Origin of the sequence: Colwellia ponticola, assembly GCF_005885605.1 — a bacterium.
Lineage (GTDB): Bacteria > Pseudomonadota > Gammaproteobacteria > Enterobacterales > Alteromonadaceae > Colwellia > Colwellia ponticola.
In genome coordinates, this window is the sequence record NZ_SZVP01000001.1 from 634,387 (window position 1) to 692,057 (window position 57,671).

Consider the following 57,671-nt stretch of genomic DNA (forward strand, 5'->3'; position numbering starts at 1 on the left):
GTGAAACACGGGTGCTTTCTATTGCCTTGTTTGATCATGTTGAAGCGTTTGATTATGCCAGAGCACACCTACTTGCCATCAGCTTGTTAATTGGATCAATGGTATTATTAGCGGCTATTTATTGGTTAAATTTACCAAGAAAAAAACGCCTAAAACGTTTACCTATCGATATTGAGCAAGGTGAGCCAAGCAATGACTAATAAACATGTTGTTAACGCAATTGATGCTCCTGAAACAGCAAAGCAAGCTAACATCGCTGAACTCGACATTAATATCAAGGTCAATTATCAGCAATTTACCTTAGCCATTGACTTGTCAATCCCGTTAACTGGGATTACGGGCATTTTTGGCCATTCGGCATCCGGTAAATCAACCTTACTGCGCGCCATTGCTGGATTAGAAAAATCACTCCTTGGTAGTATCACGTTAACTAATAATGCCTTAGCTAGTAACACCTTAGTCAACACTGAGCAAGGTTATTACCTTAAACCTGAACATCGCCAAGTGGGGTTAGTTTTTCAAAACAGTCGTTTATTTGGCCATTTATCTGTGTTCGGCAACCTAGAGTATGCGGTAAAGCGTTGTAAAAACAGCCAACTAAATCTTAATGAAATTATAGAACTAACCGAATTAAGCAACTTGCTTGCTCATCGCGTAGATGAGTTATCCGGTGGTCAACAACAAAGAGTTGCTTTAGCTCGAGCCATTTTAGCTGAGCCTAAGTTATTACTGCTTGATGAACCGTTAAGTGCACTGGATCAGCACAGTAAAAGTCAACTACTGAAAATGATGTTAACCATTCAAAAAAGACTTAATTTACCTATGCTTTATGTTAGCCATTCGTTGGCTGAGCTACAGCAAGTGTGTGATAACTTGTTAGTGCTAGCAAAGGGCAAGGTGGTTAATTTTGGTAATATTCACCAAGTAATCCATCAATTTAATCGCTATAAAGAAAATGATATTATTGAACATCAAACTAGTTTGTCTTTACCTATTAAAGCGATAAATGCTCACCATGGTTTAACCACGTTAGTATTAAACGATAAGCAAGATATTTACCTCGCCAGTGATGAAGACTTTCAACAGCAAACGTACTTACGCTGCTTTATTTTGGCCAGTGATATTAGTATTTCCCTAACTGAGCCAAGCAATAGCTCTATTGTTAATCACTTGTTGGGCACTATTAACGCTATAAGTCATCGAGATAATTCAGTGCTATTAACCGTGCAATGTGGCACACAAGATTTTTTTGTTACCATTAGCGCCTTCTCTCAACAAAGACTGTCACTAAGTATTAAACAACCTGTATATTTGCAATTTAAAGCTGGTGCGGTACGCACATTTATTCATTAATTTCCGCTAAATAATAGTCTAGTTATAAAAAGCTAGTAATAAAACGAATGAGGAAAGCCTGTGTTAAGTAATCAAGAACAACTCAAATATTCTCGTCAAATAATGCTAGATAAAATTGGCGAGCAAGGGCAAGTAGCGTTACGTAATGCTAAAGTATTGATTTTAGGTGTTGGTGGTTTAGGTAATCCTGCCAGTTTATATTTGGCTGCCGCAGGCGTAGGCACGCTTTATCTGGCTGATGGTGATTGCATAGAAATCAGCAACTTACCTAGACAAATACTGTTTAGTGAAGACGACATTAATAACAATAAAGCCGATGTCGCTGCTGAGAAACTCAGTCAACAATTTCCTGATGTTACCATTGAAGCAATTGATGACATGCTCGACCATGAGTTGTGCGATTATTACCTACCACAAGTTGATGTCGTACTCGATTGCTCTGACAATATTCAAACTCGCTACCTTATCAATCAAGCCTGCGTAGAGCACAAAATACCATTAATAGTAGGCGCTGCCACAGGTTTTGATGGTCAGCAACTGACCATAGACCCTAATGATGAAACCAGCGCCTGTTACCATTGCCTGTTTCCTGAAGGTGAAAAAGCCCCCGCTAACAACTGTCAAACCATAGGTATACTGGGTCCGGTTTTAGCCATGGTCGCTGGCATGCAAAGCTTACAAGCCATTAAGTTGTTAACTGGTAATAAGGTGCAAATAAACCAACTTAACTTACTTGATGGTTTAGCTAATACCTGGCAACAATTTACCATTAAAAAACAAACAAGCTGTAACGTGTGCGCTTCAAGCTAAACTCAAAAAGCTAAAGCTTACCTAAACTAAATTGACAATCGGCACTAGAAAATATCATTTCGGTGCCCTGCTCTGTCTTAGTTTCTTTGGCTATATCTGCCCACTGATAATAAACGTTACGATGTACTTTCGCCGTTAAATTTCTTCGTACAGTCACATATAGATCACCCTGTTCTGTCACTAGTAATGGGTGGTCGGCATTAAGAATAAACTCATCATCCAAGTTGGTCGTTACTTGCATAATAGTTTGTCCTTCATCAAGCCAGCGCCACTGCGTTAACACAAACGGCGCGTCATCAACTTTAATTTTTACCTTTTCCACCGGTGTTACTAAAAAGTACTCGCTAACTTCACTATTAATTTCTTTAATAAGCACAGAAGCAAATAGCTTTACCAAGGGTAAACGCTTAAAAATACTGCCATCGTAAAACCAGTCACCATTGGCTTTTATCTGTATATCAATTTCACCGCAATAAGGCGGGTTCCATGACTCTACCGGTGGTAATGATTTTTTATTACGACTTAACTGGGCTGAAATTTTCTCTAATGACATAATCTTCCCCCTTTGTTTAAATGCGATAAGGTAACTATATTAAACGGTTAGTGCATTTGATTATAACTATTATCATGCTAACTTGTGCTTAAATATAATTGATACATTTTTTTAACATACAATTTATGGTTTTACGATTAATGACTTACAAAGAAAGGATCTCTATGTCGCCTATTCTCTCAAAAATAACCTTAAGTTTATTTGTCTCCTCTGCCATGCTTATGACAGCATGCAGTAACCAACATAATGAAGCAACGACTACTATGGCTAATTTAACCGCCCCTATTGCTAAAAAAATTCCACATGAAATGGTTATTCATAACCATACCCGCATTGATGATTATTACTGGATGCGTGATGATAGCCGTACTAATCCAGAAATATTAGCGCATTTAGACACTGAAAATGATTACACCGCGGCACAGCTTAAGCATACCGAAGCTATGCAAGAGCTAATTTTTAAAGAAATCAAAGGCCGTATTGAAAAAGACGATAGCTCTGTGCCCACTAAAAAAGGTGATTTTTACTACGCCAGTGAAATGCAAGGCGAGAATGAATACCCTATTTATTTAAGATCTTCAGATGTTATCGGTAGTAATTCACAAGTATTACTTGATGTTAATGAGTTAGCCAAAGCGCACGACTACTATCAAGTAAGTGGTTTAAGTGCCAGTCCAAACGGTAAGTTGTTAGCGTATGGTGAAGACACGCTTAGCCGACGTATTTATACCGTACAGTTTAAAGATATTGCCGCTAACACTTTGCTTGCAGACAAACTTGAAGGCACTAATGGCACTGTTGTTTGGGGTAATGATAACAAAACGGTTTATTACATCAAAAAAGATCCGCAAACCTTATTAGGTTATCAAGTTTTTCGTCATACCTTAGGTACGCCGCAAGCCAGTGATGAAATGGTGTACCAAGAAAATAATAAGTCTTACTACACCGGTCTTAGTAAATCTAAAGATGATAGTAGCGTTTTTATTTGGCATTCAAGTACCGAAGCTAGCGGTATTTCAATTATCGACGCTAATGACGCCAAAGCACTGCCTAAGCCGTTTATTGCCCGTGAAGAGGGGCACGAATATTCGTTAACTAAAGTACATGACTGGTATTACATTCATACTAACTGGCAAGCGACTAATTTTCGTTTAATGAAAGTACACAAAACGCATATTGGTGATAAAAAGCACTGGCAAGATGTTATCCCTGCTAACGATACGGTGAAGCTTGAAGACTATGAATTATTTACCGACCACCTTGTTTATCAACAGCGTGAACAGGGGGTTAGTCGCATCACTATTGAACAACTTTCAACGGGTAAGAAACAACAACTTAGTTTTAATGATAGTGCCTACAGTTTAGATTTATATGGGAATAATGAATTAGACAACAAGGCTTTACGTTTGCACTATGCAAGTTTTACCACCCCAGGAACACATTACGATATTGATTTAACCACCTTTAAAAAAACCCAGTTAAAACAAACTAAAGTATTAGGTGATTTTAACAGTAACAACTATGCCTCTGAACGTATTTTTGTTACCGCTCGTGACGGTAAGCAAGTACCAGTATCGTTAGTGTATCGTAAAGACACATTTAAAAAAGACAGCACTAACCCATTATACCAATATGCCTATGGCTCTTACGGGCACACTATTGATCCCTACTTTTCAGTAAGCCGATTAAGCTTACTAGACCGTGGTTTTGTTTATGCTATTGCTCATATCCGCGGCTCAGAAATGCTCGGTAGACCTTGGTATGAAGATGGTAAAAAACTTAACAAAATGAATACCTTTACTGACTTTATTGATGTTACCAAAGCATTAACCATGCAAGGCTATGGCGATGCAGATAAAGTGTTTGCTGTTGGTGGTAGTGCTGGTGGTTTATTAATGGGCGCAGTTGTTAATATGGCGCCTGAACTTTATAAAGGCGTGGCCGCAGCCGTACCCTTTGTTGATGTAGTGACCACCATGCTAGATGAAAGTATTCCGTTAACGACTAATGAATTTAAAGAGTGGGGCAACCCCAAAGATAAAGTGTATTACGACTACATGCTGTCGTACTCACCTTATGATCAAGTAAGCGCACAAGACTACCCAAATATGTTAGTGACTACTGGCTTACATGACTCACAGGTGCAGTACTTTGAGCCGATGAAATGGGTAGCTAAATTACGCGACTATAAAACCGATGATAAGGTTTTATTATTTAAAACCGATATGGAAGCGGGTCATGGTGGCGCCTCTGGACGCTTTAAAAGTATTCATGAAACAGCACTACAATATAGCTTCTTTATTGATTTACTTAATAAATAACTCATCCAGAATAACCAGTAAATTATCTTCACCGTTATCACCGCCCCGCTAAGTGATGATGGTGAAGATAACATTAAAGTACTCCTGTAAACCAAAAAATATTAAGCTCCACCAAGATAAAATAAAACCGAATAACAGCGCAAATTGCTGCTGGTAAAAAGCACTGTAAACTTATGTAAAAAACCTATCACCGGCAATCATCTTTGATTACACTGTGTAAATCGTTATTTTAATACCAGTTTCATTAATTAGGTGATCTACTTTATACGCAGGAAAAACAGCCAAATACAAGGCATTTATTTTAATAACTAGTTGTTCTAATTATTAAATAAATAACGAAGTAGTTGGTTGTTTTAGCCAGTAGAAACGATCAGATAATTAGTGAGATTGGTATAACATGAGTTTACGTTTTATGACCGGTCGATTTCGACAACAACTACCGTTATTGTTAAGCCTGTTTTTGGTGGCATGTAGCAATACCTCGTCAATAGATGAAAAGTTAACAGACTTACCTCTTCCTCAAAACTGGCAAGACAGTAAACAAGCCTTAGCCGTTGAAAATAACTGGTTAACCCAGCTTGATAACCCACAAGCGCATCAGTTGGTCAAAAAAGCCTTAGCCGCTAATCACCAGTTTGCCATGCAGGAATATTCTCTTCAAATAGCAGAACAGCAGCTGATTGTCTCTGGCAGTCAATTGTGGCCGGAGCTTGATTTATCCTTTAGCAGTAGCCGCAATAAAAATAACCAAACCGACAGTTACGCCAACAACAACGCTGTTAACTTGAATTTACGTTATGAAGTCGACATTTGGGGCAAGTTGTCTGCCGCTGATCGCATCAGCAATTTTAATTACTTGGCACAAAAGGCAACATTTGAGCAATACAAACAACAATTAGTCGTTAACGTATTAACCACTTGGTTTAAAGTGATTGAAGCAGAAAAACTATTAACGCTTTATCGTAGCAGAGTAAAAAATTCTCAACAAAACTTAGCCATTATTGAAGCCGGTTATCAATCGGGATTAACCGCTGCACTTGATGTTTATTTAAGTCGTAATGATTTAAATAGCGAATTAACTCGCGTTTCGGATCAAAAAACTGAGAAAAAAAAATTAATACGACAATTAGAGCGCTTAATCGGAGAATATCCACAAGGAGAGTTATTAGTTAATGCTGAATTACCGTTACTTACCAATGACATTCCCGTTGGCTTACCATCAGAGTTAATTAGTCGAAAACCTGAGGTAAAAGCCAGTTGGTATCAACTGTTATCGCTAGATGCCGGCTTAGCTTATGCACACAAACAGCGTTTTCCTAACATAGTGTTGTCAGGCTCAGTTGGCGATACTAATGCTGATATTAGCGACTTACTGTCAGGATCTTCTCTAGCGTGGTCACTACTGGGCAGTGTCTCCGCGCCTATTTTTAATGCTGGGCGACTTAAAGCCAATGAAGAAAAAGCTCGCTTAACACTTAAGCAAGGTGAACAACAATATCTTGATACCTTATACAACGCTTTTAGTGATGTTGAAAACGCCATTACCACCGAAAAAAACTTAAAGAATAGTTATTACACTATGCTAGCCGCACAAGAAAATGCCAAAGTTGCCGCAACCTTATCATTCGAGCAATACCAAAGTGGTTTAGTGAGTTATACCACAGTGCTTGATGCGCAAACACGCTCTTTTGAAGCGCAAACAACATTAATAAAAATCAAAAACCAACTCATTGCTAATCGAATTAATTTACATCTTTCCTTGGGTGGCGACTTTACCACACCGTCACTTGCAAATAAGGCCGAATAACTATGTCTGTTACCACTGAAAAAAAAACTGCTCCCTATAAGAAAGTGTTACTACCGGTGATTATCGTTATTGCCACTATTACTTTAATGATGATTATTTTTAAAAATCCGCCTACAAGTCAGCGCAAAATGCCCTCTACAGCGGCACAAATGACGGTAGCAACCACCACACTTGTCCCGCAAAATTATCAGGTAATAATACAGAGCTTTGGTACGGTAAAACCTCGCACACAAAGTGTACTTTTCGCGCAAGTGTCCGGACAAATCACTTATGTTAGTAAACAATTTAGAGCCGGTGGTTTTTTCGAGCAAGGTGATATTTTAATAAAACTTGATGATAGAGATTACCGCGCAGAAGTTAATATTGCTCAAGCAAGCTTAATGTCAGCTAAACAAAATTTACAAGAAGAAGATGCCCGCGTAAAACAAGCCAAATCAGACTGGCAAAGGCTTGGTAATGGTAAAGCAGCCAATGTGTTAGTCTTACGCCAGCCACAATATGAAGCAGCACAAGCACAAGTACTTTCTGCACAAGCGCAACTAGATAAAGCCAAATTATCGCTAGAGCGCACTAACATTGTTGCGCCCTATGCGGGTCGTATCCTTAAGAAAAATGTTGATATTGGGCAAGTGATTTCAAGTAATACTGAGTTAGCGGATATTTTTGCTGTTGACTATGTAGAGATTCGCTTACCAATAAAAAACAAAGACTTACCTTTAATGAAATTGCCTGAAGAATATCGCAATGCTGATGATGACTCAGGCGATGATAGTACTATGATTAACGGTAAATCCTATAGCAACCTTGAACCAAATAAGCATAACGCTATGATCAGCAATGTCGTTATCTCATCTGATTTGATGGGCAAACAAATATGGCAAGGCAAAATTGTCCGTACCGAAAGCGCTATTGATGAAGTATCTCAACAGTTATATGTCGTAGCGCAAATTATTCGCCCATACGATGGCGAATATAATCAAGGTGCGCAAATAAAAATGGGCCAATACGTTACCGCGCAAATTACTGGCAAAATAGTTGAAAATGCCATAGTGATACCTAGCAGTGCCGTTTATCAAGGCAGCTATGTTTATATTGTTGAAAACGGTTTATTAATGCGTAAAGAAATAGAACTAGGCTGGCAAGATGGTAAGGAAGCCATAGTCACCGCAGGCTTAGTTGCCGGTAACGAATTAGTATTAACGTCATTAGGGCAAGTAAGCTCTGGTACACGCGTTGCTATTGCTGGGCAGCAGCCAAGTGAAAGTAAAAATAAAAACCGAACGGGCAAAGCTAAAGAGCGATCAAATCCAGCTAACCCAGCAGCGAACACCTCAATTAAGGTGAATAACTGATGATTGCTTGGTTTGCTCGAAATCATGTTGCCGCCAACTTACTGTTGGTTAGCATTTTAATTGCTGGCTTATTTAGCCTATCTAATCGTATCCCGCTTGAGGTGTTCCCGTCTTTTGAAACTGATCGCATTAATGTTAATGTGTCATTGCGCGGTGCTACCCCAGAAGATGTCGAAAAAAGTATTGCTATTCGTATTGAAGAAGCGGTACAAGATTTAGAAGGGATAAAAGAAATTGCTAGCCGTTCTCAAGAAGGCGCGGCGAGTGTTACTATTGAAGTAGAGGCAGGTTACGATCCACGTGAAATGCTCACCGATATTAAAAGTCGTGTTGATGAAATAAACACCTTTCCTGTTGATGCAGAAAAACCAGTGGTTTCTTTAGCCACTCGTAAACGCGAGGTAATAGCCGTGACTATTGCCAGTATTTACAGTGAAAAAGAAACCCGTGAATTTGCCGAAAAAGTCAGAGATGATTTATTAAAAATACCCGCCATTACCCAGGTTGAACTAAGTGGCGTGCGCGATTATGAAGTGTCAATTGAGGTACCGCAAAATAAGTTACGCCAATATGATTTAACCATCGCGCAAATCTCTGCTGCCATTTCAAATTCAAGTAGTGATATTTCTGCCGGTAATTTAAAAACTCAAGGTGGTGATATTTTATTGCGTTCAAAAGGCCAAGCCTATCGAAAAAATGACTTTGAAAAAATAGCGATAAAAACCAATGTTGATGGCTCTATTATTCGCTTAAGTGATATCGCGATTATCAAAGATGATTTTGAAGAAACCCCAGTACGTACTCGTTTTAACGGTAAACAAGCGGCCTTTATCGACGTTTACCGCATTGGTCAACAAAGTGCAATTGACGTTGCTGCTGCCGTAAGAACCTATATAGAAGAACAGCAAGCAAACTTACCTGTTGGTGTTGAGTTAAGTTTTTGGGATGATGATTCGCAAGTAGTAAAAAACCGTATTGCCACGCTAACCTCTAGCGCCTTACAAGGTGGTCTATTGGTGTTAGCGTTATTAAGTTTATTCCTCAGACCGTCTATCGCCTTTTGGGTATTTCTTGGTATTCCAATTTCTTTTATGGGGGCATTTATCATGATGCCTGTTTTTGGTGTCACCTTAAATGTGATGAGTTTATTTGGTTTTATTCTAGTATTAGGTATTGTCGTTGACGACGCCATTGTTACTGGAGAGAATATTTATACCCACTTAAAAACCTCAGAATCAGGTGAAATGGCAGCTATTCGTGGCACACAAGAAGTTGCTACCCCTGTCACCTTTGGTGTGTTAACAACCATAGCAGCATTTTTGCCATTGGCCTTTATTGAAGGTAATCGCGGCGCGTTATTTGCGCAAATTCCAGTGATTGTTATTCCAGTACTTATTTTTTCATTAATTGAATCAAAGTTTGTACTCCCTTCGCATTTAAAGCATTTGAAGTTGCGATCTCAAACACAAAAGCAATCGAAATTTAGTCAACTACAACAAGCATTCGCCGATGGCTTTGAACGCGCGATTATCCGTTTTTATCAACCAATTTTAAAAGTGGCTATTCATCATAAAACGACAACGTTAATCGCTTTTGTCAGTCTATTTTTGATAATTCTAGCGCTGATTATGAGTGGCTGGACTAAGTTTATTTTCTTTCCAAGAATACCCAGTGAAACGGTGCGCGCTTCGTTAACTTTACCGGCAGGTACTCCTTTTGAAGTGACCAATAAGTACATCATTAAAATGGCTGACAAAGCCAATGAACTAAAAAGTAAATACATAGAGCCGTCAACTAACAGCAGTGTTATTCTCAATATATTGGCGACTACTGGTGGTCGAGATGGTGGTTCAAATTCTGGTAGTGTCCGTTTTGAAATAACACCACCAGAATCACGTGAGCTAGCCATCACCTCTAGTGAATTGGTACGCGAATGGCGTAACTTAATTGGCCCTATTCCCGGCGCAGAAAGTATTACTTTTAGAGCTGAAATCGGTCGCTCTTCAGACCCTATTAATGTGCAGTTTAAAGGAAGTTCGCTAGAAACATTAAAAGAAGTGACCGATAAAGTCAAAGTACGCTTAGCTACCTATCCTACCGTTTTTGATATTGCCGATAGCTTATCTGATGGTAAACAAGAGCTGCAAATTGAGTTAACTGAACAAGGTAAAGCTCTTGGTTTAACACGAGTGAGTATTTCTAACCAGGTAAGACAATCTTTTTTCGGCGCTCAAGTGCAGCGTATTCAACGAGGAAGAGATGACGTTCGTGTTATGGTACGCCTTCCTCTAGATGAGCGTCGCACGATGGCTGATTTAGAAGATATTTTAGTGATCACGCCAGCGGGTGGCTCGGTGCCATTATCGCATGTTGCCAAGTTTATTCCTGGTAAAAGCCCATCAACTATTTCGAGAATTGATCGCTATCGCACCGCCAATGTTAGTGCTGATGTTGAAAAAACAAATACTAACATGACAGTATTACAAGCTGATTTAAAAGCTTACTTAGACGAGTTGATTGTGCAATACCCACAAGTAAGTCATTCACTTGAGGGCGAGGCAAAAGAGCAGCGAGAATCTTTTGGCTCGTTAGGTTGGGCGTTATTATTCGTGTTTTTTATTATTTATGCCTTGTTAGCAATACCTTTTAAATCTTATATTCAACCACTTATTGTCATGAGCATCATCCCCTTTGGCATGATAGGCGCTGTCGTTGGTCACTGGATTATGGGCATGGAACTCACCATTATGAGTTTATTAGGTATGTTGGCATTAATTGGTGTGGTGGTAAATGACTCCCTTGTACTGGTTGATTTTATCAATAAAAAACGCATTGAGGGGGGTGAATTAATGCAAGCCGTATTAACTGCAGGTGCCGCGCGCTTTAGGCCGGTAATGCTAACCAGTTTAACGACCTTTATTGGCTTAATGCCCTTGTTATTTGAACAATCTACCCAAGCACAGTTTTTAATACCGATGGCAGTATCGCTAGGCTTTGGTATTTTATTCGCGACCTTTATTACCTTAGTATTGGTGCCGGTAAATTATCTTATTGTTGAGCGTTTAAAAGTGTTATTTTCATCGCGATCATCTAGCGAAAAGCAAAGGATAGCTTAACAGAACTAGACAGTCCCCCTGTTCTTCATCGATAGTTGGACAGGGTAAACGCTTTAAAAGTGAGAGTTAAACAAGGCAGTTAACAGCTTACCGCCCTTATGAAAGTCATGATAAATAACGCCAAAGAAGGTATTAGCGACCATACGAATATCCCCTATCCGCATGAGGAGTGTCACAAAGCAAAACATCCTGCTTTTACAGTAGTGTTACTCATATTTGCTGGTATAAATGCTTCAACCAAAAGCTGCAAAAACAACATCCAAAGCTCAACAGCCTCAAATGAAGACATATAATGAGCATAAGTCGTATGCTATTTAAGCAGAATAGCTTTTAAAAAATAATTATCACAAAATATAAGTAAAAATGAATATATTACTTGTCAAGTAACGCATAAATACAATATACTCTTCGCGCCTTCTAAAGAGGCACCTGTAATAAGGTCAGTGGTGGCTATAGCTCAGTTGGTAGAGCCCCGGATTGTGATTCCGGTTGTCGAGGGTTCAAGTCCCTTTAGCCACCCCATCTTTTACTTCTCCCTTAAGTAGCAGATAAAAAAGTATAAATGTCGGTGATTAGCGCAGCTTGGTAGCGCACTTGGTTTGGGTCCAAGGGGTCGCAAGTTCGAATCTTGCATCACCGACCACTTTTTTAATACCTCTCCCTGAAAAACTTAATAATCAATTTATAACGCAATAGATACAACTAAAACCAAATCATTGGTTTAGGTGTCATCAAGTTCAGTCGCAAGTTCGAATCTTGCATCACCGACCACTTTTTTAATACCTCTCTCTGAAAAACTTAATAATCAATTTATAACGCAATAGATACAACTAAAACCAAATCATTGATTTAGGTGTCATCAAGTTCAGTCGAAAGTTCGAATCTTGCATCACCGACCACTTTTTTAATACCTCTCCCTGAAAAACTTAATAATCAATTTATAACGCAATAGATACAACTAAAACCAACTCATTGGTTTGGGTGTCATCAAGTTCAGTCGAAAGTTCGAATCTTGTATCAACGACCACTTTTTTAATACCTCTCTCTGAAAAACTTAATAATCAATTTATAACGCAATAGATACAACTAAAACCAACTCATTGGTTTGGGTGTCATCAAGTTCAGTCGAAAGTTCGAATCTTGCATCACCGACCACTTTTTTAATACCTCTCTCTGAAAAACTTAATAATCAATTTATAACGCAATAGATACAACTAAAACCAACTCATTGGTTTAGGTGTCATCAAGTTCAGTCGAAAGTTCGAATCTTGTATCAACGACCACTTTTTTAATACCTCTCTCTGAAAAACTTAATAATCAATTTATAACGCAATAGATACAACTAAAACCAACTCATTGGTTTAGGTGTCATCAAGTTCAGTCGCCAGTTCGAATCTTGCGAAATAAATGAGGTCAGATACACTTTACATGTTTTTGTTGCAGTGGCGACGACAATATATAAGCACTTATTATCGTGGCACGATAAGTTTACGTTAAGCTATTGGCAAACAACTTTGTTTCTGCCTGACTCTTTTGCTCGGTATAAGGCTTGGTCTGCTCTTTTCAACGCTTCTTCTACCGTTTCTTTGGGCATGACTAACGTTACGCCAAAACTCGCTGTTTTATGACCCACTTGTGGAAAAATATGATCTTCAATCAAAGCTCTGAGCTTTTCCGCAACGATCATAGCGCCATCAATATTAGTTTCACGGCAAATAATTAAAAACTCCTCGCCTCCCCATCGTCCAACTACATCAACATCACGACAATGAAGACGTAAAATCTTAGCTATCGAGACTAAGACTTCATCACCAATTAAGTGCCCATAGTTATCATTCACTTCTTTAAAGAAATCTATATCACAAATGATCAGTGATAATTGCAGAGAATAACGCGACATTCTTTTAAACTCGTTTACTAATACTTCATCAAGTCGTAAGCGATTATTTAGTCCCGTTAAGGAGTCAGTAATAGAGAGCTTTTCAATCTGTTTTTTATCGGTAATATTTTGACGAATAGATATATAACCACAAATATCACCTGCTTCATTTTTAATAGGATCTATTTTGGCATCAAGCCAATAGCATGAGCCATCTTTAGCTATATTTTTTAGTTCGCCCCCCCAAGGCTTACCTTTAGTAATGGTTCCCCACAACTCCTGATAAGTAGCATTGGAGGTGTCTGGGTGTCTTACTATACTGTGTGGTTGCCCGATAAGTTCTTTTTTACTATAACCTGACACCTCACAAAAGGCTTTCGATGCGTCAATAATTATCCCGTTAAGATCTGTCTGGGAAGAAATAACATAACGGTCAACTATATCGATGTACCGTGCTAAATGAGTTTCCGCCTGACTTAATTCTTTAGCGCGTATAGCCACCATTTTTTTCAAACGCCGGTTTAGGGCAAATAGTGTTAAAACCAACAACAAACTAGCAATGGCAATAACAAAAAGTACCTTAGCCCATAGTGGCAACGCTTTATTTTTTTCTAAATAATCTGTAAAAATAACACCGTCATAGCTAGCATTTTTTGCTACAAGTCCTTGTTGTTTATATATATCGGCAATGCGTTGGAAACGCCCCCGACTTATATGACCTATATCAACTATATCTGGCAGGATCATGTTCTCGGTTTGTTCGGCTTCAAAACGTAAATGGTCAATCGATTTATTCGACGGATACTTAGTTGCTAACCAAGAAAATACTTCACTTTTATTTTTTAACGCATATCGCCAGCCCTTCATACTTGCTTCAACAAATTGACGTACCCGTTGCGGATTTTTACGTACGGTTTGTTCACTGGTAAACAGAATATCGTCATAAAAATCTATGCCGTAATTAAGGGGATTAATCACTTGGATATTGATGCCTTTTTCCTTAAAGTAAAAAGGTTGATTAGTCAGATAAGCTGATATGGCATCGGCCTCGCCACGGATAAGTGAATCTGAGTCAAATGATTGGCGAATATGGGTAAAGTCAGACTCTTTAATGCCTAATTGATGGAACATTGCAAAAAAGGTCGCATCATCATTACCTTTGCTATACATCACTTTTTTACCCTTTAGTTCATAAGGGCCTAGGAGTTTACTACTTTCAAGCGTTATTAATACTAACGGACTGTGCTGAAATACAGCGCCTAGAGCGACTAACGGTAGCCCCTTCATTCGATCAAGAATAATACTAGAGCCCATCACGCCAAAATCAGCTTTGTTACTTAATACAGCTTCCGTTGGTGTTATTAGGGGATCTCGTTGCTCAATAGTGACATCAAAACCCGCTTCAGCGTAATAGCCTTTTTCTTTAGCAGCGTAATAACCGGCAAATTGAAATTGATGTAGCCATTTAAGCTGCAATACCACTTTTTCATTGGCTGATGTCGCGTGTGTAAGCAGTAGTCCTGAGATAAGGATAAAAACCGGTAATACTTTTCGAGTAAGTAATAGCAAAAGACCAACACGCTTATTTAAATGATTTCTAGAGTATAGAAGTATAAAGCTATAATACTAATAATTAAGTAGTACTTAGGTAGTACTAACATACTCGCCTTTGCCTACTTAATGAACACTTAACCATTTATCTCTTTTTGGCTACCGTGGTTTTATCAATTAAATACATAATAGATTGGTAATCTATACCCGCATGGTGCGATAACCCTATCTCACAGGTTCTGCTATTGCTATAACCCACGGAGCAGCCTTTAGGTACTTGTTCCTTTAACGTCGCTAAAGCATTTTCATTTAACTCTGGCGTAGTAAAACCTTTATCGCCGGCAAAACCACAGCACTGGATATGCTCAGGAATAATCACGTTATTACTGCATAACTTGGCTAGTTGCTGCATTTTGTCGGTTAAGCCCATACGCCTGCTGCTACAGGTAACGTGCAGCATAATAGTGTCGTTTACTGGGGTAAAGGTTAAATGCTTTGCCAATACATCAGCAATAAAGCCTACCGGTTCATAAAGTGATAAATTTGCCATCGCGGTAGTATGAGTATTTTCAAGCAGCATAGCTTTACACGGGCTGGTATCAATTAAAATCGGATGCTGACCATTTTCACTGAGCTCGGTGAGCTTGGCTAATAGTGCATTTCTTTTTTGATTAGCCTCATCAAACATGCCTTTACTATTAAAGGGCATACCACAACATTGTCCGGTAAAATCAGGGCTAATCACCTCAAAACCTGCTTTTTCTAATACCGCATAAGTGACCTCAGTTAACGAACGTTGCTCAGTGGCACCAAGTGCTTGCCCCATACTTCTACTAGCGCAACTGGGCATATAAACTACCTTACCTTTACTACCGATCGCATTGTCACTTAAGCGTGTTTTAGGTTGATAATTAGCTTTACTAGGCAAGTACTTAGTCCACAAAGGCGCTTTATGCGTTGATATTTTTGCTGATAAACTGCGCACTGCCTCAGTTATAGCGCTCATGGCTTTATCGCCAAGTAAGCGTTGACTAAAACCAGCCATGGCTAAGGAAACCCGAGTTGTTTTTTCTAAGTGAGCAAAGTTATTCGCCAGTTTTTTTGATAATTTTTGGCGTTTTGTATTGCTCGCGTGTCTTAGCGCTCGAATAAGATCACCGGTGTTAATACCAACAGGACAGCGCTCTGCACATAAACCTGTTGCCGCACAGGTATCAATACCTAAATAGTTAAAGTCTTTTTCAAGCTCATTAAGCAACTGAGTATTTTCACCTGTGGTTGTTAAACGACTGATCTCACGATATGTAGTAATACGTTGTCGGGGTGTTAGACTTAGCCCTTTTGACGGGCACACGGGCTCACAGAAACCACACTCAATACATTTATCAACAATTGCATTGGCCGCTGGCAGGTTTTTTAAGTTTTTAATATGAGCCAAAGGATCTTCATTAATGATCACGCCGGGATTAAGTAAATAACTTGGATCAAATAAGGCTTTAATTTGTTTCATTAAGGCAAAGCCTTGTTTACCCCACTCTAATTCAATAAAAGGTGCCATGTTACGGCCAGTGCCATGCTCAGCTTTTAATGAACCTTGATAATCTACCGCGACCAGCTGGCAAACATCATCCATAAACGCCTGATACCTATCTACTTCGCTCTGGGTTGAAAAGTCTTGGGTGAAAACAAAATGCAGATTACCGTCAAGAGCATGACCAAAAATAATGGCCTCATGGTAGTGATATTTTTCAAAAAGTGTCTGTAATTTAGCGACGGCATCAGCAAGTTGCTCAACAGGAAAAGCAACATCTTCAATGATAACGGTAGTACTCGTTTCTCGCACAGCGCCAACAGCTGGAAAGGTGCCTTTTCGAATAGCCCATAATTGTGAGTACTCACTCGCTACATCGGTGAATTTGATAGCGTTGGTTTGCTCAAAATCCGTTAATAAAGTTTCTAATGCTGCTATTTGCTGGGTTAATAATTGTTGATTAGCTGCGCGCGTTTCAATAAGTAAGGCGCCAACCTTGTTATCGAGTGTTTTAATAAATTCTGGTAAACCTGGCATATCACTAACCGAGGCTAACGATCTTCTGTCCATCAACTCAACCGCCGAGACATTGGCATCGGCTAACGCACTTACCGCTGAGCAGGTTGTTTGCATATCAGGAAAAAACACTATCGATGACGCGCGGTATTTATGTTCAACCACGGTGTTGTAGGTAATTGACGAAATAAAACCTAAGGTACCTTCTGAGCCAATCATTAAATGCGCTAAAATATCAATAGGGTCGTCAAAATCAATCAAGGCGTTAATTGCATAACCAGTAGTATTTTTTAAGCGATACTTATGTTTGATTAACGCCTGTAGTTTTTCATTAGCACGAGTTTGAATAGCTAAGGTATTTAGCTCGGTTAACAATTGACTATGGCTTTTTTTAAACGCTAAAATACTGGCTTCATCACCAGTATCAAGTACGCTACCATCATGTAAAACTAAGCGAATACAGGCAAGAGTTTGGTAACTGTTTTGCGCAACACCACAGCACATACCACTGGCATTATTAGCCGCAATACCGGCAATTTTACAGGTGTTAATAGAGGCGGGGTCTGGACCTATTTTTCGCCCATAAGGCATCAAATATTTATTCGCATCAGCGCCTATTACGCCAGGCGCTAATTTTATTTTCAGCCCTAAGTCTAGTATTTCATGATCTCGCCAATTATTGTTAAGCATAATTAAAATCGAGTCCGACTGTGCTTGCCCTGAAAGACTAGTACCTGCGGCTCTAAAGGTGACGGGTAATTTTGCTTGTGCGGCACTTTTAATCACCCTGACCACTTCAGCTTCGCTAGCTAAAATAACGATTAACTGGGGAATTAATCGATAGAAACTTGCATCAACACCATAAGCTAAGCGCCGAGTATAATCGGTAATAATGCGATTTTTGGGCAGAAAATCTGCGACTTGCTCGGCAAAAAATTGATAGTGCTCAGATAACTCGGATGACATAGCTTCTCTCTACTTATTTAACTATTTAGCTGTTAATTCTTAAACAATTAACTATTAAGTAATAAAACAATTAGCGCTTTTGGGCCATGAGCACCGTAAGCTAACGTTTGTTGAATATCAGCCGTTTTTGACGGCCCTGAAATTAGCACTACGTTAGTGGGCAATTTATCCTGCCATTGCTCTGCTTCAATCAAACGAGCAAAGTCGGCATGTAATTTATGGGCATCAACCATAACAAAGTGTACGGGTGGCACTAGCGATAAGCTTCTGGGTTCATTCTCATCAGGCCATAAAACAATAGTCCCTGTCGCGGCAATCGAGCAGCGTGAATTTGATAACGCCGCAGGGCATTCATTAAAAAGCCTATTTTTATTATTATCAATTGAAAAATCATAAGGCTGTAACGTCACTTTGCTCTTTAACGCCTCAATAACCTCGCGGTGATAATCGCTTTGTTCATCTAGTTTTTCACCGTACAGTAATTGGGTAATATTGAGCGAAGCAAGTTGTTCAAGAATCACCTCAGCCATCTGCTCTTTCGTGGTAGGAATAACTTGCGCATGGTTTTTTTCAAGCTCGCTAATAAACTGAGCGATATTGTCTGTCTGAGAGCACTCAGGATAAACATAAGCAGTTTCTTGAGGTAATTTTCCATAGTCAGCACCGCCGACTTCTGCTTTTAACTTAGCAAGAATATTGCCACGGGCTCTACGACTAATTACGTTAATGTCTGTTGTTTTATTTGTCATTATATTAGCCTCTTCCTTGCTTTGCTTGTTTAGCTTTTATTTGTTGATGTAACGTCGTTGCTGCTAGTTTGGGTGCTGTTCTAACACTGGTCCAGCCAGCTAATTTTTTCGGCATTAAAAAGCGACAACGCGTTAAGCACCACATAGATAAAGCATAGAGTGTTGGTGATTTATGCACTTGCGCCCAAATTTTCCAGATAATTGCTTCAACAGCACTGCGACCAGCCCCTTGACCTTGCATCACTTGCGGTTGTTCTCTGTTAGGTTTTACGCTTTCTTCACGCAAACGTAATAATATTTTAGGAATAGGAATTTTAACCGGGCATACTTCACCACAAGCACCACATAAGGTTGATGCGGTAGGCAAGTTAGTGGTCGCATCCAGCCCCAACATATGTGGTGAAATTATTTTACCAATAGGTCCTGGATAAACTGTCCCGTAAGCATGCCCACCAATACGGGTATAAACAGGACAATGATTCATACAGGCCCCACAACGAATGCACTGTAAGGTTTGTCTTAACTCTTCATCAGCAAAAGCTTGGCTGCGACCATTATCAAGTAGCACTAAATGTACTTCTTTGGGACCATCTTTTTCACCTTGTTTTCGCGGTGAGCTGATCATATTAAAGTAAGTTGAAATTGCCTGACCTGTAGCACTGCGCGTTAATAAGCTTAATAACGGTGGCACATCTGCTAAGTGCTCTACAACTTTTTCTATACCCGTTATCGCAATATGTAAATCAGGTATCGTGGTACACATACGGCCATTACCTTCGTTTTCAACTAGACACAGTGTACCTGTTTCAGCAACGGCAAAGTTAACCCCTGAAATACCAACATCCGCCTGACAAAACTTGTCTCTAAGGATTGTTCTGCCTTGCTGAATTAAGGTATCAACATCAGTGCTGTACTCAAAACCGTCAATATTATCGGCAAATAACTGAGCGACTTGTTGTTTGTTTTGATGAATAGCGGGCATGATGATATGAGAGGGATGCTGCTTGGCCAATTGCACAATGTATTCGCCCATATCTGATTCAAGGCATTCTACATCTCGCGCTTCAAGATAATCATTAAGTGCCGTTTCTTCTGATACCATTGATTTACCTTTAACAACGGTTTTAGCTTTTTTTTCAGCAATAAGTTGCGCAATAATTTCATTCGCTTCAGTGACCGTTTCAGCCCAATGCACCTTGATACCATTATGCTCAAGCTTATCTTCTAATTGCTCAAGTAAATGCGGTAACTTTGCCAAACAACGCTGCTTAATTAATTTGCATTGTTCGCGTAGAACTTCGAGCTCGTCTGCTGATGAAAAAGCACTTTTACGCTTGTCCATCAAATAATCCATTGCCCCTCTAAAGTTTGCTCTTAATTCTTCATTAGCGAGATCACGGGTCACGTTTTTTCGAAAATCTTTAGCTGAAGCAGCATATTTACTTTCCTCTTCGTGAACATGTTTCATAGCGCTTCCTTAGCCGATTGACCTTTTGACTGAGCTTTTGACTGACCTTTTATGCGGTTAAGCAAATAACTGGCAATATGTTCTCCGCGTAATGACTCTTTTTGATAATCGAGTGCACCATTGATATTCATCATACAACCATGATCAGCACTGACATATCTCACCACATCACTGGCAACAAGGTGCTTACTTTTATCAGCGACCATGGCAGCAGAAATATCTGCATGTTTAACAGCAAACGTGCCACCAAAACCACAACATTCACTTTCATAATCATGTAGCACTAAGTCAACGTTGGCTAATTGAGAAATTAATTTATTACCGGTGATATGAACGCCCATTTCTCTTCTAGCCGCACAAGAGGTATGCAAAGCAACACGCTCTTTTTCGCCTTGATCGATTGGCTTTAAACGCAGTACATGCACTAAAAATTCGGTAAACTCGAACACTCGCTGACAAAAGTTATTTATTGCTGGGTCATCACTCAGTAAATCAAGATAGTGGTGACGCATCATGCCACCGCAAGATCCTGAAATAACGACCACTGGAATATCTAATGGGAATTGCTTCACTTGCGCCATAGCTACGGCTTTGGCTTCCTCTTTATAACCTGAGTTATAGGCTGGTTGGCCACAGCAACTTTGCCCTTGTGGATAAATAACCTCAATGCCTTCGCGCTCAAGTAACTCGATGGCATCCATACCCGAATCAGGAAAAAAACTATCGACTATGCAAGTACCAAATAAGTAAACTTGCGTTGGTTTTTTAGGGTAATTGCGAAGATGCTGTGTGTTAACTGGTTGCATAACTTACTCTCTATTTTTAAATTTATTACCAAGAAGTGGTTGCAAGTAATCGTTGCCATACCATGTCGAGCCAACAGATTAAATGGTATTGGCGAGCCTTTACTTAAATCATGAGTTAAACGATTAATTAACGCATCACAGGGTCGCTAATGTTAAATATATTGATAGCAACTAGCCCAAGTACGCCAACAGCAAGTACATAATAAATAGTGGGTAATACTGTTTTTCGCAAGGTTTTACCTTCTTGTCCTAATAAACCCACCGTCGCAGAAGCGGCGACCACATTATGAATGGCTATCATGTTACCAGCAGCGGCACCGATGGCCTGTAAAGCAACTAATAAAGCACCTGACACCGACAATACATTAGCAACTTCAAACTGAAACTGGCTCAACATCATATTACTAACAGTATTTGAACCGGCAATAAAGGCGCCCAGCGCACCAACACTCGGTGCAAATAACGGATATAAATCACCAAAAGTTTGCGCAACAAAGCTCGCCATAGCCACTGGCATCGCTGCTAAATCAGCACCATTAACACCAGAGTTAATTAAAATACGTACCATAGGAATGGTAAATATAAGTACAAAGCCTGCACCCACCAGTGTCGTTGTTGACTGCTTAGCCGCTTCAACCACTTGTTTACATTTCATCTGATGCAAAAATAACGTCATCAAACAGACAAAAAACAAAATACCACCGGGTAGGTATAAAGGTTGAACACTGGCGTTGATACCTACTTCACCAAGAATATTACTAAAGCCAAATGAGAAACTGGTTAATAAGGCTTTAAAGTCAGTTGAGACACGACTCAGCACCAGAATGACTGCAACCAGTAAATAGGGTAACCATGCTCGGGTTAATGACATCGACTTTTTAGTTTCGCTATTATCTTGAGTAAATGATATTTTGCCTAACCAGTGTGCAGGCCATTGATCTTTAGGTGCAAAATCCCACGCTTTTTTAGGCATAAGAAAACCACGTTTTGCTAATGGCACCACAATGATCATGCCGACTAAAGCCCCGATAAGTGCAGGAAATTCAGCGCCAAGAAAAACCCCCGTGAGTGCATAAGGTATGGTAAAAGCTAAACCGGCGAACAAGGCAAATGGCGTAATTTCAAATCCCTCTTGCCAACTTTTGTTTTGACCAAAAAATCGCGTTAGCATGACAACCATAAACAGCGGCATTAATGTACCGACAATGGCATGACCAATGGCAACTTCTGAGGTAATTAATTGCAAAAATTGCTCCCAGCTACTGCCATTAGCAATTAACTGCTCCGTTAAATTACTTTTATCTAAACCGCTACTGACACCAATAATAATAGGTGTGCCTACCGCACCAAATGACACCGGTGTTGATTGGATCATCATGCCAATCATCACCGCCGAGATTGCCGGAAAACCAATAGCCACTAACAAAGGTGCGGCAATGGCTGCCGGTGTACCAAAGCCGGATGCGCCTTCAATAAAGCAGCCAAAAAGCCAGGCAATAATAATTGCCTGCACTCGACGATCTGGGCTGATATTAGTAAAACCAGCTCTTATACGTAGAATAGCGCCAGAATGCTGTAAAGTATTGAGCAACATGATTGCACCAAAAATAATCCACAAAACGGCAACTGTAATCATTAATCCTTGTATTGAACTAGCCACTATTCGATTAAAACTCATTTCCCAGGCAAAAAAGGCTATAGCTGCTGTAACAGTATAAACAACAGGCATAGCCTTTTTCGCTGGCCAATGTAAACCAACAAGTAATAGTGCCGACAAAGCAATAGGCACAAACGCGAGTAAAGCTTGCAGTGTAATTGACATAGTTATCCTTTCCCTACTTTTAGTAGGTGTTCTGTTATATTTTCATACAATCTACCCCTAACGACATTCTTTATATATAGGGTTATAATGAATTCATTATTAACCAAAGGAACATAATCGATGTCTAATGCTAGCGAATTAGCTTTGTTTTCATTAATTGTAGAGACTCAGTCCTTTAATAAAGCCGCGAAATTAGCGGGAATATCACCGGCTGCCCTGAGTAAAAAAATATCGAAACTTGAGAAATTTTTGGGTATACAGTTGCTCTATAGAACAACAAGGCGATTAAGTTTGACCGAAGCGGGTGAAGTACTTTACAGCCACACCAAGGAAATTAATAACCAAGTAAATGATGCATTAAGTGCTGTGAGCAGCTTTAGTGAAGGCTTGTCTGGCACTATAAAAATGACGGTGCCTACCATTTCAGGTGAGCTCATTCTTGCGCAAGCCGTTGCCGAATTTTGTCAACTACACCCTAAATTAAGTGTGCAAATGCGTTTAGAAAATGAGTTTGTTGACTTAGTTAAAGAAGGACAAGATTTAGCTATCAGAACAGGCGTATTAGTTGATTCAAGTTTAATCGCCAAATTGTTACTCACCTCTAATTGGATAGTGTGTTGTGCGCCAAGTTATATTGAAAAAAATGGTACACCACAAACACCTCAAGAATTATCCCGGCATAATTGCATGGCATACACTTACCAAGATAAAGGAGCCGATGATTGGTACTTTAGTCAGGCAGACGAAGAGTATTATGTAAAAATATCAGGTAATTTTTCTAGCAATAATTCACAGGCATTACGTAAAGCTGCGCTGGCTGGATATGGCATTGTTTATGTACCACGCTGCAGTGTTTATGATGACCTGCAACAAGGTGATTTAGTGCAATTATTACCTGAATTTAATGGTCGTCAATTGGGAATTTATGCGGTGTATCCTTACACCAAACATCAATCTCAAAAAGTGCGTCTGCTCATTGAGCATATAAAAAATTCATATCAACAGCAGGTTGAATATTTTTAGTTGCTAACCAGTCGTTCAGCGCCGTTATGATATAACCTTTAGCTAAACTAAAGTTCAAGATAATAAACTGATTGGTTTAGCGACAATGTTTACAAGCTAATACTCGTCCCAATAAGGGTGTTCACCAAAATGTTTTGCAATAAAGTCAATTAATGATCGACAGCGCTCTGATAAAAAACGGGTTTGAGGGTATACGGCGTAAGCATACATGGTTGGTAATTGGTAGTTACTCATCAACGGAACTAGCTGCCCTGCCTGTATCGCTTGATAAGTAATAAAGCTAGGTAGGTAACAAACGCCTTTACCTTTAATTGCCATCGCTTTTAAAAAGTCACCATTATTCGCTTTCATTACCGTATGTAACTGCACAGTATGGCTTGTCCCTTCGCTATCAGTTAACACAACTTTCCCTTGCGCATTCACATTTTGTCCAAGGTTACCGTATTGTAAAAAATCACACTGTGTAAGCTCAGCTACTGTCTCAATACCGCCATGTTTGGTAATATAATCTGGGCTAGCACATAACACATGATTGATAGGTGTTAATCGTCTAGCTTGTAGACTAGAGTCTTTTAACTCAGCAATACGTATCGCTAATTCATAACCTCCCGCTAATAAATCGATATGGCGGTCGATAAAATCTATCTGTAAATTCAACTTAGGGTGGAGTTGAGAAAATTCATCAATCAGTGGCGTTAAATGCAATAAGCCAAAAGACAACGGCATGGTGATTTTTAGCGTACCAGACAACGACGTTTTCACCGCATGTGTTTGAGCATTAAGCTCTGCCACTTCATCAATAATGCTTATTGCCCGTTGATAATACAAAGCGCCCGCCTCGGTTAACGCTGATTTACGTGTTGTTCTGGACAGCAATTGTGTACCTAGACGATTTTCTAATTCTTTTAAGCGTTTACTCACCGCAGATTTAGCCATATTTAGCTGTTCAGCGGCCTTGCCTATGCCGCCTGCATCAACAATACGCACCAGTAACGCCATATCTTCTAACTGCCCCATACTTTTACTGCCTATTGTTCACTTTTAGAGAATTATTATTTACAAATACTACTATTTATTCAAATCTGATCAACAACTAAACTACAATAGTAAGTTGATTAAAAAGATAACACACATAAAACACGTAGTTTGATATAGCATTACTTGGAGTTCTTTATGAAAAATAGAACACTCACTAAAACATTTTCAGGCATTGATACCGCAGATGGCGATGGCGTTAAGTTAACGCGCATTATTGGCTCACCTCAGTTAAACATGCTAGACCCTTTTTTATTACTCGATTGCTTTGAAAGTGATCAAGCACAAGATTACATTGGCGGATTTCCTGAGCACCCACATCGTGGTTTTGAAACCGTCACTTACTTACTTAATGGTAAAATGCGTCATAAAGATAATGCAGGTCATGAAGGCATTATTGAACCGGGCGGTGTGCAATGGATGACCGCAGGTCGGGGTATTTTACATTCTGAAATGCCTGAGCAAGAACATGGCTTGTTAAAAGGTTTTCAATTGTGGGTCAACCTGCCACGCAGTGCCAAAATGTCTGAGCCGCGTTATCAAGAATATACACCTGACGCCATTGCTATTGAACAACAAGCCAATGGCGCAATAATTAAAGTCATTGCCGGTAAAACAGACCAAGGTACTATCGGCCCGGTTGATAATAACTATGTATTTCCTACCTACATGGACATTAGTTTGCCGCCAAATAGCCACGTTAGCCAAGCAATCACTCAAGGACATAACGCCTTTATTTATGTACTCGAAGGTGACGTTACTATCTCAGCTAAAGGCGACAATGAACAAAAATTATTGTCTGCTAAAAAACTTGGCATTCTCAGTGATGGAGAGCGAGTTACCATAAACGCTACCGCGCAAAACAGCCGATTTTTATTATTTGCAGGTAAACCATTAAATGAGCCCGTTGCCCGCGGTGGTCCTTTTGTGATGAATAGCCAAGCAGAAATTCGCCAAGCGTTTTTTGATTATCAACGTGGACTTTTTTAAGCATCAACTGATAGCGGTAAAACAATTCATATACTACCTTTTTAGACTACATTTGGAGAACTAACATGGGATTATTAGTAAACGGTAAATGGCATGACCAATGGTATGACACAAAATCAACTGGAGGCCATTTTGAGCGTAAAGCACCAAGCTTTCGCAACTGGGTAACCACTGACGGTAGTGCAGGTCCATCAGGCGTTGGTGGATTTAAAGCCGAACCGAATCGCTATCATTTATATGTATCATTAGCTTGTCCTTGGGCACATCGAACAATAATTTATCGTAAGCTGAAGGGGTTAGAAGAGATGATATCTATCTCAGTGGTTAATGCTTACATGGGTGCGCAAGGTTGGACTTTTTCCCCAGGAGAAGGTGTTATTAGCGACCCTATATTGAATGCAACTAACGTCCATGAAATTTATACTGCGGCTCAAGCTGATTATACCGGTAGAGTAACTGTACCCATTCTTTGGGATAAAAAAACAAATACTATTGTAAGTAATGAATCGCCTGAAATAATTCGCATGTTTAACTCAGCCTTTGATGAAGTTGGAGCATTACCCGGTGATTTCTGCCCACCTGAACTATTAACTGAAATAGATGAGCTTAATGAATTCATTTATCCCACTATAAATAACGGTGTCTATCGTGCAGGTTTTGCGACCACGCAAGCAGCTTATGATGAAGCAGTTATCGAGGTATTTACTGCCCTTGATACCATTGAAGAGCGCCTTAGTGAACGTCGCTATTTAACCGGAAACACCATTACTGAGGCAGATTGGCGCTTATTTACCACCTTAGTTCGTTTTGATGCCGTCTATGTGGGGCACTTTAAATGTAACTTACGCCGCATTGTTGATTACCCAAATATTTGGGGCTATTTACGCGACTTATATCAAGTACCGGGTATCGCTGAGACAGTCGCTCTGGATTATATCAAAGCGCATTATTACGGTAGTCATGACACTATTAATCCAACTCTTATTATTCCTAAAGGGCCTGATATAGACTTTACCAGTAAGCATAATCGTGAGCAGCTCAACGATGTGATGCTAACAAAGCAGTAATAGTAAATGGTTGAATATAATGGGAGTAAATAATACCAAAGAGTGATCACTTAATAAAAGACAAAGGCTTACATACCATTTTATTGAGTGATAAGCGCACTACACGGATATAGCTTATTCACTAATGTAGTAAAGCTCCCTTTAAACGGTTTTCCAATTCAATCATCAATGGATTCAAGACCGTTTTCCCATGGCTTCTCGACATAATCCATTACTTGGATGTGAAGTGGCAGGCTAAAATAGGTGAGCACTCACAATATTTAACCTCAAAGAACAACAACTCTACTATCCATTGTAGATATTAATTGATCGCCAATAGTCAATATCGCGTATTATTAAAGATAACAGGGGTTAATTTATTGGAGTGAGTATGAAAATATTAATAACGGGCGGTACTGGCTTAATCGGTCGACACTTTATTACCGCTTTTCATGATAAATATCAAATTACCGTGTTAACTAGAAATATTGAAAAAGCGAGAAAATGTTTAACTCTTTATATCTATAAAAAGGGAGCTGACAACATTGAATTTATTGAGCAGTTACCAGAGCAAAGTAACTTTGAAGTAATCATTAATCTTGCTGGCGAGCCTATCGTTGATAAGCGTTGGACTGACAGTCAAAAAAATATTATTTGTCAGAGTCGCTGGTCAATCACTGAGCAAGTAGTGGCAATGATTGCACGTGCTAACACTAAGCCAAGCTGCTTAATTAACGGTTCTGCTATCGGTTATTACGGTGAAACAGGGTCGACTGTTACTGATGAAGACGCCCCAGTAACGCAAATTGATTTTGCGCATTCACTGTGTCAAAAATGGGAAGCACTAGCGCTTAAAGCCAATGAATATTGTCGGGTCGTGTTGTTACGTACCGCCGTGGTGTTAGCTGATGATGGTGGAGCATTAGATAAAATGCGCTTACCTTTCTCTTTAGGTTTAGGGGGAAAATTAGGTCATGGTCAACAATATATGTCTTGGATACACATTGACGATATGATTGCCGCTATTGATTTTAGTATACAAACGACTGATATAAAGGGCGCGATAAATTGCGCTTCACCACAGGCGATAACCAATGCAGCCTTCACTAAGGCATTAGGTAACCAAGTTAATAGGCCTACATGGTTTACGGTACCTGCTTTTATGCTCAAAATATTAATGGGACAGGGTGCAGAATTATTACTGACTAGCCAAAATATTTACCCGCAAAAGTTACTCAATCATAATTTTCACTTCAAGCATGCAACTATTGAACATGCACTAGCTGACTTACTGTTCTAATAGCAGTATCAACCTAGGCAAAAGACAGAAGTTTTCTGCCTGCTGTTTTGCCGTTAACTAATACCATTACCCATAAAGAAGTGACCACTTAGCATTACAGTGTTGTTAAGTAATCAATAAATGTTTGTGTCAGGGTATTGTGATGACTGCTTTTATGGGTAACAAGCGCAAAACGACGTGATAAATTTAAGGGCGACTCTAGTACTACCAAGCTACCTTTATTGAGATCATCAGCAATAATGAGCTGTGATAAACAGCCTAACCCTAAGCCTGCTTTAACCGATTCTTTAATAGCATCTTGCCTAGTTAGTTCCATGGCTAAGTTAATTCGCGCCCCCGCTTGCTCAATTGCGGTATCAAATATTGCTCGCGTACCCGAACCTTGTTCTCGTAATACCCAAGACTGTTGTTGTAATTGCTCAATAGAAATAGTGCCTTTACCTGCTAGCGGGTGCCCAGGTGGGCAAAATATTTGTAGTTTATCTTGTTGCCATAGCGTTATTTGTAAATTTTTATGTGCTGCTGGCCCTTCTATTAAGCCAATAGAAGCTTTACCTTTATCTAAATAATCTATCACCATTTGCGTATTACCTATGTGTATTTCAGGTATTACCTCAGGATATATTTTTACAAATGTCGCAATTAATTTAGGCAATAAATAGGTAGCAATAGTCGCACTGGCAACAATGCGCAATACTCCACTCATGGTATCTACATTGGCAAGTGTTAGGCTATCGAGCAAATCAGCTATCTGGCGTACTTTAGGTAGTGACTTAAGACCATTTTCAGTGATCACCAAATCTCGACCAACTCGTTCAAAAAGTACATACCCTAAGCTTGCTTCTAATTCTTTTAACGCTTGGCTGGCAGCCGATTGACTAAGGGCAAGCTCACTGGCGGCTGTGGTGAGCTTCCCTAAACGTGCTGTGGCTTCAAATAACTGTAATTTTTTTATTGAAACGCTCATCTGCTATTTGGACCTTGGATAATTAAATAAAATCAATGATGTTTTATTATAGTTCGGTTTTTTGAATGTTATACATCTAATCTATCCATTATTTTTAATTAAAACTTTACGATATATTATATGCCATAAAGTAATACTGATTGACGTTATCGCTAAGTCTATTGACAACGTTATATTTATTAGACAAGAAAGAGATGGTTATGGCTACCTATATAGTTCTCCCTATTATTGCCCTATTGGCAATTACCTTAGCAACAATAGAACAAGTGTCAGCATTAGGACTAAGTGCCTTACCGTTAGCGATTATATTGGGCATGCTTTATGGTCACTTATCATTAAGAGAAGAAGATGAACAAGACCAACGTTTTTCTACTTTTTGCAAACAAAAGCTATTAAGAATAGGGATCGTTTTATTTGGTTTTGGTTTGAGCTTTCAGCAAATAATCGCGGTGGGTTGGCAAGCGGTTGCTATTGATTTTTTAGTAATCGCTACCGTTTTTTCTGTCGGTACTTTTGTTGGCATTAAGGTGCTTAAATTACATCGTGATCTAGCTATTTTAACCGCTGCCGGTAGTGCTATCTGTGGTGCTGCCGCAGTACTTGCCACTGAATCGGTACTTAAACCAAAACAAGAGCATATTACCATTGCCATTGCTACCGTGGTGTTATTTGGTACTGTAGCCATGTTTAGTTACCCATTTATTTATCAGTGGGTTGGCATCAGTGATAAAGCTTTTGGTATTTATATAGGTAGTACTGCTCACGAGGTAGCACAAGCGGTTGCCGCAGGGCAAAGTATAAACGGCGAAACCATGCAAACAGCGGTAGTGGTTAAACTCATTAGAGTGATGATGTTAGCCCCTTTTATTTTAATGCTAAGTGCGGTGCTTGGTCGCCTTAGTCGTCGAGCTAAAAACACTGCAGGTATTAATTCCTTGGGTATTGCTAACTATGATGCAGATAAAAAAAGCATTATTACTATTCCATGGTTTGTGTTTGGCTTTATCGCGACCGCTATGATTAACAGTATTGTTATTTTGCCAGAATTTATTAAAGTAGCATTTAGCTTTGCTAGCCAGTTTTCTTTAGCTATGGCCATGGCCGCGTTAGGCGCACAAACACAATGGTCGACTATTAAAGCCGCAGGGCCTAAACCACTAATATTGGCACTGTTGCTCTTTATTATCTTAATGTTTGGTGGTTTTTTCTTAAATTCGTGCTTCGCATAAAAAAGTATAAAAAGTTAGCAGCTGTTAGTCTTTGACATTGCCAGCCCATCATCGCACGCGGTAATGTTGATGCTTAACAAAAACATTGATAAGCAAATGCCTATAAATAGCGTGGTATAAGGCTTCTTCCATCGCCTGTTTGTATTCAAGCTTGTTATAAACGCTGTCTTCAAGCAAAATAGCTTGTCGCTTCGACCACAACTGAGCAGTGAGTATTAATCGGGCCATGGTCATCTCGTAGTTTTTTTGTCTAAGTAAATTATACGAGAGTACCGCTTTCGTATAAATCTCACACAAAGATCAGCAACCCCTAGTCAAAATCTAACTGTTTTAATGATTTTTCTTGTCAGTATTTTAAATTCCACCAACCAAACAGTATTTAATATGAATAACCAAAGTATATGTGCCGCTTACCGTAATAAAACAGTTATGACCAAGCAAGAATTACTTACCGCATTAAACAATGTACTTAATACGATAAGTCAGGATGAGAAAACTTTTTATTCAGCTAATCTCAGCACTTTAGCAGAGTCAGTTAATCAGGACATAGAAACGAGAGAAGACCTAAAAAGTATTATCGGTGAAAATCCAATACAAAGACTACGAGATCAGCATGTTAATCATGCCCATTTTATGACTACTGCTATGAAGATGGTCGACCCAGAGCAAATTTATGACCATGTTATTGGGTTGTATAACGCCTACACCAAAAAAGATATTACCTTTGATTATTGCTTATTAACGTTAACCGCATGGAAAAAATCCATTACGTTAATTAGCCAAAACAAATTAAGTAATATCATTCAATTATATCAATTGCTTATTGATAATCACGGGTATTTTATTCAAGTAACCACTGATAATTTTCATTTAGGTAATAAGATTAATAGCGACCCTGAGTATGATAATGTCCTGGATGAATTTATAGCGGCCTTACTCCAACCCAGTTTAAAAACAGCTGAAAATATCGCCAAAAAATTTATTTCCGATGGTGGTAATATCAGTGATTTTTGGTTGAAAATTATTACGCCTGCTCTCTATAAAATTGGGGATTTATGGGAAAATTCAAAAATAACCGTGGGTGAAGAACACACCGCAACATCATTATGCCAAATGGTGATGTCTTCATATTACAGTGAGGTTATTAAACATGTTGAAAATAAACCTACAATAGTAGCGATAACTAGCCCTAATGAACTACACCAAGTCGGATTGAGAATGTTAGCTGATACGCTCGAATTAAGTGGCTATCCTGTAGAGTTTCTACCCCCCAATAGCACGGTAGAGCAGATAGTCGAAACGATTGAAGAAGAAGAGGCGGTAATGTTAATAATTTCAACTACACTCAAAGGTAACTTAGAAGCAACGAAAGAGATCATTACAAAAATACGTCATCACAATAATAACAAAACACTTATTATTGTGGGGGCCAAGCTTATTATGGCAACGAGACGCTCAGAGACTATGTTAATGCCGACTACCTTGTCAGTACTGTTGATGAAATAACCAAAATTATTGAGGCGATTTAAAATGACAATGACGTTGAATACTTTTACTCAACAGAGCTTGTCGCTGTGGGATAGCCATAGTCAAATCATGTTAATAAAAATAACATCTACCGGTGATATCATTGCTCATAACATGGCATTTACTAGTCAATTTAAGGCATATTCTAATTTATTTGAGCTGGTTACCCTCACTCACATTGGTGCTTTTAAACAAAATGTCCAACAATGCCTGTTAAGTGATTCACCACTGAGCTTTATTACTAATTTTAGTCCCGATAAAAATGATGTTACCGATATACCTTATAGCTACCTCATCACGATGGAACGCTTAGATGGTATGATTCAATTAATTGCTGAACCCAAAAGCAACCTTTCTCATGAAGATGTGAAAGCCTATTTTTCCATGGTCAATGATTTTTCTAATATGACACGAAAAATACAAAAGTCAGAATTTCGTTTAAAGAAAACGAATGATAAATTGAATGAAAAAATTGAAAAAGTAGAATATTTAGCCAATCATGACATGCTAACAGACATGTTTAATAGGCGAAGAATATTTGAACAGTTAAACACTGAAGCGGAACGTTTTTTGAGGACTGGTGATACTTTTTGTATTTTGATCGCTGACATTGATCTATTCAAAAAAATCAATGATAGTTACGGCCACTTAAACGGCGATCTGGTTTTACAGCGCTTTGCTGTCACATTAAAAGAAAATATTCGTCCTTATGACTTTGTTGGCCGCTTTGGTGGTGAAGAGTTTATTGTCATCTTTCCTAATACAAAAACTGAGACTGCTTTATCAGTGGCTAACAGGTTGCTTCAAGCCGTTATAAAGTCGCCTATTAATATAGAAGGTTATACATCTCTCTCTATTTCATTCAGTGGTGGGATTGCACAAATGACACACAATATGACGATAGAGAAATTAATTGAGATTGCTGATAATCGTCTATATTATGCAAAGAAACATGGTCGGCAACAAATTATAGTGAATGACATTAGCTAATATAAACGTCGAGTAGCCCACTCACCATTTTCAATAATATATTGATAAAAGGTTTCTATCACCAACTTATATCGATTCACAGTGCTGATGTGCCAAACGAATAAATGCCTGAGTCGCTGCGCTCTGATAAGCTCCTTTGCGTTGCATTAATACGGCAGTCCGTGTTAATAAAGACGGAGCGAGTGCAATAGCAACTAAATCATCACGGCCGCTAGCAATATTAGCAGGTAATAATGTCGTTAACTGGGTATGACGCACAATTTCAATCACTGCGCTTAATGAATTAGCCTCCATGAGAACCTGTGGATTGATGTCGTGTTGACGGTAATAACGTTCAATTTGTTCACGGGTAGCAAACTTACTACTGAGTAAGACTAACGACTGTTTACTTAACATTTTTAAATTAATCGCCTGCTCTTTCGCAAGCACATGCTGTTTATTTACCACTAACGCCAGCGTTTCAACAAGTAATGTTTGCCAAGCTATATCGTTAGAGTGTACGTCTGCAAAAGCAATACCTAGATCAAATTCATCCTCAAGCAGTTGCTTCTCCATGCGCTCCTGTGACATTTCTTGTACGCTCAATGTCACATTAGGATAACGTTGATTAAATACTTTGATCAATGGACCTATCAGGTAGGTGGTGAAAGTCGGCGTAATAGCAACACGTAAGGCTCCACGACTCATATTTTGCACGTCGTGAATCGCTCTTTTCCCTTCGGCTAAATCTTGTAAAGCACGCTGTGCATAGTCCGCATAGACTTCACCAGCATCGGTTAGCCTTACTTTACGACCAGAGCGATCAAATAACGCGGCACCGAGTGCCTCTTCTAATTGCTTTATCTGTTGAGACAAGGCTGGTTGAGAAACATACAGTGAGTTTGCTGCCTTGGTAAAACTGCCATGTTTAGCAACAGCAAGAAAGTAGTTTATATGGCGTAATATCATATCTATCTATAAGTATTTATTATGAACATCATAATATACCGGTATTTTACCTTATTACAATAGCGGCGTAATATCTCTGCATCAACACAACAGAGACAGCCGTTATGAAAGACATCATTGAAGGTTTTTTAAAGTTCCAGAGCGACGCATATCCTGAACGCGCCGAACTGTTCAAAAATTTAGCGTATAAGCAGAATCCAAGCACGTTATTTATTTCTTGCTCAGATAGCCGTTTAGTACCTGAGTTAGTTACGCAACATGAACCAGGTGAGTTATTTGTTATTCGTAACGCGGGTAATATTGTCCCTTCGTATGGCCCTGAGCCAGGAGGTGTTTCTGCATCAGTAGAGTATGCGGTTACCGCATTACAAGTAACCGACGTGGTTATTTGTGGCCACTCAGACTGCGGAGCGATGACCGCCATTGCCAAGTGTAAGTGCATGGACCACATGCCAGCGGTTGGTAGCTGGTTACGTTACGCCGACTCAGCGCGTGTCGTCAATGAAGCGCGCACACATAGCAGTGAGCGTGCACGTATTGCAGCAATGGTGCGAGAAAACGTCATTGCTCAGCTTGAAAATATTAAAACCCACCCCTCAGTACGTCTAGCCATAAGAGAAGGTCGTTTGGCTTTACATGGCTGGGTGTATGACATTGAGTCGGGCAGTATTGATGCACTAGACGGTGCGACCAATACGTTTGTTTCACTTGCGAACCATACCAATGTTCGCGCAACTCCTACACAGCTCAATGTAGCTGTTTAAAAACCACTAACTGTAAGAGGTATTATCATGATTCAATCTCAAATTAGCAACACAGCACGTCAAGCATTAACTGATATTATTATTGCGGCGAAAGCAGAAAAAAACCTGTCGTTCGAGCAAATTGCCGAAGGTACGGGGTTAAGTGACGTCTTTGTTACTGCGGCTTTATTAGGTCAGCAACCATTACCTGAAAAGGCTGCAAAAACAGTGGGCGCAACCTTAGGTTTAGATGATAGCGCTATCGCGTTGTTAACGACTATTCCACTACGTGGCAGTGTTGAAAACAACATGCCAACTGACCCAACTATTTATCGTTTTTACGAAATGATGCAGGTCTATGGCACAACCCTTAAAGCATTAGTTCATGAACAATTTGGTGATGGCATCATCAGTGCGATTAACTTTAAACTAGACATGAAAAAAGTCGAAGATACTGAAGGTGGCTCTCGTGCTGTCATTACGCTTGATGGCAAGTTCTTACCTTACAAACCTTTTTAAAAATTAAGTCATTGACCAAAGTCGGCGTCTCGCGCCGACTTTTTTCTTATAAAACGTTAATTTTCTGATAAGTACTAAATCACTTCACTGGTCATTATCACAGGAGTCATTACCTCGATAGACTTGCTATTGGAGGGGAGCCGAATAAGCACAAAGTTAAGATCACCAACAACCGCTGCACTGCACTAGCGTTCGTTGTCGTATTAATGCGCTTATTGGTCTATCTCTTTATTTTTTCACCCATTGACCGTCAGCATTTTGAATTAAATGCCCTGACTGAGTTTTAGCCAAAGATTTTTCACCGGCTAGTTTAGTGACCTGCCCCATAGTCAATTTGTTTTTGCGAGCTAGGTCTAGGTAAATATCTTTACGTTTGTTATTAACTGTCTCAACTAAAGTAGTGACTTCACTACTAGCGACAACCACGCCTAAATAGCCATTAGGCATTTCACCCACAAGACCTTGGTCTTTTGCTTCATCAATAGATATTGCCCAAGCCGACAAGGCCAAAGTAGAAACAGTCAATGCTAAAGCCAGCTTTTTAAATGCGTGTTTTATTAATTTATTCATGATTGCTCCTAAAAAATATCACTGTCTTTACTGAAAATATCATCGAGTTCTTTATCTATTTTCACCCGAATTTCATGATCAATTTTGAGATTTAAGTTAATGGTAATCGGCTCTTTAGCACTCACTTCAACTTTGTGCGTACAAGCGGTCAATAAAAAGACTGCCAACAGAGGCGCCAGTATTTTGTCCATAAATGTTCCTTAGTTTTTTGCATCTTGAAGCAGTGTGTTCTCAAAACGCTCGGTAATATTAAATGACTCAAGTAAACCAATTAAATCATAACTTAAATTTAAATTTAGGTTTACCTCATTATCTAAGTCAGGATTTCGTCCTTTGATGACGGTGGTGAGTAACATATAGCCATCATCAGCCATTGATACTGCTGAAGAAAGTTGATGATAATGTAAGTTTTCTAAAGCATCAAATGCCAGCTTTACCTCAATAGCACTGCTTTTAAGCTCTTCAACCGCGGCGTTATTATAAACTTGAATAAGCCCGTCACCGACATTATACAAATAGCCTGCTTTAATAAGCAGGTGTTCACCATCGTAAAAAACAGGTAAATCGCCCGATACCTTACCGGTAACAACTATACCTTGGTTTTTATCTAACTCGAGTAATTTTTCTAAATCTATGGTGGTTAACTTAACATTAATTGGCTGGGTATTAGTTAACGGCCATTGTAGTAGATCAATATCAAAACGCCCTTCTAATAAGCTAGCGCCGATATTTTTTAACTGCAGGGTTATCGTTTCGGGTGAAACATCAATAACAGTTGTCGCTGCTAAATGATTAATCTCTGTTATCGTTTCTATTTTAGCAACGCTCAAGTTACTTGGTGGTTTGGCGTTAGCTGTTATCGACTTTAGTTGACCATTTTGTAAAGTAAAATGCTGTTGCCAATTAAGATCTTGTAGCCAAGTACCAGCAACATCGCCACTAAGGTTTTGCACTGACAAAGCTAACGATAAAGGGTTAGTCATCAAGTCTTCAATGTTTTTACTCTTTTTTAATTGTCCTGTTAACTGGTAATCAAGCGTACCGTCAATTAGCGCTAACTTAATAGGTAACTTCAGATTAAGCGCCAGTATATCGGTGAGCGCCAGCTGCTCTGCTGATATTGATATCGTAGGCTGGTTTATATCACCGCTTACTTGTGCCGTCGCTATGGGCACATTATCGGCAATAAGTTGAGTATTTATCGTTAAATTATCAATACCACCTTTGACTATGGCTTTGAGTGTTATGTTATTGATTTTTATTACTTCAGGGTAGGTTAATTGCTTTATTTGATTATCAATAGCCAAGGCAAAAATGACACCTTTATTATTTATCTGTTGCTGATTTTTATTAATAACAATACTCCCCTGCCAATAACTAAGCAGTGATTTAATACTAGGTTGCCTATTGTTTTTTAGCGGCTGCCTAGTATTTAACTCGTTAATTTGAGGTCTCGCTGTTGCTGAGCCAGAAGATAAACTTAATTGCGCTAACTCAACAACGCTATCTTGGCTGAGTGTGAGCTGCCAACTATCACTATACTGCTTAAGATCACCCATCAGTTTTAGCGTTACTGGTTTTTTACTATAAGGCTGTAATTGGGTAACAGTCACTGGTCCTGTTAATGAAAAGCTAGCCTGCTGAGGATTAAGCACTACGACTAACCCTTGAGCGTTATAATTCAAGACGACATCGCTTAATAGTAGTGTAATTGGCTCACTTAAATGACCACTGGTTAATGCAACACCATCGCTGTTAATAATTTGTTTAGCAAAATCAAAAGTTAACGTACCTAATGGTCTAATCGTTAAGCTATTAATAGCATTATCAGTAATCAGCTGAATTAACTGCGGCTCAACTCCTTGAACATTAAGTAACTGCGGTAAGTTCGCAGAACTGAGCCTTAACCCTTGTTTAAGCGTTTGTTTGTTATCGGCAAAATTAACCGCAAGTAAATTATCTATTAAACTAGTTTGCCAAGTAAAATCACTCGCAAGCTCAATCATTGCCTGTGCATCGTCACCATATGCGCCGGTAAAATTGAAATCACTAAGCTGAGTTATTAAGCTCAAGCGCTGGTTACGCCAGTTAACTTGGCTGTCAACTTTACCGCTAACTGACCAAGTGTTATCACTTAACAAGGAAGATATAACTACAGGAAAAGCGCTTTTATGTTGCAAGAAAAAGGCGCGTAATTTAGCTAAATCGCCACTAATGTTGGCCGTTAACGTTTGGCTTTTATTGACAATATCAACGGCAAATATTTCTTCTTGCCAGTGATTAGCTAACGAGAAATTCAGCTGCTGAGGGTTTAGGGTAAATCGCCCTTGATAAACATCATTTTTCTTCTTAGTAAAAGGCTGAGAACTAAAAGGTTGATAACTAAAATGTTTAACATTAACGACAACAGGCGTAGTAAGTAGAGAAAGCTCATTAAGCGCGGCGCTAATAAGAGCGGGTAATTCTCGCAATTCGAGAGCACTTTTTTCAGGGGATACTATAGGTACGGTGTTGATAGGAACAGTAACATCAGCTTTTAAACGAAGATTAACCTCGGTAATATTTATCACTGAAATAGCCGCTAATGACGTATTATTTGTAGCGCTATCTGCTGCAGTATTGGTAGTGGTATTGCTTATTTTTGTGAGCGGAGGCGAGTTAAGTTGCCATGTTATAAAGCTATCAAGTAACGCTGCTTCGGCATAAGGTGAGTCAACACACAAACGTTTAATCACCACATCAAGGTTTTTATTTATATCAAAATCAAGACAGGTTAACGCACTGTTATGTTCACTAAGGTAATGATTAGCGATGAAAGTCACTACTGAGCTTCGATTATAAAATATCGAACTTAGGGTAATAATAATGACCAAGCCTATGGCCAAAGTAACGTTAAGCAACCGCACAATAATCCTTTATGTTCAATAACCGCTTAGCTCTTAAAGGTTTATTAAAAAGGTAATAATCTGTTCAATAAACTACTTAAAGGCTAACTTAATATATTGATTAACTTTATCATTGTTTAGCCGTTGTGGGGATAAACGATCTACTATTTCTAGTGTTTGATGTACTTTACTTAAACCTACTTTGTCCTCTAAAGGCAAGCTTTCAAAAGATGGATCGCTAATCGTTTCATTAAGTAATGCTAAAGTACTCTTCAGTGTTGACTGAAAATCTGGCTGCAATTTTTGCTCTTCAATATTGCTAAGCATGGCTTTGGCGCTAGTTAATGCCGCCGTTAACACTTTGATTGTCTCACTACCGTTAGCACTATCATCAGTATCAGTGTCACTTTCGGTATTGGTATTGTCATCAGTCTCGTCTGAATTTAACCGTTCAATAAAGTCACCAAGAAAACTTGTTAATGTTGTGGTCGAAGTACTCGCTTGAGCTTCACTAGCATTAACTTTACTACCGGTTAAATTATCATAATCGCCTTTTGAAATAAGACCAAATTGATAAAGCTTTTCTTTTAAGGCGTCAATATCGTCAAAGCTTAATTGCGCACCGCTAAAAAACTCGGTACTAATGACATTAATTTTTTGAGCCCTACTTGACAAGTAAATACTATTATCAACGCCAGTCGACGTTTCGCTTTTAATGACGTTTGTGGTGTCTTTTACCGTCACTGCGGTAACTTCAGCAGTATCTTTCTGGCTGACAGTATTATTAACAGTGGCGCTATTATAGAGACCTAGATTATTTATCATTGAGTTTTATACCGAGTTATTGCGCAGTTAATGCCTAGTGACTACCGCAAAAAATTGACAGTAATTAATTGATTACCTTTATAATAAGAATAAGCAATTTACATACCATTTACACAAAAAAACACTACCAGTAAACTTTACTGATAGTGTTTTTGGGTATTAAGTTCAACGATAAAGCGTATTAATCCTCTTGGCGAATTAGGTAGTCAAAAGCACCTAACGCAGCATTAGCACCACTGCCCATGGCAATAATTATTTGCTTATAAGGACTGTTAGTCACATCACCTGCGGCAAATACACCGGCCACTGAGGTTTGTCCTGCGCTACCGGTGATAATTTCACCGCGATTAGTTAGTTCTATGTCACCTTGTAAAAACTCACTGTTGGGCACTAAACCTATTTGTACAAAAATACCGGCTAATGCTAAATCATGCTCTGTACCACTAAGGCGATCGGTGTAACGTAAACTAGTAACACGTCTACCATCCCCCAATACTTCTGTCGTTTGGGCACTGGTAATAATAGTGACATTGGCTAATGATTTTGCTTTTCTGACTAAAACGTCATCTGCACGTAAAGTATCGGCAAACTCTAAAACGGTTACCTGCTCAACTAAACCTGCTAAGTCAATCGCCGCTTCAATACCTGAATTACCGCCGCCAATAACCGCGACCGATTTACCTTTAAATAAGGGACCATCGCAATGCGGGCAATAAGCAACTCCTTTACCGCGATACTCATGCTCACCGGGTACATTCATTTCACGCCAGCGCGCACCAGTTGCTAACACTACCGACTTACTTTTTAAGACGGCACCATTTTCTAGGCTAACTTCAATTAAGCCCGTTGCTTGATTACGCTTTACGCTATTAGCTTTATTACTGTTCATGATATCAACGTCATATTCACGCACATGCTCTTCTAAGCTAGCAACTAATTTGGGGCCTTCTGTAGCTTTTACCGAAATAAAGTTTTCAATGGCCATAGTATCGCTAACTTGTCCGCCAAATTTATCGGCAACTAAGCCAGTATTAATGCCTTTTCGGGCCGCATAAATTGCCGCTGCAGCGCCCGCGGGACCACCACCGACCACTAAGAAATCATAGTTATCTTTATTCTCTAAGGCTTTGGCTTGACGAGCACCAGCATTTTTATCGACTTTATTTAATATATCGGTTAATGAAACTCGGCCTTGGCTAAACGACTCACCATTTAAATAAACACTCGGCACAGCCATTATATCGCGATCAAACACCTCGGTTTGAAATAACGAACCATCAATCATGGTGTGTTTTATCTTCGGATTAATCGCTGCCATCATATTTAACGCCTGCACTACATCAGGACAATTTTGACAACTTAGCGAGATATAGGTTTCAAAAACAAAGTCGCCTTCAAGATTACGTACTTGTTCTATTTGCTCGGCATCAATTTTTAAGGGGTGTGAACCACTATGTAATAACGCCATCACTAACGAGGTAAATTCATGCCCCATAGGTAAACCGGCAAAGCGCATTTCACTGTTAGTTGCGACGCTGCGTACCAACATTGATGGCACTCGCTCTGCTGGAGCTTGTTCAGTATTATTACCATCAATGGCACTAACCAGTGGTGATAATTGCGCAATTTGTGTTACCAGTTGCGTCAGTTCTTTTGCCTTAGGACTTTCATCAGTAAAAGTGACTAGCTCGACCGGTGTTGTTAAGTTATCTAAATAACCTTTGAGTTGTGCTTGTAAATTTGTGTCTAACATAATGACCTCTGCTGCTACTCGATGAATATGGAGAAAGTGATAAGGAAATAAATCTTTAATTTTTAGCTGCTAAACCTGCTTGTTCAACTATTAACGCTAGCTTCACTTAGGTTTGAGTACTAGTTTGATTGAGGTTTGAATTAAATGCTTTTTGATCAAGGCAAAAAGAATGAGCATAGGTTTTCTATGTGATTTCTTTTTAACGAAGAGCAAGAAGCATTTAAATTAACCTAAGAAAACTCACTAATAACTTAGATTTTACCGACTAAGTCTAGTGAAGGTGCTAAGGTGTCAGCACCTGGTTGCCATGCCGCCGGACAAACTTCACCGTCGTGCTCTGCAACATACTGCGCTGCTTTAACTTTACGCAGTAATTCTGCTGCGCTTCGCCCTATACCTAAGTCATGTACCTCAGCGATTTTGATTTCGCCTTCAGGGTTAATCACAAACGTACCACGAAGTGCTAAACCGTCTTCTTCAATCATGACACCGAAGTTACGAGTAATTCTGCCCGTTGGGTCGCCAATCATTGGGTATTTAATTTTGTTAATCGTGTCTGACGTGTCGTGCCATGCTTTATGAGTAAAGTGGGTATCGGTTGATACTGAGTAAACTTCAACGCCCATTTTTTGTAATTCTTCGTAGTGATCTGCCATGTCACCTAATTCAGTAGGACAAACAAAAGTGAAGTCAGCTGGGTAGAAGAAAACTACTGACCATTTATCAGCAAGGTCTTTTTCGCTTAACTCAACAAACTCACCATTGTGAAAAGCAGTCGCGTTAAAAGGTAATAATGTCGTATTGATAATTGATTTATTAGAAACTGATTGGTTCATGATGAACTCCTATTAAATAGTATATTAAATGAAACGTTAAAGCTGTTTCGTTGAAGACAGGAGAATAATAGCGCCAGTAAGTTGATAAATATAATCGATAGTAATTATGATATTGATAGGTTAAAGCTATTGATAGAGTTAGTCGTGTCATGCTCGTGATGATGAGAAAACACTAAAGTCTGTTGATCTTGGGAAATGGTTAATGAGTAAGGTTAAGTAATAATATCACTAAGCGATTTTCGAACACTAGCCACTATTGCGCGAACACATTCCATACGCGAGTAATTAGGCCTAATCACCAAGGAAATGCCTCGCACAGGTACCGGCGCTTTAAACTGACCATAATGAATAGTATTACTAGCTAAGTTCCCTTGGGCAGCAAGCGCTGGCAGTAGAGTAATACCCATACCACTAGCGACCATATGACGCAGTGTTTCTAAACTGGTTGCTTGAAAACTATTATCTTCTTTCGCACCAGCGGAGAAGCAATATCCCATTGCTTGATCTTTCAGGCAATGACCATCGGCTAAAGTAAGAATTTTCTCATTATGTAAATCAGCAAGTGATAAGTTTTTTTTCTGAGCGAGTGGATGATTTTTTGGTGTTGCCAGCATTAATGGTTCATCGAATAGCTGATAAGACTCGAATTTTTCCATCTCAGCAAGGTAAGGTAAAATCAGTACGTCTAATTTTCCTTGATCTAATTGCTCTAACAGTACTTTAGTTTGATTTTCATGAAGGAAAAAATTTATGTTAGGTAAAGCAGTATTTAAGTTGGCCATAATATGTGGCAATAAATAAGGCGCTAATGTGGGGATTAAACCTAGATGCAAGTCACCGGCAAACGGGTCAAGTAAGGCTTTAGCGCAAGATTCAAACTGCCCTGCCGCTTGCAGTACTTTACGTGCTTCTTTAACCAGTTGTTCACCTGCTGGTGTTAGCATAACATTACGACGGTGGCGCTCGACTAGCTGTAAACCTAACTGCTCTTCTAATTTCATTAATTGACCACTCAGGGTAGGCTGACTAACAAAACAAGACTGTGCTGCTTTACCAAAGTGTTTGTGTTTATCTATAGCGGTTAAATATTCTAAGTCACGCAATTTAATCATAGTTAAAGCCTATCAATTAATAATAAAAAGAGGGTTTTAACTATAGTATTATGCTCAGCGAGGGAAAGCGAGTTTCCTTGTGTATAAGGTCAAAAACTGTGAATAAAGAATAAAATTAGCGATATATTTGTCAATATTAGCCAATAATTAGCCAAATACCGACACCCATCATTAAGCTACCCGCAATACGATTCATCCATTTGATATTATCACCGCGACTTAGCAATCTTCTCAGGCTTTTACCACCCGTTGCATAGGCCATCATGCTGGTAAATTCTGTAAACATGATAACACTGAGTAAAACCAGTAACTGTGGCGCCACTTCGCGATCAACACTAATAAAAGGCGGCAGTAGTGATATCATAAAAGCCCACCCCTTCGGGTTAGCAATGGCGGTAACAAACCCCTGCATAAATAAAGCACTGCGACTTACATCACTTAGCTTATTTTCGCCTATAGGTATTTTACCTTTTGCGCGCCACATGTTTACACCAATATATACTAAATAAGTCCCCCCAAGCCATTTCAATAGCTCAAATATATCAGGGTAGTTAAGCATAATAGTAGCCACACCAAGTACTGCCGCAATAGCGACAATAGCGACACCAATAAGCTCCCCCATCATCATCCACAATGTACGACGTACACCAATGCTCATACCAAGGGTCATGGCTAAGGTCATACACATGCCTGGGGTGATAGAAACAAAAAAGAAGGTTGGAATAAAAACGGCAAGCATCGCTAAATCAAGCATATAATTTACCTTAAGTTAAATTATAAAAGGATAACTGACTGACACCTTAACTAATACGGGACTATTTTCTGATGCTAGCGTGGGGTGTTATCGAGAGCGTAATGATAAGTAATAAAGTGAGGGTTATCAACGGAGAATAATGATAGTTGATTAAGGTAACATCGAAAAATTAGTTTACGCTACAACATTAATTACTGTGAGAAGAGCACCTTCTCAACAGTAATTGCCGTTAACTTAACATGAACTAATTTAAGTTAGCTTAACAGTGAAGTCCAATGTAAAAGCATTGGTAATAAACCGGTACCGGCAAATGCTAATAATATCATTGCTACATTAATGGCAGAGGTAGTTTCTTTAAAGTCTTCTTCGTGGTGTGACATGGTCTAGCTTCCTATACAACAAATAATTGACTAAAATACGGCGCACATTTTAGCTGAAATTAAAAGCTATAGACAGAAAAAGTTGATCTAAATCAACCTTTACAACACCATAACAAGCCGTTTTACAAAACACAGGGGGTACTTTTTTTAGTGATTGATCGCCTTAAAAAACTACCTAAGCGACTTAATAATAAGGATTATTCGCCCAGTCTATTCCTAGAGCATTACAATATAGACTATAAAAAAAGAACATAAGGCTACTGGTAATAATGTAGGCCAAGCGTGTCCGTCTGCTATTGAATTTGTCGAATAAATCTCGCGATAAAATACCGGCAGTAAGCACGCTCAACCAAAGTCGATAAAAGCATGAGTTTGATCAGTGTGGTAAATTGATAAAATTGTTACTAGACAACCAATAAAAACCCAACACCAAATAAATGCTGTTGGGTTTTTAATTATGTAAAATAAAATGCAGTGCTATTATTAACTTATATGAGGCGCTATTGAACTTTCAAGATTAAATTTACTCGTCTTTATACCATAGGAGTAAAGCGTTTTAGTCGCGGGGAATAGTGTGTAGCCGAATCCTTCAGATAGGATATCCTGGTCATTTTTATAGCGTTATGCCCTTTTTATTTGCATTACATCCTTGTATAAATACCCAACAAAACGCTAAAAAAAGTACCAAATATCAATATCCCCTAATGAAACTAATAATAAGAATCTTCTTTATTATGTGCTTGTGGATCTTCAATAATATCGTTGATGTTTACTTCGAAACTATTATTATTGTTACAATCAACCATGTAAACAGTATATGTTGAACCATCAAGCCAAGTAACAGTGCCGCTACCTTTTTTACTGCCACATTTCATACCAATATGAATATCTTTAAACTCCATAAGTCCTCCTCGATACTAATTATCGCGAGAGACTAGCTCTCGTCAGTGGTGTTAATTAGAACGAACCAGAACCAATTAGTTCATTTTTTATACAGAAAGTTTGAAATATTTACGGATTAAAGCTATTACCCAAGGTACAACTTGCCCGTGCGCCAGTCACCGCAGGTAAATTACTTTTAAAGCCATGATCAAAAGCATAGGCAAACCAAGCAAAGGCCATCGCCTCTAAAATATCTCCATCGATATTCAAACTTTGTATATTACTCAGCTCAAGTGAATTAGCACAGGTATGTAAACGCTCCTTAAGGGCATTAACTAAAGCATTATTATGTACCCCACCGCCGCATAAGTAGACATTACCCTGTAATGTTAGCGCCGTAATAGCATCACTAATACTGTGCGCAGTAAAAGCTAATAATGTCGCTTGAATATCAACCGCTGTCAGTGTTTTATTCGCCACTTTATTAACAACGTTGTTAGCTACTGTTTCATATTGCGACTGAGTACTTGCGGTAAATACGGCTAATTGTTGTTCAAGCCAATCAAGATGAAAGTATTCTCTACCAGTACTTTTAGGGGCAACTTCTTTAATGTAATTATCTTGCAAAAATTGTGTCAGCAACGCGTGATTCTCTTGCCCTTTGCTTGCCCAAGTACCATTTTTGTCAAATTTATCTTCACTGTTTGGGTGATGTTTACTAAACCAATCATCAAGTAAGGCATTACCTGGTCCTGTATCAAAACCTAACACAGTTTGCTTAGCTCCTTGTGCAGGTAAATAGGTTATATTGGCGATCCCCCCTATATTTACCACAAAATTGGCATGCGTTGATTGACGAAATAACTGTTGATGAAAAATAGGTACTAAAGGCGCACCTTGACCACCTAGTGCCATATCTTTCACACGAAATTGCCCAACTACGCGTATACCCGTTAGCATAGCTAATGTTTGGCAACATCCTATTTGTAAGGTAAATGGATAATTACCACTGGGTCGATGGCGAATAGTTTGTCCATGATTGCCAATGGCAATAATATCATCAGGAGTTAGTTGCTCTTGGTTAAGCAACGACTTAATCGCCTGAGCAAATAAATGCGCTAACTTACTATCTAAATGAAAAGCCCGATCCACCTCATTAGTGTCTGGCTGATAAAGTGAGGTTATTTGCTTGGTAATAGTATGACTATAACTTTGGTAAAAACTAGCACGCAATATAGGGGGTTTATCAGTCTGAGAAAAATCGACTAAGGCTAAATCGATACCATCCGCGCTGGTACCTGACATTAAACCAATATAGTACTGACCTTGCACCTTCTGTTGATTAATCATTAGCTGCTATGTCACTTGTTTGGGTTGAGAGTAAAGCATTTTTAGCACCCGACAAGGCTTGTAGACGTTCGGCGGCTAAATTGGTAAATGCTTTCTTATACTTTTTAGCGATCGGTCTAGCATCAGGTAACTTCACCGTACGAGGATTGCGATGCACGCCATTGAGCAAAAATTCATAATGTAAATGAGGGCCAGCCGATAAGCCCGTAGCACCAACATAACCAATAACTTGCCCTTGCTTAACCCGTTGACCTTGTTTTACTGCTCGTTTAGAAAAATGTAAATATTTAGTGACTATGCCATTACCGTGTTGAATAAACACATAATTACCATTGTACTTATTATAAGTAGAATGCGTTACTTTACCGTTACCCGCAGCAACGACTGGCGTACCTGTTTTTGCCGCGTAATCTATACCACGGTGTGCTTTCCAGCGTTTTTGTACTGGATGAAAACGTTTTGGCTTGAAACTAGAACTTATATATTTAAAATTAACCGGGGCACGTAAAAAAGCTTTACGCATACTTCGGCCATCAGGGCTGTAATATTCATCATCGGTGAAACGAATTGCATGAAACACTTCTCCTTGGTTGGTTATTTCTGCCGCTAAAATGTTACCTGTCCCTATATATTCGCCTTCAATATATTTTTTTTCGTAGGTAATATAAAAACTATCACCAGCGCGTATATCTAAAGCAAAATCGATATCCCAACCAAAAACATTAGCAAAGTTAATAATTTGACTGTCACTTAACCCTGCGCTAACACCAGCATTCCAAAAACTAGAACTGATAATGCCGTAGCTAAAGCCTTCTCGTATTTCTACTTCTTTAGTTTCTCGATGTGATTGATAGCTATTACCTACTAAGTTAATAAATAAGGTATCTGTTTTAGACAAAGGGTATTCTAGTGCCGCCAATTGCTGAGTTTCATTGCTAGCAATACGTAACTGATCACCGACATTTAATTTTTTTAACAAGTCGCTGTCTTTACCTTGTGCCGTACTAACCGCATAAGTCGTTTGAGCACTAAAACCTAAGCGCTTTAGTATTAACGCTAATGAGTCACCACTATTTACCTTAACGGTTTGCCAGCTTAAATTAGCAAATTCTTCTATTGAATCGATAACTTTAGTCTTTTTTTCTAAGGTGCTACTCGCTAAATTGCCTTCTTGAACATTTTGCTGGTTAACTAACGAAGGCAATTGCTCGGCAATTACCTTCGTATTGGGTTTACTAGGATTAATGATATTACGTTGCGGCAAAGCACTATGCTTGGGGGTAGTCACTATTGATGTGCCACCACTACCTACGACAGATTCAGGCAACGATACTTCAATGCGTTGTCCTATTTGAATATTTTCACCACCAGTACTTTCTTCACCTGAAGGTAAGATTAATAAAAGTAATAACAAACAACTACTGGCAATAATTATCGAACGATGTAGCTTGGGTAAATTTTGGAATATATTGACTAATTTTTTCAAAAGAATAGTGCTCGACGTTTTCATAGCGGAAATTATAACTAAATAAAAATACAAGTAATCTAATGACTATACCAAAACTACAACAAAAATACTGTTATAACTCACCGTAATCGTGGCAATTAGGACATACTATTTAAACAGCTTATCCTAGTAAATGAACAATATTACCCATTGTCTACTAAAAAAGACATTATAAGGTTTCATACCTCCAGCAAAGTGCAGTAGAATTGAATCATTAAAAACGTTACCTAGTTATGTTACCTAGTTACATTATCTAATTAAAATACCCAGTCCATTAAATTATTGACCACTAAGCAAGCATTAACAGACTTAGCGGCAAGGCATTGATTATCGCCGTTTATCAGTGGACTGGGGATTAAAGCCAATCAGTGGAGTCCTAATGACCGAAGTTAACCAAGCATTCGCCGAGCTAAAACGCGGATCAGAAGAAATTTTAGTAGAAGAAGAATTACTCGCGAAATTAAAAACTGGCAAACCATTAAAAATTAAGGCTGGTTTTGATCCAACAGCACCTGATTTGCATTTAGGTCACGCGGTATTACTGAATAAATTACGCCAATTTCAACAACAAGGTCATGAGGTTATTTTCTTAATTGGCGATTTTACCGGCATGATTGGTGACCCAAGTGGTAAAAATGTTACCCGTAAACCATTGAGTAAAGCAGACGTATTGGCCAATGCAGAAACCTATAAAGAACAGGTGTTTAAAATACTTGATCCACAAAGAACAACCGTTGCTTTTAATTCAACATGGATGGACAGGTTAGGCGCTGCTGGTATGTTACAGCTTGCTTCTCATCAAACTGTTGCCCGTATGATGGAGCGTGACGACTTTAAAAAGCGTTATGCCAGCGGTCAAGCCATCGCTATTCATGAGTTTATGTACCCGTTGGTGCAAGGTTGGGACTCTGTTGCCCTTGAGGCCGATGTAGAAATCGGTGGTACTGATCAAAAATTCAATTTATTGATGGGTCGTGAATTACAAAAATCACAAGGTCAACGCCCACAAACCGTCTTAATGATGCCATTACTTGAAGGATTAGATGGCGTACAAAAAATGTCTAAGTCATTGGGTAACTATATTGGTATTACCGAAAGCCCTACCGATATGTTTGGCAAAATCATGTCAATCTCAGATGTATTAATGTGGCGTTACTACGAATTACTTAGCTTTAAACCACTGACTGAAATTGAAGCGTATAAAACTGACATTGAAAATGGTAAAAACCCACGTGATGTAAAAATTGATTTAGCCAAAGAACTGATCACGCGTTTTCATAATAAAGCTGCAGCAGAAACTGCCCACGATGAGTTTATCAACCGTTTCCAAAAAGGTGCATTACCTGAAGATATGCCCGAGCTCACTATCACGGCTGAAAATGGTCAGATAGCCATTGCTAATTTACTAAAAGAAGCCGGCTTAGTCGCTAGTACCTCAGAGGCTTTTAGAATGATTAAACAAGGTGCGGCTAAAATAGACAGCGAAAAAATTACTGAGCGTGATTTAACGATTGTCACCGGCGCTACTGCGGTTTACCAAGTAGGTAAACGCAAGTTTGCCCGTATTACTGTCAATTAATTTAGCTACGTAACCTTACTAGGCAAATAAAAATCGAAAAGCCAGTCATTATATGACTGGCTTTTTTATTAATAACCTTCCCGTGTCACTAATCTTTTTAGCTACTGCGACAAGTTACCCCTGTCATTTCGAACAAAAAACTTACCATTTATCACTCATATAAAAAACATAAGCAACACCTTATCTACCCCTTTGAAATTATCTCTATAAATTACAAAACACTCCCTATACCCCTAAAAAACATAAGGATTTAACCTATAATTGATTACGTACATTTGTTTACAATAGCTTGATCTGTATCATAACGATTTTAAAGCTGAGGCGTACACTGTGACATATTGTCGCAGTTGGTCATTTTTTTGCCATACTGTAAAAAACACAAATATTGGCGATGTCATGTTAGTAGATCAACGTTATAACCTAATACCACTGCTATCTAAACAAGCAATGTCTACACTCAGGCTAGTGTTAACTCGAATGTTAGTGCTGCTTTTTTGTATTGCCATGCCCACGCAAGCACTTTTTGTTAGCGAACCTAAAGCGCCTATGCCTATTATTAAAGAGATTTTTGCTGAACAAACACGCATTAGTGAAAAACAAGTTATTAAAGAGGGCGGCCCTTTAGTGTGGACCGTTTACAAAAAAGATAGCCAGGGCGAAATTATTTTAGGTTACGCTTTTGAAACCAATGATATAGCTAGAATTCCTGCTTATTCAGGTGAGCCGGTCAATATGCTAGTCGCTATTGATGCTACAGGCGTTTATTTAGGCGCAAAAGTATTAGAACACCACGAACCTATTATTTTAGCCGGTATTCCCGAAAGTAAATTACATAAATTTACCGACCAGTATGACGGTTTACATGTTAGCGACCGCTTAAAAGTGGGTGGTAACAAAACCGAAAACGTTATCCATCTTGATGGCCTTTCTGGCGCAACAGTTACCGTAATGGTGATGAATGTCGGTATTGTAAAATCAGCCACTACCGTAGCTCGTGCTCTTGGTATTATTAGTGCTTCTCAAGAAGTTATCCAGCCCATGGGCACTATTTACCCTGACATTTTTGAAAAAGCCAATTGGACAACACTCACTGGTGACGGCTCTATTCGTAAATTATACTTAAATAGAAAAACCGTTGACGAAGCTTTTGTTGGCACTGCAGCTGAACATGTTGATGAAGCGACTGCTGAGCAAAAACAAGACATGTTTGCTGAGGTTTATTTTGCGCAATTAAATATTCCCACCATAGGTCGTAATTTATTGGGTGATAGTGAATACGACTACCTAATATCTTCACTAAAGCCGGGAGAGCATGCCTTAGCGTTAATGGGCTCAGGTTATTCATTTAAAGGCTCTGGCTATGTGCGCGGCGCTATTTTCGATCGTATTCAAATATTACAAAACAATAATGCTTTTGCTTTTAGAGATTTAGATCATAGCCGTATACCCGATATTTATATTGAAGGCGCGCCAAGTTTTAGCGAACGTTCTATCTTTATTGTCCGTGAACATCACCAATTTAATCCTGCGTCTGACTGGCAATTAGAGTTACTTGTTCGTCGCCAAACTGGTCCATTAGATAGTATTTTTACCAGTTTTAAAGCTGATTACCATACCTTAGATAAATATTTAGACCGTCCTGCTGTGATTATGCCTGAGCCAGAATTAACACTGGTTCAACAAGTGTGGAAAGAAAAAGAAGTCGAAGTAGTCATTTTAATAATATTACTCGTCATTGTAGTTATGAGCCTGTTTTTTCAAGATATTTTAGTTAGACATCCTACTTTCATGCACAACTTCCGTCACGCATTTTTAATTGTTACCGTGGTGTTTATTGGTTGGTCATGGGGCGGGCAACTATCGGTTGTTAACGTATTTACCTTCTTACAATCTTTTATGTCTGATTTTTCTTGGGATTTATTCTTACTTGACCCTGTTATTTTCATTCTTTGGGGCGCTGCTGCAGTGACTATGCTGCTATGGGGACGTGCAGTTTACTGTGGCTGGTTATGCCCGTTTGGCGCATTACAAGAATTAATGAACGTCTTTGCTCGCTATATTAAAATCCCACAATTTGAACTGCCTTGGGCTGTACATGAACGTTTATGGGCTATTAAATATTTAATTTTATTGGCACTTTTTGGCTTATCAATGGAGTCATTAGCACTAGCTGAGCAATTCGCTGAAGTAGAACCCTTTAAAACGACCTTTTTACTGAAATTTGATCGCGAATGGCCATTTGTTTTATATGCCTCAGTGTTACTACTGATTAATATTTTTAATCGTAAGTTCTTCTGTCGCTACTTGTGTCCATTAGGTGCAGCGTTATCAACCAGTAATAACATTCGTTTATTTAGTTGGTTACGTCGTCGCCCTGAATGTGGTCAGCCTTGTAAAACCTGTGCTAAAGAGTGTGAAATTCAAGCGATTAATCCTGACGGAGTTATTAATATGCGCGAATGTCATTACTGTCTTGATTGCCAAGTAACTTACTTTAATGAAGAAAAATGTCCGCCATTGAAAAAATTAGCAAGAAAGAAAGCAAAGTTTAAAGAAACTGAAATACCTGCGGTAAATGTTGGCTAAGCCATCAATAACGAATAAAAGATACGTAATAATAAAAGTAAAAATTAACTATTAACAAGCTTAACTAAATTAAAAGCAACGTGGAGAATACCAATGAGTAAAGAAGAATTAGGATTAGACAATAACGCTAACAACTCCAATGATGTGAAATTGGAAGACGAAAGTCGCCGTAAGTTCTTTGGTAAAAGTGCCATAATTGGCGCTGGTGTTGTCGCAGCACCAATGACTGCAGCAATGTTTGCTTCATCGGCAAAGGCCAAAGCTAAAGAAGCAGCAAACAGTATTACTGTTCACCCTGGTGAATTAGATGAATACTACGGTTTTTGGTCGGGCGGTCACTCTGGTGAAGTACGTATCATGGGCCTACCATCAATGCGTGAATTAATGCGTATTCCGGTATTTAATATTGATGCGGCAACAGGTTGGGGTTTAACTGACGAAAGTAAACGTATTAAAGGCGACAGTGCCCATTTACTAGCAGGTGATTCACACCATCCACACATGTCTATGACTGACGGTCGTTATAATGGTAAGTACGTTTTTATCAATGATAAAGCGAACTCACGTGTAGCACGTATTCGTTGCGACATCATGAAATGTGACAAAATGATCACCGTACCTAACGTACAAGCGGTTCATGGTTTACGTGTACAAAAAGCACCGTATACAAAATATGTTGTTTGTAATGGTGAATTCGAAATTCCGATGAAAAACGACGGTAAAGATGGCATGAGAGATGTCAGTACCTATCGTTCACTATACAACGTCATTAATGCTGAAACCATGGAAATGGCTTTCCAAGTAATGGTGGATGGTAACTTAGATAACACCGATGCTGATTTCGATGGTAAATACTTTGCTTCAACATGTTACAACTCAGAAATGGGTATGAACTTAGGCGACATGATTTCTTCAGAGCGTGACCATGTTGTTATCTTTAGCTTAGCGGCTTGTGAAGCAGCATTAAAAGCAGGTAAATTCAAAACTTATAATGGTAATGATGTACCGGTATTAGATGGACGTAAAGGCTCGGCTCTAACGCGTTATATCCCAGTACCAAAATCACCACATGGTTTAAATACCTCACCTGACGGCAAGTACTTTGTCGCTAATGGTAAATTATCACCAACAGTATCAATTATTGCTATTGATAAATTAGATGATGTATTTTCAGATAAAATTAAACCACGTGACGCCATTGTTGCTGAACCTGAATTAGGTTTAGGTCCTCTTCATACTGCCTTTGATAACAGAGGTAATGCCTACACCACGTTATTCCTTGATAGCCAAATTGCAAAGTGGAATGTTCAAGACGCTATTGATGCCCATAATGGTAAAAAAGTTAATTACCTTCGTCAGAAACTAGATGTTCATTACCAACCAGGTCATAACCACACATCACAAGGTGAAACACGTGATACTGATGGTAAATGGTTAATTGCGCTTTGTAAGTTCTCAAAAGATAGATTCTTACCTACAGGGCCACTTAAACCAGAAAATGATCAGTTAATTGATATTTCCGGTGATGAAATGAAACTAGTGCATGATGGTCCAGCATTCGCTGAACCGCATGATTGTATTATCGTTCACCGTAGTAAACTAAAACCATTTAAAGTATGGCCACGTGACGATTTATTTTTTGCTGAAACCCATGCGCAAGCGAAAAAAGATGGCGTAGATGTTTACACGCAAAACAAAGTAATTCGCGACGGTAAGAAAGTACGTGTTTACATGACATCCGTTGCACCAACATACGGTATGAGTGAATTCACCGTAAAACTAGGTGATGAAGTAACGGTGATTGTCACTAACCTAGATATGGTTGAAGATGTAACTCATGGCTTCTGTATGACTAACCACGGCGTACAAATGGAAGTAGCTCCTCAAGCAACAGCTTCTATTACTTTTACTGCCAACAAACCTGGTGTTCAGTGGTATTACTGTAACTGGTTCTGTCACGCGTTGCATATGGAAATGCGTGGTCGTATGTTCGTTGAAGCGTAAAGCTGATAGATAGCGTGATTAGAGCCAGAACATGTTCTGTCACGCGACTCATACAATACAAGTATGGAAATGCGTGGAAGAATGTTTGTTGAAGCATAAAGCTGACGTGGCTGTATGTTTGTTGAAGCATAGTACTGCAAGAACGAGCACTATTAAGTAGCGTGATTAAAACCAGAACTGGTTCTGTCACGCAGCTGATACAATACAAGTATGGAAATGCGTGGTCGTATGTTCGTTGAAGCGTAAAGCTGATAGATAGCGTGATTAAAACCAGAACCGGTTCTGTGACGCGACTCATACAACTGATAAAAGCCTAATAGCTTCTCTAATAAGAAAAGCGTTAGGCTTTTTTATTGCATTTTTCACAATTTATCCGTAGTTATTTAATCAAGATCAACTGATTTTTGCGGAATAGTGTTATGCTATTTCTAGTAGCCCTTTAAAAGAATTATCGCCTTGCTTTTCTTAAAGAAAATTTTCGCTTTATTATTGATAACACTTGCCTTGTCTAGTTTAGACTTAACCGCGCAAGAATATCATTTATCAGCTAACGACAACCTACAAAAAACCTTAGATAACAGTCAAAATGGTGATGTTATTACCTTAACGACTGGCACCTATTTAGGTAACTTCATTATTAGTAAACAAATCAGCTTACGCGGTGCTAAAGGTGAAACAGCAATTATTGATGCCCAAGGAAAAGGTCACGCGTTAGTATTAAAAAACTCTCATATCACTATCGCTAATCTAACTATTGTAAATTGGGGGGATGATTTAACAGAGCAAAATTCAGGTATTTATTCACACGAAAAAATTAATAATGAACTAGCCACCCATTTACTTATTAAAAATAACAAGCTATCAGGTGATGGTTTTGGCATTTGGTTAAACCATGTCACCAACGCTGAAATTAGTGGTAACACAGTCAGCGGTAATACCAAACTACGCTCAGCCGATCGCGGTAATGGCATACAAGTGGCCAACGTAACCCATAGTCATGTCTTTAATAATGAAACCTATAACACCCGTGATGGTATTTACGTTATTTCCAGCCAAAACAACTTGATTGAGCAAAACACCATGCACCATTTACGCTATGGTGTGCACTATATGTACTCTTACGACAATACCGTCAAAAACAATACCGCCTACAATACCCGTGCGGGTTTTGCCTTGATGAGTTCTCGTCGTTTAACGATTACAGGGAACACCACCACTAATAGCCAAGATTATGGCTTTTTGATGAACTTCATTACCCAATCAACATTTAGTTATAACCATGTTAAAGATGTGTGGACTAAACCTGAAAACAAAGTACTGGGTCGTGATGGTAAAGGTTTATTTATTTATAATTCTGGCTACAACATAATAAAACACAATAGTATTGATACCGCTGAAATAGGCATTCACCTGACTGCCGGTTCAGAAAATGTGGAGATATTTGGCAATAGTTTCATTAATAACCCGACGCAAGTTAAGTATGTTTCTAATAAAAAACAAGAATGGAGTAAAGAGGGTAAGGGCAACTACTGGAGTAATTATTTAGGTTGGGATATGGACAATAACGGTATTGGCGATACTATTTTTGAACCAAACGATGGTATAGATAAACTCGTCTGGCAATACCCTGAAATGAAAATGATTATGGACAGTCCTGCTATTTTAATTTTGCGCTGGGTGCAAAGACAATTTCCGGTCCTTAAACCTCCAGGCGTTAAAGACAGCTTTCCGTTAATGAGCGCACCCAGTTTATCAAAAGACCCACAAGCAGACACATCACTTGCCGTTTCAACATCGACAGCAACGCTAAATAAAACGTCACCACATAACTCTGCCCAGCCTGTAAATAGCGCAAGTTTGAAGGAATAATTTATGAATACCCCTTTAGTTTCACTGACCAATGCAGGTAAAAGCTACCAGCAACTCGATGCATTAAAGTCGGTCACTATGCACTTAAACCAAGGCGAAGTGATGGGCTTATTTGGCCATAACGGCGCTGGTAAAACCACCATGATGAAGCTCATTTTAGGGGTTATTTCACCTAGTCAGGGTAACGTTAAAGTAATGGGCATGGCACCTGATTCAAAAGAAGCTTGGCATTGTCGCAGTAAAGTTGGTTACTTACCTGAAAACGTAAGTTTTTATGAGCAACTTACTGGCTTAGAAGTATTAACTTACTTTGCCAAATTAAAAGGTTTTGCCAAGGGACATGCGCAAAAACACGCGATGGCCTTACTTGAACAAGTTGGCATTACTCACGCCATGAAAAGACCCGTAAAAACCTATTCAAAGGGTATGCGTCAACGTTTGGGTTTAGCGCAAGCTTTTATCGGCGAGCCTAAATTGCTCTTACTTGATGAGCCTACGGTCGGTTTAGATCCCATCGCTACCGGCGATTTTTACCAAACCGTTGACCAGTTAAAATCAACCGGCTCTAGTGTGATTTTATGCTCACACGTTTTACCCGGTGTTGAGCAGCATATTGATCGTGCCATGATTTTATCTACCGGACAGTTATTAGCCATGGGCACATTAGCTGAATTACGTCAGCAAGCCGCTTTACCTGTTGCCATAAAACCTTCAGGGCTTAATGGCTCTGTCAGTAATGATAGTCAATTGAGCCAGTTTTTAACGGCTAAATGTCCAGACACCTTATGGGTACCTGAACAAGAAAAACTCAACGTATTAAAACAACTCCTTAGCCTTGAGGGCTTAAGCGACTTACAAGTAGAAACCGCCAACTTAGAACAAGTTTATCAGCACTTCCTCTCGAAACACGAGCCAGCAGGGTCTGTGACCAAGGAGAAGAAATAATGAGACAGATATTAACAGTCGCCAATAAAGAATTTCACGATGGTTTACGAAACCGTTGGTTAATTTCTATTACCTTGATTTTCGCACTATTATCGCTTGGACTAACTTACTTTGGTGCTGCCGCATCTGGCGCTGTTGGTGTTGCATCACTATCCACCACAGTGGCCAGTTTAGCCAGTTTAGCGGTATTTCTTATCCCGTTGATTGCCTTATTACTGAGTTACGATAGTTTTGTTGGTGAGCAAGAAAGTGGCACCTTATTATTGTTATTGACCTACCCCATTAGTAAAAGTCAATTATTGCTGGGTAAATTTATTGGTCAAGGTAGCATTATTGCTCTGGCGACCTTACTAGGTTTTGGCTCGTCAGCGCTATTACTGTATAGTCAACTTGGCGATATACAGGTGTTAACCAGCTTTTCAGTGTTTATTTTCAGCGCTATTTTATTAGGATTAAGTTTTACCGCTATTGCCTATTTAATTAGCTTATCGGTCAGTGAAAAATCTAAAGCGGCTGGTTTCGCTTTAATCACTTGGTTTTTGTTTGCCTTAGCTTTTGATTTAGCGCTATTAGCCTTACTTGTAGGGGTTGAACAAGGCATTAGCCAAGCAGGTTTAACGCAATTAATGATGCTTAATCCTGCCGATATATTTCGTTTAGTCAACCTATCAGGACTTGATAGTAGTGATGTTAATGGTGCACTTGCTGTTGCCATTAATGCTAGTCTTTCTCAAGGCTTGTTATTTACTGCTTTGCTTGCTTGGGTTGCTTTACCCTTAACTATTGCTATCTTTATTTTCAAAAGGAAAAAATTGTAATGCCCGCTTTTTTTAAAAAACTGACTCACTATAGTGGTCTTATTTTATCGTTAGTACTATTTGCTACCCTACCGGCTTGTTCTGATGATTCAGCACAGC

The 57,671-nt window shown here is 39.0% G+C and carries 47 protein-coding genes and 2 tRNA genes (2 of these 49 only partly in view); 25 read left to right on the forward strand and 24 right to left on the reverse strand.

All coding sequences use genetic code 11. The features are described from left to right. The 3 genes in view from modB to FCS21_RS02685 are tightly spaced (at most 60 nt apart) and all read left to right on the forward strand, a layout consistent with a single transcriptional unit that may run on beyond the window. On the forward strand, window positions 1-200 hold the end of the coding sequence (gene modB, locus FCS21_RS02675; protein ID WP_138620413.1) for a molybdate ABC transporter permease subunit. Its footprint begins 520 nt before the window's first position; only the last 200 of its 720 coding nucleotides appear in the window; its start codon lies off the left edge, out of view; it ends in the stop codon at window positions 198-200. Continuing rightward, window positions 193-1,353: a molybdenum ABC transporter ATP-binding protein gene (modC, locus tag FCS21_RS02680; protein WP_138620414.1), complete on the forward strand. Its 1,161-nt coding sequence runs from the start codon at window positions 193-195 to the stop codon at window positions 1,351-1,353. The genes modB and modC overlap by 8 nt, the downstream gene beginning before the upstream one ends. A gap of 60 nt (window positions 1,354-1,413) precedes the next feature. Then, window positions 1,414-2,163, forward strand: a complete 750-nt coding sequence (locus FCS21_RS02685) for a HesA/MoeB/ThiF family protein (RefSeq protein ID WP_138620415.1) — start codon at window positions 1,414-1,416, stop codon at window positions 2,161-2,163. Window positions 2,164-2,173: 10 nt separating this feature from the next. On the opposite strand, the gene FCS21_RS02690 is transcribed toward FCS21_RS02685, so the two are convergent. Continuing rightward, complete coding sequence (locus tag FCS21_RS02690) at window positions 2,174-2,716, reverse strand: DUF1285 domain-containing protein (RefSeq protein ID WP_138620416.1); 543 nt, start codon at window positions 2,714-2,716, stop codon at window positions 2,174-2,176. Window positions 2,717-2,937: 221 nt separating this feature from the next. On the opposite strand from FCS21_RS02690, the gene FCS21_RS02695 reads away from it, so the two are divergent. The 4 genes from FCS21_RS02695 (at window position 2,938) to FCS21_RS02710 (ending at window position 11,312) form a co-directional block, all read left to right on the forward strand. Continuing rightward, window positions 2,938-5,037: a S9 family peptidase gene (locus FCS21_RS02695; RefSeq protein WP_246046971.1), complete on the forward strand. Its 2,100-nt coding sequence runs from the start codon at window positions 2,938-2,940 to the stop codon at window positions 5,035-5,037. 412 nt (window positions 5,038-5,449) lie between these two features. Beyond that, entirely contained in the window at window positions 5,450-6,844 is a 1,395-nt protein-coding gene (locus FCS21_RS02700; RefSeq protein ID WP_138620533.1) for a TolC family protein, read from the forward strand. A gap of 2 nt (window positions 6,845-6,846) precedes the next feature. Beyond that, window positions 6,847-8,196: an efflux RND transporter periplasmic adaptor subunit gene (locus tag FCS21_RS02705; protein ID WP_138620418.1), complete on the forward strand. Its 1,350-nt coding sequence runs from the start codon at window positions 6,847-6,849 to the stop codon at window positions 8,194-8,196. Continuing rightward, window positions 8,196-11,312, forward strand: coding sequence for an efflux RND transporter permease subunit (locus FCS21_RS02710; protein ID WP_138620419.1), 3,117 nt, complete (start codon window positions 8,196-8,198; stop codon window positions 11,310-11,312). Before FCS21_RS02705 ends, FCS21_RS02710 begins: the two co-directional genes overlap by 1 nt. Window positions 11,313-11,365: 53 nt before the next feature. On the opposite strand, the gene FCS21_RS17095 is transcribed toward FCS21_RS02710, so the two are convergent. Then, window positions 11,366-11,488: a hypothetical protein gene (locus FCS21_RS17095; RefSeq protein WP_281279947.1), complete on the reverse strand. Its 123-nt coding sequence runs from the start codon at window positions 11,486-11,488 to the stop codon at window positions 11,366-11,368. Between the two features lie 270 nt (window positions 11,489-11,758). Between FCS21_RS17095 and FCS21_RS02715 the strand changes: the two genes are divergently transcribed. Both FCS21_RS02715 and FCS21_RS02720 read left to right on the forward strand, forming a co-directional pair. Beyond that, window positions 11,759-11,834: transfer RNA gene (locus tag FCS21_RS02715), tRNA-His, on the forward strand. A gap of 44 nt (window positions 11,835-11,878) precedes the next feature. Further along, a tRNA-Pro gene (locus tag FCS21_RS02720) sits at window positions 11,879-11,955 on the forward strand. An 855-nt stretch (window positions 11,956-12,810) separates the two neighbouring features. On the opposite strand, the gene FCS21_RS02725 is transcribed toward FCS21_RS02720, so the two are convergent. The 6 genes from FCS21_RS02725 to FCS21_RS02750 form a co-directional block, all read right to left on the reverse strand. After that, window positions 12,811-14,760 (reverse strand): ABC transporter substrate-binding protein, encoded by a 1,950-nt coding sequence (locus FCS21_RS02725; RefSeq protein WP_138620420.1) that lies wholly within the window; start codon window positions 14,758-14,760, stop codon window positions 12,811-12,813. A gap of 127 nt (window positions 14,761-14,887) precedes the next feature. Next, window positions 14,888-17,755: an FAD-binding and (Fe-S)-binding domain-containing protein gene (locus FCS21_RS02730; protein WP_138620421.1), complete on the reverse strand. Its 2,868-nt coding sequence runs from the start codon at window positions 17,753-17,755 to the stop codon at window positions 14,888-14,890. A gap of 47 nt (window positions 17,756-17,802) precedes the next feature. Continuing rightward, entirely contained in the window at window positions 17,803-18,504 is a 702-nt protein-coding gene (locus FCS21_RS02735; RefSeq protein ID WP_138620422.1) for a LutC/YkgG family protein, read from the reverse strand. Between the two features lie 4 nt (window positions 18,505-18,508). Continuing rightward, a complete protein-coding gene (locus FCS21_RS02740; RefSeq protein ID WP_138620423.1) occupies window positions 18,509-19,972 on the reverse strand; it encodes a LutB/LldF family L-lactate oxidation iron-sulfur protein in 1,464 nt (487 codons plus the stop codon). After that, window positions 19,969-20,778 (reverse strand): (Fe-S)-binding protein, encoded by an 810-nt coding sequence (locus tag FCS21_RS02745; RefSeq protein ID WP_138620424.1) that lies wholly within the window; start codon window positions 20,776-20,778, stop codon window positions 19,969-19,971. The genes FCS21_RS02740 and FCS21_RS02745 overlap by 4 nt, the downstream gene beginning before the upstream one ends. A 127-nt stretch (window positions 20,779-20,905) precedes the next feature. Further along, a complete protein-coding gene (locus FCS21_RS02750) occupies window positions 20,906-22,600 on the reverse strand; it encodes an L-lactate permease (protein ID WP_138620425.1) in 1,695 nt (564 codons plus the stop codon). A gap of 120 nt (window positions 22,601-22,720) precedes the next feature. On the opposite strand from FCS21_RS02750, the gene FCS21_RS02755 reads away from it, so the two are divergent. Continuing rightward, window positions 22,721-23,623 (forward strand): LysR family transcriptional regulator, encoded by a 903-nt coding sequence (locus FCS21_RS02755; RefSeq protein WP_138620426.1) that lies wholly within the window; start codon window positions 22,721-22,723, stop codon window positions 23,621-23,623. Between the two features lie 96 nt (window positions 23,624-23,719). Here FCS21_RS02755 and FCS21_RS02760 read toward each other — a convergent pair whose 3' ends face one another. Then, complete coding sequence (locus tag FCS21_RS02760; RefSeq protein WP_138620427.1) at window positions 23,720-24,640, reverse strand: LysR family transcriptional regulator; 921 nt, start codon at window positions 24,638-24,640, stop codon at window positions 23,720-23,722. Window positions 24,641-24,796: 156 nt separating this feature from the next. Between FCS21_RS02760 and FCS21_RS02765 the strand changes: the two genes are divergently transcribed. The 3 genes from FCS21_RS02765 (at window position 24,797) to FCS21_RS02775 (ending at window position 27,994) form a co-directional block, all read left to right on the forward strand. Then, on the forward strand, window positions 24,797-25,648 hold the full coding sequence (locus tag FCS21_RS02765; RefSeq protein WP_138620428.1) for a pirin family protein: 852 nt from the start codon (window positions 24,797-24,799) through the stop codon (window positions 25,646-25,648). Window positions 25,649-25,713: 65 nt separating this feature from the next. Further along, entirely contained in the window at window positions 25,714-26,715 is a 1,002-nt protein-coding gene (locus FCS21_RS02770; RefSeq protein WP_138620429.1) for a glutathione S-transferase family protein, read from the forward strand. A gap of 370 nt (window positions 26,716-27,085) precedes the next feature. Beyond that, window positions 27,086-27,994, forward strand: coding sequence for a TIGR01777 family oxidoreductase (locus FCS21_RS02775; RefSeq protein ID WP_138620430.1), 909 nt, complete (start codon window positions 27,086-27,088; stop codon window positions 27,992-27,994). Between the two features lie 94 nt (window positions 27,995-28,088). Here FCS21_RS02775 and FCS21_RS02780 read toward each other — a convergent pair whose 3' ends face one another. Continuing rightward, on the reverse strand, window positions 28,089-28,961 hold the full coding sequence (locus tag FCS21_RS02780; RefSeq protein WP_138620431.1) for a LysR family transcriptional regulator: 873 nt from the start codon (window positions 28,959-28,961) through the stop codon (window positions 28,089-28,091). A 200-nt stretch (window positions 28,962-29,161) separates the two neighbouring features. On the opposite strand from FCS21_RS02780, the gene FCS21_RS02785 reads away from it, so the two are divergent. Beyond that, on the forward strand, window positions 29,162-30,190 hold the full coding sequence (locus tag FCS21_RS02785) for a YeiH family protein (protein ID WP_138620432.1): 1,029 nt from the start codon (window positions 29,162-29,164) through the stop codon (window positions 30,188-30,190). 48 nt (window positions 30,191-30,238) lie between these two features. On the opposite strand, the gene FCS21_RS02790 is transcribed toward FCS21_RS02785, so the two are convergent. Beyond that, window positions 30,239-30,418: a hypothetical protein gene (locus FCS21_RS02790; protein WP_138620433.1), complete on the reverse strand. Its 180-nt coding sequence runs from the start codon at window positions 30,416-30,418 to the stop codon at window positions 30,239-30,241. 156 nt (window positions 30,419-30,574) lie between these two features. Here FCS21_RS02790 and FCS21_RS02795 point away from each other — a divergent pair, with 156 nt between their 5' ends. Next, on the forward strand, window positions 30,575-31,696 hold the full coding sequence (locus FCS21_RS02795) for a cobalamin B12-binding domain-containing protein (protein ID WP_171035615.1): 1,122 nt from the start codon (window positions 30,575-30,577) through the stop codon (window positions 31,694-31,696). A 24-nt stretch (window positions 31,697-31,720) separates the two neighbouring features. Then, window positions 31,721-32,707: a GGDEF domain-containing protein gene (locus FCS21_RS02800; RefSeq protein ID WP_138620435.1), complete on the forward strand. Its 987-nt coding sequence runs from the start codon at window positions 31,721-31,723 to the stop codon at window positions 32,705-32,707. Window positions 32,708-32,773: 66 nt separating this feature from the next. On the opposite strand, the gene cynR is transcribed toward FCS21_RS02800, so the two are convergent. Then, complete coding sequence (cynR, locus tag FCS21_RS02805; protein WP_138620436.1) at window positions 32,774-33,655, reverse strand: transcriptional regulator CynR; 882 nt, start codon at window positions 33,653-33,655, stop codon at window positions 32,774-32,776. Window positions 33,656-33,759: 104 nt separating this feature from the next. Between cynR and FCS21_RS02810 the strand changes: the two genes are divergently transcribed. Together FCS21_RS02810 and cynS are read left to right on the forward strand one after the other, a co-directional pair. Then, entirely contained in the window at window positions 33,760-34,419 is a 660-nt protein-coding gene (locus FCS21_RS02810) for a carbonic anhydrase (protein WP_138620437.1), read from the forward strand. A 27-nt stretch (window positions 34,420-34,446) separates the two neighbouring features. Beyond that, window positions 34,447-34,917, forward strand: a complete 471-nt coding sequence (gene cynS / locus FCS21_RS02815; RefSeq protein WP_138620438.1) for a cyanase — start codon at window positions 34,447-34,449, stop codon at window positions 34,915-34,917. Between the two features lie 228 nt (window positions 34,918-35,145). Here cynS and FCS21_RS02820 read toward each other — a convergent pair whose 3' ends face one another. The 12 genes from FCS21_RS02820 to FCS21_RS02870 form a co-directional block, all read right to left on the reverse strand. Next, complete coding sequence (locus FCS21_RS02820) at window positions 35,146-35,487, reverse strand: YdbL family probable chaperone protein (RefSeq protein ID WP_118056118.1); 342 nt, start codon at window positions 35,485-35,487, stop codon at window positions 35,146-35,148. Window positions 35,488-35,495: 8 nt separating this feature from the next. Then, window positions 35,496-35,678 (reverse strand): YnbE family lipoprotein, encoded by a 183-nt coding sequence (locus FCS21_RS02825; RefSeq protein WP_138620439.1) that lies wholly within the window; start codon window positions 35,676-35,678, stop codon window positions 35,496-35,498. A 9-nt stretch (window positions 35,679-35,687) separates the two neighbouring features. Next, window positions 35,688-38,393: an intermembrane phospholipid transport protein YdbH family protein gene (locus tag FCS21_RS02830; RefSeq protein WP_138620440.1), complete on the reverse strand. Its 2,706-nt coding sequence runs from the start codon at window positions 38,391-38,393 to the stop codon at window positions 35,688-35,690. A 72-nt stretch (window positions 38,394-38,465) separates the two neighbouring features. Beyond that, window positions 38,466-39,197: a hypothetical protein gene (locus tag FCS21_RS02835; RefSeq protein ID WP_138620441.1), complete on the reverse strand. Its 732-nt coding sequence runs from the start codon at window positions 39,195-39,197 to the stop codon at window positions 38,466-38,468. 181 nt (window positions 39,198-39,378) lie between these two features. Beyond that, entirely contained in the window at window positions 39,379-40,950 is a 1,572-nt protein-coding gene (gene ahpF / locus FCS21_RS02840; RefSeq protein WP_138620442.1) for an alkyl hydroperoxide reductase subunit F, read from the reverse strand. A gap of 251 nt (window positions 40,951-41,201) precedes the next feature. Further along, on the reverse strand, window positions 41,202-41,786 hold the full coding sequence (gene ahpC, locus FCS21_RS02845) for an alkyl hydroperoxide reductase subunit C (protein ID WP_138620443.1): 585 nt from the start codon (window positions 41,784-41,786) through the stop codon (window positions 41,202-41,204). Window positions 41,787-41,998: 212 nt separating this feature from the next. Next, window positions 41,999-42,898 carry a DNA-binding transcriptional regulator OxyR gene (gene oxyR, locus FCS21_RS02850; protein ID WP_138620444.1) on the reverse strand — a complete coding sequence of 300 codons (900 nt, stop codon included), beginning with the start codon at window positions 42,896-42,898 and terminating at the stop codon, window positions 41,999-42,001. A 136-nt stretch (window positions 42,899-43,034) separates the two neighbouring features. Next, window positions 43,035-43,652 carry a LysE family translocator gene (locus tag FCS21_RS02855; RefSeq protein WP_138620445.1) on the reverse strand — a complete coding sequence of 206 codons (618 nt, stop codon included), beginning with the start codon at window positions 43,650-43,652 and terminating at the stop codon, window positions 43,035-43,037. A 254-nt stretch (window positions 43,653-43,906) separates the two neighbouring features. Then, window positions 43,907-44,032 (reverse strand): hypothetical protein, encoded by a 126-nt coding sequence (locus tag FCS21_RS17100; protein WP_281279948.1) that lies wholly within the window; start codon window positions 44,030-44,032, stop codon window positions 43,907-43,909. Between the two features lie 710 nt (window positions 44,033-44,742). After that, window positions 44,743-44,934: a hypothetical protein gene (locus tag FCS21_RS02860; RefSeq protein ID WP_138620446.1), complete on the reverse strand. Its 192-nt coding sequence runs from the start codon at window positions 44,932-44,934 to the stop codon at window positions 44,743-44,745. Between the two features lie 109 nt (window positions 44,935-45,043). After that, window positions 45,044-46,264: an anhydro-N-acetylmuramic acid kinase gene (locus FCS21_RS02865; RefSeq protein ID WP_138620447.1), complete on the reverse strand. Its 1,221-nt coding sequence runs from the start codon at window positions 46,262-46,264 to the stop codon at window positions 45,044-45,046. After that, window positions 46,257-47,774 (reverse strand): peptidoglycan DD-metalloendopeptidase family protein, encoded by a 1,518-nt coding sequence (locus FCS21_RS02870; RefSeq protein WP_138620448.1) that lies wholly within the window; start codon window positions 47,772-47,774, stop codon window positions 46,257-46,259. Before FCS21_RS02870 ends, FCS21_RS02865 begins: the two co-directional genes overlap by 8 nt. A gap of 376 nt (window positions 47,775-48,150) precedes the next feature. Here FCS21_RS02870 and tyrS point away from each other — a divergent pair, with 376 nt between their 5' ends. The 7 genes from tyrS to FCS21_RS02905 form a co-directional block, all read left to right on the forward strand. Continuing rightward, entirely contained in the window at window positions 48,151-49,350 is a 1,200-nt protein-coding gene (gene tyrS / locus FCS21_RS02875) for a tyrosine--tRNA ligase (RefSeq protein WP_138620449.1), read from the forward strand. A gap of 447 nt (window positions 49,351-49,797) precedes the next feature. Continuing rightward, window positions 49,798-51,936 (forward strand): transcriptional regulator NosR, encoded by a 2,139-nt coding sequence (gene nosR / locus FCS21_RS02880; RefSeq protein WP_371287201.1) that lies wholly within the window; start codon window positions 49,798-49,800, stop codon window positions 51,934-51,936. Between the two features lie 93 nt (window positions 51,937-52,029). Continuing rightward, entirely contained in the window at window positions 52,030-53,940 is a 1,911-nt protein-coding gene (gene nosZ / locus FCS21_RS02885) for a TAT-dependent nitrous-oxide reductase (RefSeq protein ID WP_138620451.1), read from the forward strand. Between the two features lie 456 nt (window positions 53,941-54,396). Further along, entirely contained in the window at window positions 54,397-55,809 is a 1,413-nt protein-coding gene (locus FCS21_RS02890) for a nitrous oxide reductase family maturation protein NosD (protein WP_222927939.1), read from the forward strand. 3 nt (window positions 55,810-55,812) lie between these two features. Then, window positions 55,813-56,754 (forward strand): ABC transporter ATP-binding protein, encoded by a 942-nt coding sequence (locus tag FCS21_RS02895; RefSeq protein ID WP_138620452.1) that lies wholly within the window; start codon window positions 55,813-55,815, stop codon window positions 56,752-56,754. Next, window positions 56,754-57,572, forward strand: a complete 819-nt coding sequence (locus FCS21_RS02900; RefSeq protein ID WP_138620453.1) for an ABC transporter permease — start codon at window positions 56,754-56,756, stop codon at window positions 57,570-57,572. Before FCS21_RS02895 ends, FCS21_RS02900 begins: the two co-directional genes overlap by 1 nt. Then, window positions 57,572-57,671, forward strand: the start of a protein-coding gene (locus FCS21_RS02905) for a nitrous oxide reductase accessory protein NosL (RefSeq protein WP_138620454.1). Its footprint extends 425 nt past the window's final position; 100 of the gene's 525 nt are visible here — the first part of the coding sequence; the start codon lies at window positions 57,572-57,574; its stop codon lies beyond the right edge, outside the window. The genes FCS21_RS02900 and FCS21_RS02905 overlap by 1 nt, the downstream gene beginning before the upstream one ends.

Bases quoted from the DNA above. Each gene is read 5' to 3' on its own strand.
- modC (WP_138620414.1), top strand. From the start codon at position 193: ATGACTAATAAACATGTTGTTAACGCAATTGATGCTCCTGAAACAGCA.
- FCS21_RS02690 (WP_138620416.1), bottom strand. From the start codon at position 2,716: ATGTCATTAGAGAAAATTTCAGCCCAGTTAAGTCGTAATAAAAAATCA.
- FCS21_RS02695 (WP_246046971.1), top strand. From the start codon at position 2,938: ATGACAGCATGCAGTAACCAACATAATGAAGCAACGACTACTATGGCT.
- FCS21_RS02700 (WP_138620533.1), top strand. From the start codon at position 5,450: ATGACCGGTCGATTTCGACAACAACTACCGTTATTGTTAAGCCTGTTT.
- FCS21_RS02705 (WP_138620418.1), top strand. From the start codon at position 6,847: ATGTCTGTTACCACTGAAAAAAAAACTGCTCCCTATAAGAAAGTGTTA.
- FCS21_RS02710 (WP_138620419.1), top strand. From the start codon at position 8,196: ATGATTGCTTGGTTTGCTCGAAATCATGTTGCCGCCAACTTACTGTTG.
- FCS21_RS02730 (WP_138620421.1), bottom strand. From the start codon at position 17,755: ATGTCATCCGAGTTATCTGAGCACTATCAATTTTTTGCCGAGCAAGTC.
- FCS21_RS02735 (WP_138620422.1), bottom strand. From the start codon at position 18,504: ATGACAAATAAAACAACAGACATTAACGTAATTAGTCGTAGAGCCCGT.
- FCS21_RS02740 (WP_138620423.1), bottom strand. From the start codon at position 19,972: ATGAAACATGTTCACGAAGAGGAAAGTAAATATGCTGCTTCAGCTAAA.
- FCS21_RS02745 (WP_138620424.1), bottom strand. From the start codon at position 20,778: ATGCAACCAGTTAACACACAGCATCTTCGCAATTACCCTAAAAAACCA.
- FCS21_RS02750 (WP_138620425.1), bottom strand. From the start codon at position 22,600: ATGTCAATTACACTGCAAGCTTTACTCGCGTTTGTGCCTATTGCTTTG.
- FCS21_RS02755 (WP_138620426.1), top strand. From the start codon at position 22,721: ATGTCTAATGCTAGCGAATTAGCTTTGTTTTCATTAATTGTAGAGACT.
- FCS21_RS02760 (WP_138620427.1), bottom strand. From the start codon at position 24,640: ATGGGGCAGTTAGAAGATATGGCGTTACTGGTGCGTATTGTTGATGCA.
- FCS21_RS02765 (WP_138620428.1), top strand. From the start codon at position 24,797: ATGAAAAATAGAACACTCACTAAAACATTTTCAGGCATTGATACCGCA.
- FCS21_RS02770 (WP_138620429.1), top strand. From the start codon at position 25,714: ATGGGATTATTAGTAAACGGTAAATGGCATGACCAATGGTATGACACA.
- FCS21_RS02775 (WP_138620430.1), top strand. From the start codon at position 27,086: ATGAAAATATTAATAACGGGCGGTACTGGCTTAATCGGTCGACACTTT.
- FCS21_RS02780 (WP_138620431.1), bottom strand. From the start codon at position 28,961: ATGAGCGTTTCAATAAAAAAATTACAGTTATTTGAAGCCACAGCACGT.
- FCS21_RS02785 (WP_138620432.1), top strand. From the start codon at position 29,162: ATGGCTACCTATATAGTTCTCCCTATTATTGCCCTATTGGCAATTACC.
- FCS21_RS02790 (WP_138620433.1), bottom strand. From the start codon at position 30,418: ATGGCCCGATTAATACTCACTGCTCAGTTGTGGTCGAAGCGACAAGCT.
- FCS21_RS02795 (WP_171035615.1), top strand. From the start codon at position 30,575: ATGAATAACCAAAGTATATGTGCCGCTTACCGTAATAAAACAGTTATG.
- FCS21_RS02800 (WP_138620435.1), top strand. From the start codon at position 31,721: ATGACAATGACGTTGAATACTTTTACTCAACAGAGCTTGTCGCTGTGG.
- cynR (WP_138620436.1), bottom strand. From the start codon at position 33,655: ATGATATTACGCCATATAAACTACTTTCTTGCTGTTGCTAAACATGGC.
- FCS21_RS02810 (WP_138620437.1), top strand. From the start codon at position 33,760: ATGAAAGACATCATTGAAGGTTTTTTAAAGTTCCAGAGCGACGCATAT.
- cynS (WP_138620438.1), top strand. From the start codon at position 34,447: ATGATTCAATCTCAAATTAGCAACACAGCACGTCAAGCATTAACTGAT.
- FCS21_RS02820 (WP_118056118.1), bottom strand. From the start codon at position 35,487: ATGAATAAATTAATAAAACACGCATTTAAAAAGCTGGCTTTAGCATTG.
- FCS21_RS02825 (WP_138620439.1), bottom strand. From the start codon at position 35,678: ATGGACAAAATACTGGCGCCTCTGTTGGCAGTCTTTTTATTGACCGCT.
- FCS21_RS02835 (WP_138620441.1), bottom strand. From the start codon at position 39,197: ATGATAAATAATCTAGGTCTCTATAATAGCGCCACTGTTAATAATACT.
- ahpF (WP_138620442.1), bottom strand. From the start codon at position 40,950: ATGTTAGACACAAATTTACAAGCACAACTCAAAGGTTATTTAGATAAC.
- ahpC (WP_138620443.1), bottom strand. From the start codon at position 41,786: ATGAACCAATCAGTTTCTAATAAATCAATTATCAATACGACATTATTA.
- oxyR (WP_138620444.1), bottom strand. From the start codon at position 42,898: ATGATTAAATTGCGTGACTTAGAATATTTAACCGCTATAGATAAACAC.
- FCS21_RS02855 (WP_138620445.1), bottom strand. From the start codon at position 43,652: ATGCTTGATTTAGCGATGCTTGCCGTTTTTATTCCAACCTTCTTTTTT.
- FCS21_RS17100 (WP_281279948.1), bottom strand. From the start codon at position 44,032: ATGTCACACCACGAAGAAGACTTTAAAGAAACTACCTCTGCCATTAAT.
- FCS21_RS02860 (WP_138620446.1), bottom strand. From the start codon at position 44,934: ATGGAGTTTAAAGATATTCATATTGGTATGAAATGTGGCAGTAAAAAA.
- FCS21_RS02865 (WP_138620447.1), bottom strand. From the start codon at position 46,264: ATGATTAATCAACAGAAGGTGCAAGGTCAGTACTATATTGGTTTAATG.
- FCS21_RS02870 (WP_138620448.1), bottom strand. From the start codon at position 47,774: ATGAAAACGTCGAGCACTATTCTTTTGAAAAAATTAGTCAATATATTC.
- tyrS (WP_138620449.1), top strand. From the start codon at position 48,151: ATGACCGAAGTTAACCAAGCATTCGCCGAGCTAAAACGCGGATCAGAA.
- nosR (WP_371287201.1), top strand. From the start codon at position 49,798: ATGTCTACACTCAGGCTAGTGTTAACTCGAATGTTAGTGCTGCTTTTT.
- nosZ (WP_138620451.1), top strand. From the start codon at position 52,030: ATGAGTAAAGAAGAATTAGGATTAGACAATAACGCTAACAACTCCAAT.
- FCS21_RS02895 (WP_138620452.1), top strand. From the start codon at position 55,813: ATGAATACCCCTTTAGTTTCACTGACCAATGCAGGTAAAAGCTACCAG.
- FCS21_RS02900 (WP_138620453.1), top strand. From the start codon at position 56,754: ATGAGACAGATATTAACAGTCGCCAATAAAGAATTTCACGATGGTTTA.